Source organism: Cedecea selenatireducens (assembly GCF_042138895.1).
Lineage (GTDB): Bacteria > Pseudomonadota > Gammaproteobacteria > Enterobacterales > Enterobacteriaceae > Cedecea > Cedecea selenatireducens.
In genome coordinates this window covers 1-57,671 of sequence record NZ_JBHIKW010000003.1, presented here as the reverse complement: position 1 = coordinate 57,671, position 57,671 = coordinate 1, and the positions used below count along the sequence as shown (strand labels likewise).

Genomic DNA, 57,671 nt, shown 5'->3' with positions numbered 1-57,671 from the left:
TAATGGGTCATCATCAGCTTGGTTTCGGTGTTCAGACTTGCCCAGCCGTTGGACAGCGGCAGGTTGATGACCGGCTCGAGATGCAGGCGCGTAGCATCCGGCATGTTGCTGTTTACGTTGGTGAACTTGACGGCCTGAGCATAGACTCGGGTATCGAACGGACCTACGTCGTTTTGATAAAAGTTGAGATCCAACTGCGGCTCAGCGCGGTAGGAACTTGTCCCTGCACCCAGCTGGTTAGCAAAGACCTGGAACTGCTTAGCCGACAGCGTGGCGTCAAAGTTTTCGATGGCGTAGCCGACGCTGAATTTTTGCGTGGCGTAACCGTCGGTACTGTTGCCGTACTGGGAGCTAAAGTCGTTGAAGTAGCGTGAGTCGCTGACTTTGGTGTAGTCGACGTTGAAGCGCCACACCTGGTCCATCACCCCGCTGTGGTTCCAGTAGAACAGCCAGCGGCGATCTTTTTCACCCTGAGGCACGCCCGGCTCGTTCTTGTATTCGTCATCAGACGGCAGATAGTCAAACTCCATCAGGCCTGTACCCGCCTGGGTCAGATAGCGGAATTCGTTCTGCCACTGAATGCCGCCGCGCTTATCAATATAGTGAGGCGTAATGGTGGCATCAAAGTTTGGCGCAATGTTCCAGTAATACGGGAGAGCGAACTCAATCCCGTTGTTGGTGCTGTATTTAGCGCCAGGGATCAGGAAGCCCGAGCGGCGTTTATCGCCAATCGGGAGCTGCAGATAAGGGCTGTAGAAGACCGGCACAGGGCCCAGCTTAAAGCGGGCGTTCCAAATCTCCGCCACTTCTTCCTGCCTGTCCTGAATCACTTCGGTGCCGACCACGCTCCAGGTATTAGAACCCGGCAGACAGGAGGTAAACGTCCCGTTTTCGAGGATGGTATAGCGGTTGTCGCCACGCTGCTTCATGAGGTCCGCGGTACCGCGACCCTGGCGGCCAACCATCTGGTAATCCCCGCTCCAGACGTTAGTATCTTTGGTGTTTAAATTCGACCACGCTTTCGGACCTTTCAGGATGACCTGATTGTCATCGTAATGCACATTACCTAAGGCATCGACGGTGCGCACCGGATCCGGCTGGCCTTCAACCTGCTTCTGATGAAGTTGAACTTCGTCTGACTGCAGGCGGCTGTTGCCTTGCTGGACGTCAACATTCCCGGTAAAAACAGCGTTATCCGGATAGTCACCTTTGGCGTGATCGGCCTGGATGGTGACAGGCAGGTTATTGCCGTCGCCCTGCACCAAAGGACGATTGTAGCTTGGGACACCCAACATACACTGCGAGGCAAGGTCGGCAGCCATACCTTGTTGGCTATAAAGGGCTGAGCCAATCAATGTGGCCAGCAAGGTGGGAATACGTTTTTTCATACGTGTTATTTGTTGTTCCGTCATCAGGGTATAGCGAAGGCAAACGGTCAGAGACTAACGTACTCATCACCACAGCGCTAGTGTTAATCCAGCCCGTTAGCAGTATGCCGTTAGGCACCGCTATCAATGGCGGGTATGATAAAGCAAATTCTAGACGACAGCATGACGATTTGGGGAGTATATGCAGTATTGGGGAAAAGTACTCGGTGTTGCTTTGGGTTTAATCTCGGGCGGCGGCTTTTGGGGCGTGGTGATAGGTTTTCTTGTCGGCCACATGTTCGATAAAGCCCGCAGCCGTCGCGGGGCCTGGTTTGCTAACCAGCAGCAGCGCCAGGCGCTATTTTTTTCTACCACCTTTGAAGTGATGGGGCATCTCACCAAATCGAAAGGTCGGGTGACAGAGGCGGATATTCAAATTGCTTCTTTACTGATGGACAGAATGCAGCTTCACGGAGAGGGCCGCGCAGCGGCGCAGCGTGCATTCCGTGCCGGGAAAGAAAATAACTACCCGCTCAGAGAGAAAATGAGGCAGATGCGAAGCGTCTGTTTTGGCCGCTCGGACCTCATTCGGATGTTTCTGGAAATCCAGATCCAGGCCGCGTTTGCCGACGGTTCACTGCATCCAAATGAGCGTCAGGTGCTTTATGTGATAGCCGAAGAGCTGGGTATCTCTCGCGGCCAGTTCGACCAGTTCCTGCGCATGATGGAGGGCGGTCAGCAGTTTGGCGGCGGGCAGTATCAGCAATCCCAGGGGGGCTTCGCTCAGCAGCAAAGAGGGCCGACGCTGGAGGATGCCTGCAAGGTGCTTGGGGTAAAAAGCAGCGATGAACCAACGGTTATTAAGCGTGCTTACCGCAAGTTAATGAGTGAACATCACCCGGATAAGCTGGTGGCAAAAGGTCTGCCGCCTGAAATGATGCAGATGGCGAAGCAAAAAGCGCAGGAAATTCAGGGCGCATACGACCTGATTAAAACCTCAAAAGGGTTTAAATAGAAAAAGGCCTCTCAAATGAGAGGCCTTTCTTTAGAAGTCAGCCGGAGCTTTAAAGGTCATTGGCGTGCCGTAGCTTGGGTGCGTGATGGTCAGCATCTCGGCATGGAGTTGAAGCCTTGGTGCCATTGCCAGCGCCTCCGGCGTGGCGTAGAAGCGGTCACCGAGAATCGGATGCCCAAGCGCCAGCATGTGAACGCGGAGCTGGTGCGATCGCCCGGTAATCGGCTTCAGTTGGATACGGGCGGTATTATCCGCCGCGTAGTCCAGCACCTGATACCCGGTCTGCGCAGATTTTCCCGTTTCATAACACACCTTTTGCTTTGGCCGATTAGGCCAGTCGCAAATCAGCGGCAAATCAACCAAACCTTCTTCCGGCCGCGGATGGCCCCAAACGCGGGCTACGTACTGCTTTTTAGGTTCGCGTTCGCGGAACTGGCGCTTTAACTCCCGCTCTGCCGCCTTGGTCAACGCCACGACAATCACGCCGCTGGTTGCCATATCAAGCCGATGGACCGATTCCGCCAGCGGGAAGTCGCGCTGAATTCGCGTCATCACGCTGTCTTTGTGCTCCTCAAGACGCCCCGGAACGGACAGCAGGCCGCTTGGCTTGTTAACCACCATGATGTGCTCATCCTGATAAAGAATGACCAGCCAGGGATCAAGAGGCGGATTGTAAGGTTCCATCAGCATTTACTCTGCATCCTTCAAGCTGCAGCCGCGTTGGCTGCTCTCATGTATCCCAGTCACTTACTTAGTAAGCTCCTGGGAATTCTTTCTTTTGCCGCCTTGCTGCAACTCGAATGATTTGAGTAAAGCGACGCATATTTACTGGTGCGTCACGACAATCAGGCGCAGCGCGTCGAGACGCCAGTTAGCCTGGCTCAGGGCTTCCATCACCTGCTGGCGATTGGTTTCAATAGCCGCCAGCTCGTCGTCACGAATGTTAGGGTTAACGGCCTTCAACGCTTCCAGACGGGACAGTTCCGCGCTGAGCTTCTCATCCGCTTCTTCACGTGCCGCGTCGATCAGCGCCTGTGCCGCATCGGCAACCTTCTCTTCCGCCACCTGCAGAATAGCGTGAACGTCGGACTGCACGGCGTTCACCAGCTTGCTGCCGGTATGGCGGTTAACCGCGCTGAGCTGGCGGTTAAAGTTTTCAAACTCCACCTGCGCCGCGAGGTTGGTGCCGTTTTTGTCCACCAGCATGCGCACCGGCGTCGGCGGCAGGAAGCGATTGAGCTGCAGCTGTTTTGGCGCTTTGGCCTCAACAACGTAAACCAGCTCCAGCAACAGCGTCCCGACCGGTAGCGCCTTGTTTTTCAGCAGAGACAGGGCGCAGCTGCCGGTATCACCGGACAGGATCAAATCCAGGCCGTTGCGGATGATGGGGTGTTCCCACGTGACGAACTGCGCATCTTCGCGGGACAGCGCGACGTCGCGTTCGAAGGTGATGGTGCAGCCGTCTTCCGGCAGGCCCGGGAAGTCCGGCACCAGCATATGATCGGACGGGGTCAGAACCACCATGTTATCACCGCGATCGTCCTGGTTAATCCCGACGATGTCGAACAGGTTCATCGCAAAGCTAACGAGGTTGGTGTCGTTATCCTGTTCTGAAATGGCTTCAGCCAGCGCCTGCGCTTTTTCACCGCCGTTGGAGTGAATTTCCAGCAGGCGGTCACGCCCCTGCTCAAGCTGCTGCTTGAGGGCATCGTGCTGCTCGCGGCACTGTTTGATCAGGGCGTCAAAACCTTCGGTATTTTCCGGGGCAGCAAGATACTCGATCAGCTGCGGATAGACGCTGTCATAAATCGTGCGGCCGGTCGGGCAGGTATGTTCGAAGGCATCGAGGCCCGCGTGGAACCACTCCACCAGCACTGACTGAGCGGTTTTTTCCAGATAGGGAACGTGAACCTGGATGTCGTGTGCCTGGCCGATACGGTCCAGACGGCCGATACGCTGTTCCAGCAGGTCTGGGTTAAACGGCAGGTCAAACATCACCAGCTGGCTGGCGAACTGGAAGTTACGGCCTTCTGAGCCAATTTCGGAACACAGCAGGACCTGAGCGCCGGTATCTTCTTCCGCAAACCAGGCCGCGGCGCGGTCGCGTTCGATGATGGACATGCCTTCATGGAAGACGGCGGCACGGATACCTTCGCGCTCGCGCAGAACCTGCTCCAGCTGAAGCGCCGTCGCGGCCTTGGCGCAGATGACCAGCACTTTCTGAGAGCGGTGGCTGGTCAGGTAGCCCATCAGCCATTCGACGCGCGGATCGAAGTTCCACCAGGTGCCGGTATCGCCTTCGAACTCCTGATAAATCTGCTCCGGATACAGCATGTCGCGGGCGCGATCCTCCACGGATTTACGCGCGGCCATGATGCCGGAAACTTTAATCGCCGTCTGATACTGCGTGGGCAGCGGCAGGCGAATAGTATGCAGCTCGCGTTTCGGGAAGCCCTTCACGCCGTTACGGGTGTTACGGAACAGCACGCGGCTGGTGCCGTGCCTGTCCATCAGCATGGAGACCAGCTCCTGGCGCGCGGCTTCGCTGCCATCGCGGTCGCTGTTGGCGGTTTGCAGCAGGGGCTCGATATCCTGCTCGCCAATCAGTTCACCCATGGTATTCAGCTGCTCGTCTGTCAGGCGATTGCCCGCCAGCAGCAGGGCGACGGCATCGGCAACCGGGCGATAGTTTTGCTGCTCTTCAACAAACATCGCAAAATCATGGAAGCGGTTTGGATCCAGCAGGCGCAGGCGCGCAAAGTGGCTTTCCATACCCAGCTGTTCAGGCGTTGCGGTCAGCAGCAGGATGCCGGGTACATGCTCGGCAAGCTGTTCAATGGCCTGATATTCTCGGCTTGGCGCGTCTTCGCTCCACACCAGGTGGTGGGCTTCATCGACGACCAGGAGGTCCCATTCCGCTTCGCACAGATTTTCCAGGCGTTGCTTATTGCGGCGCACAAAGTCCAGCGAGCAAATCACCAGCTGTTCGGTATCAAACGGGTTGCTGCTGTCGTGCTGGGCTTCCGCGTAGCGTTCATCGTCAAACAGGGCGAAACGCAGGTTAAAGCGGCGCAGCATTTCTACCAGCCACTGATGCTGCAGGGTTTCTGGCACCACAATCAGCACGCGCTCGGCGCTACCGGCCAGCAATTGTTGGTGGATTATCATCCCGGCTTCAATGGTTTTACCCAGGCCGACTTCATCTGCGAGCAGAACGCGCGGAGCGTGGCGACGGCCGACGTCGTGGGCGATGTTCAGCTGATGTGGGATCAGGCTGGTGCGCATCCCGCGCAGGCCGCTCCAGATCTGGCGGGATTGTTCGCTTTGGTACTTACGCGCGCGAAAACGCAGGGCAAAGCGGTCCATGCGGTCGATTTGCCCGGCAAACAGACGGTCCTGCGGCTTGCTGAATACCAGCTTGCTGTCGAGGAATACTTCACGCAGCAGAACGTCTTGTTCTTCGGTATCGAGACGCGTGCCGAGGTAGGCGAGTAAACCCTTTTCTTCCTTAACTTCATCAACTTTCAGCTGCCAGCCTTCATGGCTGGTAATCACATCGCCCGGGTTAAACATGACGCGGGTGATCGGGGAGTCATTTCTGGCGTACAGACGATTTTCACCCGTTGCCGGGAAGATCAGGGTGACCATACGCGCATCCAGCGCCACCACGGTTCCCAGTCCCAGTTCGCTTTCGGTATCGCTGATCCAACGTTGACCAAGTGTAAAAGGCATAAGTTTTCGGCTCTATTTCAGTGACTTAAATTTGCAGGCAATAGCATTGCAACCGCGCACAGGTGGCGCAGTTGTTTAAAATTGGGTCTAAGGATTCGAAGAAAGGGCGCTATGGTACTGGATGGCAACGGATTCGTCACGCACTCGTCATGCTTCAAATTACGGCGGCGTGGGCTGCTCTCTCTTAGCGCCTTGCCGTAAGCTGAGTTATGTACAGTATTTTTAAAATAGACCCATTTGTCCCGTCATCAGTGTAGCAAAGTCATCCTCAAGGAAGGGTAAAATCCCTTCGGCAACGGGCTGTAGCTGACGCGTCAGATAGTGGTCATAGTCCAGCGGAGACTGCTGATAATCAACCGGTTCCGGGCCGCTCATGGTCATGACATATTTTATCGTGCCACGGTTTTGGTATTGCGCTGGTCTGCCCAGCCGCTGGTTATGCTCATCGGCAAGCCTTGCCGCGCGGACGTGCGGCGGAACGTTTTTCTGGTATTCGCTCAGCGGGCGACGCAGCCGTTTACGGTAAATTAGCTGTGAATCCAGCTCGCCCGCCATCAGGCTTGTAATCGTGTCCCGGATGAAGTCCTGATAGGGTTCTCCGCGGAAAATCCGCAGGTAGAGCGTTTGCTGGAATTGCTGGGCAAGCGGCGTCCAGTCGGTGCGCACCGTTTCGAGCCCTTTAAACACCATGCGCTGCGCATCACCTTCCTGAATCATCCCGGCATAGCGCTTTTTACTGCCCTGGTCAGTTCCCCTGATGGTGGGCATCAGGAAGCGGCAGAAGTGAGTTTCGTACTCAAGTTCAAGGGCGCAGTCCAGGTTCTGCGTGGTTTTCAGGTGCTCGCGCCACCAGCCGTTGACGTGCTCAACCAGCCTCTTGCCAATCTGTGCGGCCTCTTCTTCACCGTGGGCTTTTTTCAGCCAGACGAAGGTGGAGTCCGTATCGCCATAGATGACGTCGTAGCCCTGGGATTCAATCAACGCTTTGGTCTGGCGCATGATCTCGTGGCCACGCATGGTGATAGACGAAGCAAGACGCGGATCGAAAAAGCGGCAGGCGCTGGTGCCCAGCACGCCGTAGAAGGCATTCATGATTATTTTGAGTGCCTGAGATAGCGGCTTGTTGCCGTGGCGTTTTGCCTCGTCCCGGCCATGCCAAATCTGGCTCACGATCTCCGGCAGGCAGTGTTTGTCGCGGGAGAACCAGCCGCCAATAAAGCCTTCAACGGCATGCGTAGCGTCTGGCTGAGCGGTGCCCTCGATGAGGCCGACCGGGTCAATTAAGAAGGTGCGGATAATCGAGGGGTACAGGCTTTTATAATCGAGCACCAGCACCGAGTCATACAGGCCTGGGCGCGAGTCCATGACGTAGCCGCCTGGGCTTGCCTGGGGCGGAACTTCACCCATATTAGGCGCAACGTAGCCCGCACGATGCATACGCGGAAAATAGAGGTGGCTGAACGCGGCTACCGAGCCTCCGTGCTTATCCAGCGGGAGTCCGTTGACCGTCGCGCGCTCCAGCAGGAAGGGCATCAGCTCGGTCTTGTGGAAAATACGCGTGACCAGCTCGCAGTCTTTGAGGTTATAGGTGGCCAGCGCGGGCTTGTCCTCGGCAAAGCGGCGGTCGATCTCATCCATCCTGTCCCACGGATTATCAATCGACTTTCCTTCGCCCAGCAGCTCACGGGAAACCGTTTCCAGGGAGAACGAGGAAAAGCTCCAGAACGCAGATTTCAGCGCTTCAATGCCGTCGATAATCACCCGGCCCGCAATCTGGGCAAAGAAAACGCCCTGCTTGAAGCCGTGCTCGCGCCATTCTAAAAGGCTGTTGCCCCGCCCTAAACGTAGCGGTACCTGGTAACGTTCCGCCATTTTTTGCAGCACGCGAAGGTCAAACTGCACCACGTTCCAGCCTATCAGCACGTCCGGGTCATGTTCGGCAAACCAGGCATTCAGTTTTTCTAACAGCAGCGGGCGGCTGGCGACGTATTCCAGCGTGAAATCCAGGCCACTGGCGTCGCCGTTTTCCGGCCCCAGCATATAGACATGGCGCTGCCCACAGCCTTCAAGGCCGATGCAGTAGAGCTCGCCGTGGCGGTTGGTTTCGATATCGAGAGACACCCATTTTAGCGGTGGGCGATATTCTGGTGCGGGCTTCAGGCGGGTATCAAGCAGCACGTCTCCCTGAGCATTACCGCTAAACCAGACCGGGGCGGTAATAAAGCGCTCCATCAGGAAACGCTCTGGAGGGCGAATATCCGCCTCATAGACCGTCACGCCGCCGTCACGCAGCAGTTTCTCCAGCCTCATCAACTGGCGGTGCTGCTGACAATACAAGCCGGCTACTGGCTGACGATGGAAATCTTTAAGTTCCAGAGGCGTAAGGCGAAACTGGCTTTCACTGGCCAGCAGGCGCTGAGCCTGAGCTAACTGCAGCTGGGGAATAAAGGCGACGGACTCCTGCGGCGGCAGACGCACCTTAAGCGGGCCATCGTCCGTGGCCAGCCAGAAATCGACTTCGGTACCGCGCGGGGTGTCTCGCCAGTGTCTGGTCAGCAGAAACCCCTGACGAGCTTGAGACACGCTGCATTCTCTCTCAGGAAAAGTGTTTCGATTATAGCGCAAAAGCCCGTGAGTTACTGCATTTATATACAGTATTGTCGGTGGTGCGTTGACGCAGAGTGCGAAAAGTCCGGAACTTTACCGTCTATTCTTTATTCATATAAATGAGACCTTGACGCCCATCACGTTAATTCTGGAGAATCGCCCGCTCGCTTACCGACGGAAAGCTTATGGAATCCTTGCTGGAACACTTTATTACACAGTCAGTTGCATATTCGCTAATCGCGGTGATGCTGGTGGCCTTTCTTGAGTCGCTGGCGCTGGTGGGACTTATCCTGCCGGGCACGGTGATGATGGCCGGGCTTGGTGCGCTGATCGGCAGCGGTCAGGTTAATTTTTATTATGCCTGGGGGGCCGGAATCGTCGGCTGCCTGCTGGGGGACTGGATCTCGTTCTGGCTTGGACAGCGCTTCAAAGGCCCGCTGCACCGCTGGTCCTTTATGAAAAAGAACAAGGCGCTGCTGGATAAAACCGAGCATGCCCTGCATCAGCACAGCATGTTTACCATCCTGGTGGGACGCTTTGTTGGCCCCACGCGCCCGCTGGTGCCGATGGTTGCCGGGATGCTGGATCTGCCGCTGGCGAAGTTTTTGCCGCCCAATATCATTGGCTGCCTGTTCTGGCCGCCGCTCTATTTTCTGCCGGGGATCCTCGCCGGGGCGGCGATCGATATTCCTGCTGACATGAAAAGCGCCAGCTTCAAATGGCTGCTGCTGGCGGTGGCGTTGCTGCTGTGGCTGGCCGCGTGGCTGTGTTGGCGCTGGTACCGCAGCGGCAAACGTGGCACGGACCGCCTGACGCGCTTTTTGCCGCGTTCTCGTCTGAACTGGCTGGCACCGCTAATGCTGGTGGCGGGCGTGGGCAGTTTTGTGGCGATGTTGCAGCACCCTTTGATGCCGGTTTACTGGGATATTCTGTGGAAGGTGCTGTCGCACTAATTGCCGATGCCCAGCAGCGTCGAGGCGTTTGCCTCGCCGCTTAGCAGAGTGTCTGTCTCGCCGTCCCACGCGATACGCCCGTCTTTTACCACGATGCTGCGCCCGGCGATTCTGGCGGCATCTTCAATACTGTGGGATACCATCAGCAGCGTCATGTTTTGTTCCTGACAAAGCTCGTCGAGCAGCTGCAGCATCTCCTTACGTAGCGCGGGATCGAGCGCGGAGAAGGGTTCATCCAGCAGTAAAACAGGCTGCTGACGAACCAGGCACCGAGCCAGCGCAACACGCTGCCGCTGGCCGCCGGAAAGCTGAGACGGCAGGCGATCCAGCATCTCCGTCATCCCTACGCGTGCCGTTATCTCCAGCAGCCGCTGCTTCTGAGCCTCATTGAGCTTCATCCCCGGGTGCATTCCCAGGGCGATATTCTGCCGAACCGTCAGGTGGCTAAACAGATTATTTTCCTGAAAGAGCATGGAAACCGGGCGAGCCGAAGGTGGCGTCCGGGTATGCTCCACCCCGTTAATGATAATGCTGCCGCTCGCGGGCTGCAGAAACCCGGCAACCAGGCTCAACAACGTACTTTTCCCCGCGCCGCTCGGCCCAAGGATCGCTACGCGCTCACCCGCCGTAATCTTCAGAGAAAAACGCATCGGTAAGTGCTGGTACAGCCAGGTTACATCAGTCAGAGTTAGCATCTCGCCCCGGAAGTTTTTCAATCAAAGTAAACAGCATAAAACAAAGCAGCAGCAGGAGCAGCGCCGTGACCGCGCCGTCCTGGCTACGGTAGGATCCGATCTGCTGGTACAGCCAGAAAGGTAGCGTCCTGAAATCTTCGTTACCGAACAGCGCCACCACGCCGAAATCGCCAATCGACAACACGCAGGCAAAGGCCAGCGCCTGAGCTATCGGGCGTTTCAAAGCTTTTAACTCAATGAGCCTCAGACGATTAAAGCCCCGAATATCCAGCGACTGGCAAAGCTGCGAGTAGCGCTCGGCGACGTCGCGCATGGGATTTTCGAGCACTTTTTGGGCGTAGGGAATCGCCATCAGGGCGTTGGTAAAAATCACAATGCCATCGGCAGATTGCGGCAGGCCCACGGTATTATTGAGCAGCAGGAAGAAGCCGGTGGCGAGCACAATGCCCGGCATCGCCAGAATCAACATGCCGCTAAGCTCAATGGCCTGGCCGGCGAAAATACGATTGCGAAGCCGCAGCTCACGAGCGCTCCACAGCAGCATCAGGGTTAGCGTCACGCTAATCAGCCCGGCGGCAACGGCAATGCGCAGCGAAGTCCAAAGCGCGTTCCACAGTGCGGCCTGCTGCAGTACGTTGCCCATGCTGCCATTAATGCCGTCCACCATTACCGCCAACAGCGGCGGTAGAAGAAGAAGCAAGGCCACAAGGATAAGCAGGGCGTCACAGATCTTTCTGCGCAGAGAATCCTGCGGATCGCGCCAGCCCTGAAGCTGGCTTACGCCGACAGGAATTGCCTTGCTTAGCTTCTGGCTGAGCAGCACCAGGCCAAGGCAACATGCCATTTGCAGCAGGGCCAACAGCGCCGCTTTGGCCGGATCGTAGTCGTAGCTTAGCGCCTGAAAAATAGCGAGTTCGATGGTGGTCGCCTGCGGGCCGCCGCCCAACGAAAGCACGGTGGCGAAGCTTGCGAAGCAAAGCATGAAAATCAGCGCCCCTACCGGAAGTATTTGCCTGCGCAGCCAGGGCCATTCGACAAAACGGAAAAAGTGCCAGCCCTGCATATTCAGCTGAGCGGCAAGCTGGCGCTGCTCGGTGGGGATGTTATCCAGCGCCTGAAGCAGCAGGCGGGTCGCCATCGGCATATTAAAGAAAACGTGCGCCAGCAAAATTCCCTGCAGCCCATAAGGGGAGAAACGCCATTCCAGACCAAGCCAGCCGCTTAGCGTTGCCAGCCAGCCTTCACGCCCGTAAACGGAGAGAATGCCGAATACCGCAACCAGCACCGGCAGAACCAGCGTCATGGCACAAAGCCGCAGCAGCGCCATTCGGCCAGGAAAACGGCGTCGGTACAGCGCCCGGGCTAAAAATATCGCCGGGAAAACGGAGAGTGCCGCAGAAAGAAACGCCTGCCAGAACGAGAAGCGCAGGACGTGCCAAAGGTAGCTGTCCTGCAAAAGAGCAAAGACATCCGTCTGCGGGGCGTTAAGCCACAGCGCCAGAAAAGCCGCCAGGGCTACCGCCACGATAAGCATCGCGGCAAATAGCCCTGGATACAGCCAGCCGGGTATTAGCGGCTGACGGCGCGTTGCCATTCATTAATCCATTCTGCGCGCTGGGTGGCGACCTGCTGAGGCGTAAATTCCAGCGTGGTTTTTGGTTTTACCAGCCCGTCGAAGCCAGCAGGCAGCGCCACGCTAGTGACCGGGTACATCCAGTTGCCGGTTGCAATGGTGTTCTGGAAACCAGGCGTGGTGATGAACTTAATAAACTTCTCGGCAAGTTCTGGCTGCTTGCTGTTCGCCAGTCGGCCTGCGACTTCAACCTGCAGATAATGCCCTTCGCTGAAGTCGGCCGCGGCGTAGTTGTCCTTCTTCTCTTCGATGATGTGGTAGGCCGGCGACGTGGTGTAGCTCAGCACCAGATCGGCTTCGCCTTTCAGGAACAGGCCGTAAGCTTCACTCCAGCCTTTGGTTACGGTGACGGTTTTCTTCGCCAGCTTTTGCCAGGCTTCCGGAGTTTTATCGCCATAGACTTTTTGCATCCACAGCAGCAGGCCAAGCCCCGGCGTACTGGTGCGCGGATCTTCGTATATCACCTTCCATTTCTGGTCGCCTTCAACCAGCTCTTTCAGGCTCTTCGGCGGATTTTTTAGCTTGTTCTTGTCGTAAACGAAAGCGAAGTAGCCGTAGTCGTAAGGAACGAAGGTGCTGTTCTTCCAGCCGCCGGGCACCTGTAGGGCGCTGGTTTCGACGTTAGAAGGGGCAAACAGTTTGGTTTGCGAGGCCGCGTCCAGCAGGTTGTTATCCAATCCCAGCACGACGTCTGCTTTGCTGTTCTTGCCTTCCATGCGCACGCGGTTCAACAGCGAAACGCCATCTTCCAGCGCCACGAATTTCAGTTCGCAGTGACAGTCGGCTTCAAACGCTTTTTTCACCGCCGGGCCAGGGCCCCAGTCGGCGGCAAACGAGTCGTAGGTGTAGACGGTTAATACGGGCCTGGCGAAAACGGGCGCGGCAACCAGCGCCAGCAGCGGCAGAAATTTTTTGAACACTTTGCACCTCAATAAAAGGGGGCAAAGGAATTGAGCGGAGTGTCTCAAATCCCTTCGCCGGCGTTATCCGGATCAGGTTCGACGGGTATTATCTCAGCTCGGACAAACTGTCCTGGCACCCCGTTGAGCAGGAGGGATTCTACTGACTTCCCCCGGATTGCGAAAGCTGTGTTACGAAAACGTTATGGACCAGGCGGAGCAAACCAGGCTGATTTAAAATCAAACCAGCCCAGCGTGTTCATGCGCACGCCGCGCATGCTGCGCTGCCCTTCAATGCGTAACCAGTGGTGAATCAACGGGATAACGTCATTGCGCTCGAGCATTTGCCTGCTCCATTCCGGCAGCGCCAGCGTTTTACTGTGCCAGCGGCGGGCATCGCCCTGCCAGTCGATCGGGATGCACTTTTGAATCAGAGGGACTTCATAAAGCTGGGCAAACAGGGAATATTCCAGCGGCATGGTGAAGTTCACGCTGTTCAGCCAGATATCGCTTTCGGCGTCGCCCTGATGCCACTCAGCATAATCGATCTCCTGAATAATCAGTTTCACGCCCTGCTCGGCCAGCAGTTCGGTCATGATGTTACTGATCACCCGATGCTCTACGTGATCGCGATAGTAGGTGAGGGTGATGCTTTCAAGCCCGGCAGGTTTGGCGGTAAGAGGTCCCGGGCGCGAGTGGTGCCAGCGCGGCAGTAGGCCATAGGCAGGGAACCAGTATTGCTGGTACTGCTCGGCAGCGCGGTAAATAAGGTTAACCGGCGAGAGAATATGGCCAATCCACTGGCGGACGCTTTCATGCAGGCCAAGTCTGGAGCGGCTATCAAACAGCAAATAGTAGCACCCCTCTTCCGGGCGGCTTTCTACGGCTTTCTCGCTGTCCGGCATGCCCTGAAGCTGCACGCCACAGCTCGACTCTTCACCCACTTCGGGCAAGACCCAGAAGTTAACCTCGTCTATCAGCGCCCTGAAGCCAAAATAATCATCAAAAGCGTGAATCTTCAGCTGGTTACGGTTATTCCGAGCGACGGAATAAGGCCCTGTACCGACCGGCTGGCTGGCGAAATCGGACATCGTTGTCCATTCGCGCGGTAGGATCATGGCGTTCACGCTGCCCAGCAGCCACGGCAGCCAGTCATCCGGCTGGCTGAGGTGAATATCCAGCGTCCAGGTCGTCGGCGAGGTTATCTGCGTGATGTGGGCAAACAGCGGCAGGGTGTTGATGCGCTGCAGGGAAGAGATGATATCCAGCATGTCCAGCTCACGGCCGTGATGGAAATGAATGCCGGGGCGGAGGAAGAAACGCCAGCGTAAAGGGGAAATTTGCTGCCAGTGATGGGCAATATCCGCTTCGAGTTCCCCATTTTCCTCATTTATTCGCGTCAGGCCGCTGAAAATCTGGCGGGCAATGTGGGTTTCGGAGCGCCTGAGCGCCGAACCGGGCAGCAGATTCAGCAGCGGGCGATAGTAAAGGACGCGAAGAATATGCCGGCCCTGGCGGAAGCTGCGCCCTAAATGAGAGATAAGCATCTGCCGCACCGCGGCCTTGTCGCCGACGATCTGCACCAGCTGATCGATTCGATCCTGTTCCAGAAGGTCTTCCGCCCGCTGCTGCTGGAGCGCCAGCCCTGTATAAAGGAAGGTGAGCTGTGACCGCTTGCCCCTCCCTGCTTCTGCCTGCCAGCTTAGCCAGCCTTTTTCCTGCATGGCGTTGAGTAAGGTCCGCATATGACGGCGGGAGCAGTTGAGCAATTCCGCTAAATCATTCAGCGTGGTTTCCTGAGGCTTGCCTTCGCAGCATTGCCACAGGCGGATGAACTGTTGTTGCAGACGAGATGAGGACATAAAAGAGGAACTCCCGGCGGAAACTCATCAATTTAACTTTCCCTATATTACGTCAATAATCATCAGCGATGAAGCGAGGAGGTGTTTATGAAGCGGTCATCACCTGCGAGGTTTTTCCAACAGTACTTTGCCGCAACGCAGTTTGTTTGTTCTGGATGGCTGGCTCGCCTGACGGTGGAGCAAAGACTAAGGATGCTCGAAGACTTGATGCAGTGGGAGGTTACAACCCCGATGCCCGAGAACGCCAACACGCCGACTCATGTGTGACTGAGTATTGGTGCTTTTACCACGCCAGCAGCTGTTTACTGCTGGCTTTTTTCGTTTAATCTTTACGCATTTAGCGAATACCTCTGACTACACCCTCCTTTTAAGGACAGCTCATGCTCTGGTTTTTGACCCGCGCACGTCGTTTTAACCCCGTTTATGCTGCCTTTATGGCCGTGTCTTTTATGATTGGCGTGGCCGGTGCGCTGCAGGCCCCGACGCTCAGCCTCTTTTTAACCCGCGAAGTTGAAGTTCGGCCCTTCTGGGTTGGTCTGTTCTATACCGTTAATGCGATTGCCGGGATCGCCGTAAGCCTGCTGCTGGCAAAAAGATCGGATAGCCGGGGAGATCGTCGCAAACTGATTATGGTTTGCTGCGCGATGGCGGTGGCAAACAGCGTTCTTTTTGCCTTCAACCGGCATTATCTGACGCTGATTACGCTCGGCGTGATGTTTGCCTCCATCGCCAATACCGCTATGCCGCAGATTTTTGCCCTGGCGCGTGAATATGCCGATCGTTCCGCTCGTGAAGTGGTGATGTTCAGCTCGATCATGCGTGCGCAGCTTTCCCTTGCCTGGGTTATCGGGCCGCCGCTTTCCTTTATGCTGGCGCTAAAGTATGGCTTCACCACCATGTTTCTTATTGCTGCCGGGATATTTGTTATCTCGCTGCTGCTGATTGTGTTTGCTCTGCCTTCGGTTGCCCGAGCCGAGCCCTCCGCCGAAGTGGCGATAACGGAGGTCAGCGGCTGGAAGGACAGCAACGTGCGGATGCTGTTTGTCGCTTCGATGCTGATGTGGACCTGCAACACCATGTACATCATCGATATGCCGCTGTGGATAAGCCAGGATCTCGGGCTGCCGGATGAGCTGGCGGGCTTATTGATGGGCACGGCCGCCGGGCTGGAGATCCCCGCCATGATCCTCGCCGGCTACTACGTGAAGCGCTTTGGGAAACGTAACATGATGGTGGCGGCGGTGGCTGCGGGCGTGCTGTTTTACCTTGGGCTGATCCTGTTTCACTCTAAAACGGCGCTGGTGGTGTTGCAGCTGTTTAACGCGGTGTTTATCGGGATTATTGCCGGGATTGGGATGCTGTGGTTCCAGGATTTGATGCCGGGAAGGCCGGGCTCTGCGACAACGCTGTTCACCAACAGCATTTCAACGGGCGTGATTTTAGCCGGCGTACTGCAGGGGACGCTGGCGGAAGGTTTTGGTCACTACTCTGTGTACTGGCTGATGGCAGGACTTGCGGTTGTTGCCCTGTTTCTCACCAGCCGGGTGAAGAACATTTGAGGGCTTCCCCTCTCCCATGTGGAAGAGGGGAAAACAGCTTACTGCATAAATGCAGGCAGCTTTTTCTCGTAGCCGGAAATGGCGGCTTCGTGCTGTAGCGTCAGGCCGATGCTGTCCAGGCCGTTCAGCATGCAGTGGCGGCGGAAACTGTCGAGTTCGAACGAATAGCTTTTCTCACCCGCCTGAACCGTTTGGGCCTCCAGGTCGACGACAAACTTAATGCCCGGCTGGGCTTCGACCAGCTTAAACAGCTCGTCCACCTGTTCGTCGCTCAGAATGACCGGCAGCAGCTGGTTGTTAAACGAGTTGCCGTAGAAGATATCGGCGAAGCTTGGCGCAATCACCACTTTGAAGCCGTAATCGGTCAGTGCCCACGGGGCGTGCTCACGGGAAGAGCCGCAGCCGAAGTTTTCACGCGCCAGCAGGATAGAAGCGCCTTTAAATTCCGGGTAGTTCAGAACGAACTCCGGGTTAGGCTGCTGCCCGGCATCGTCCAGAAAACGCCAGTCGTTAAACAGGTGAGCGCCAAAACCGGTGCGGGTGACCTTCTGCAAAAACTGCTTCGGGATAATGGCATCGGTATCGACGTTCGCCGCGTCCAGCGGAACGACCAGGCCTGTATGTTGGATAAATTTCTCTGCCATGGTGGTTCCTCTTATTTCAGTGTACGAATATCGGCAAAATGACCGGCCACAGCGGCAGCGGCGGCCATTGCAGGGCTGACCAGATGGGTGCGCCCCCCGCGGCCCTGACGGCCTTCGAAGTTACGGTTGCTGGTGGAGGCACAGCGTTCGCCCGGATTCAGGCGGTCGTTGTTCATTGCCAGGCACATTGAGCAACCCGGCAGGCGCCATTCAAAACCGGCTTCAATAAAGATCTTATCCAGCCCTTCTGACTCGGCCTGAGCTTTTACCGGACCGGAGCCCGGTACAACCATCGCCAGCACGCCTGGCGCGACTTTACGGCCTTTGGCGATTTCTGCGGCAGCACGCAGGTCTTCGATGCGTGAGTTGGTACAGGAGCCGATAAAGACTTTGTCGATGGCCACTTCGGTCAGCGGAATACCCGGCTTCAGGCCCATATAAGCCAGCGCTTTTTCGGCCGATGCGCGTTCAACCGGATCGCTAAAGGATTCTGGGTTAGGGATGTTGTCGGTAACAGAAATAACCTGGCCGGGGTTGGTTCCCCAGGTGACCTGCGGGGCAATGTCGGCGGCGTCCAACGTTACGATGGTGTCGAACTTCGCGCCTTCGTCGGTGCTGAAGGTTTTCCAGTATTCGACGGCTTCATCCCAGTCAGTACCTTTTGGTGCATGCAGGCGGCCTTTAACATATTCGAAGGTGGTTTCATCCGGTGCGACAATCCCGGCTTTGGCTCCCATTTCGATAGCCATGTTGCACAGCGTCATGCGGCCTTCCATGCTCAGGGCACGGATAGCGTCGCCGCAAAATTCAACCACGTGGCCGGTGCCGCCGGCGCTGCCGGTTTTGCCGATGATTGCCAGCACGATATCTTTGGCGGTGATCCCCGGAGCCGCTTTGCCTTTCACTTCAATTTTCATGGTTTTCGCACGACCCTGTTTCAGGGTCTGCGTCGCCAGCACGTGTTCGACTTCGGAGGTACCGATGCCGAAAGCCAGCGCGCCGAATGCGCCGTGAGTCGCGGTGTGGGAGTCGCCACACACGATGGTCATGCCTGGCAGCGTAATCCCTTGTTCAGGCCCCATGACGTGAACGATGCCCTGAAAAGGGTGATTCAAATCGTACAGCTCAACGCCAAACTCTGCGCAGTTCTTCATCAGCTCCTGCATCTGGATACGTGCCATCTCGCCGGAGGCGTTGATATCCTTAGTTTGGGTCGACACGTTGTGATCCATGGTGGCGAAGGTTTTCCCCGGCTGGCGAACCGGGCGGCCGTGGGCACGCAGCCCGTCAAAGGCCTGTGGGGAAGTCACTTCATGCACCAGATGGCGGTCGATGTACAGCAGCGGCGTCTCTTCCGGGGCTTCATACACGACGTGGGCGTCGTACAACTTCTGATATAAGGTTTTGGCCATGATTACTTCCCCTGAGCTACGTAGCGGGCAATGATGTCGCCCATTTCGTCGGTGCTGATTGCGTTGCCTTCGCGGGCTAAATCACCGGTGCGATGGCCTTCTTCTAACGCGCGATTGATGGCGCTTTCGATAGCCTGGGCGGCTTCTTCGGCATTCAGGCTGTAGCGCAGCAGCAGCGCCAGGGACAGGATCTGCGCGATAGGATTTGCAATGTTTTTGCCCGCGATATCAGGTGCGGAGCCGCCCGCGGGTTCGTACAGGCCAAAGCCCTGTTCGTTGAGGCTGGCGGAAGGCAACATGCCCATAGAACCGGTGATCATGGCGCATTCGTCGGACAGAATGTCGCCGAACAGGTTGGAGCACAGCAGCACGTCGAACTGGGACGGATCTTTAATTAACTGCATGGTGGCGTTGTCGATATACATGTGGGACAGCGACACATCAGGATATTCTTTGGCGATTTCGTTGACGATTTCACGCCATAACAGCGACGTTTGCAGCACGTTTGCTTTATCTATAGAGGTCACTTTGCTGCGGCGCTTACGGGCAGATTCAAAGGCGATACGCGCAATACGTTCAATCTCAAAACGATGATAAACCTCGGTATCGTAGGCCTTCTCATGCATACCGCTGCCTTCGCGGCCTTTCGGCTGCCCGAAGTAGATCCCACCGGTCAGTTCGCGAACGCACAGGATATCGAAGCCGTTTGCCGCGATGTCGGCGCGCAGCGGGCAAAACTCTTCCAGCCCCTGGTACAGGCGAGCCGGGCGCAGGTTGCTGAACAGTTTGAAATGCTTACGCAGCGGCAGCAGGGCGCCACGCTCGGGCTGCCCGGCCGGTGGCAGATGCTCCCACTTAGGGCCGCCTACCGAGCCAAACAAAATAGCATCAGCCTGCTCGCAGCCTTCGACCGTGGCCGGCGGCAGCGGGCTGCCGTGGCGATCGATGGCGGCACCACCGACGTCATAGGTGCTGGTGCTGATGCGAATATCAAAACGGTGACGAATTGCATCCAGTACTTTCAAGGCCTGAGCCATCACTTCCGGGCCAATACCGTCACCCGGCAAAACTGCAATATGATAATTTTTCGACATTACACGGTTTCCTGATTTTGTTCTTTATTCTGATGTTGAGCTTTGCGTTGCAATTCTTTTTCGACTTCACCGGCGCGCCAGATGTTGTTCAGCACGTGCACCATCGCTTTAGCAGAGGATTCGACAATGTCGGTTGTCAGACCCACGCCGTGGAAGCGGCGGCCGTTGTAATCCACCACGATATCGACCTGGCCCAGCGCATCTTTGCCCTGGCCTTTGGCGCTCAGGCTGTATTTCACCAGTTCAATGTTGTAATCGGTGATGCGGTTAATCGCCTGATAAACAGCATCGACCGGGCCGTTGCCGTTTGCCGCTTCGGCTTTAATCTCTTCGCCACAAACCAGCTTCACGGAGGCGGTAGCAATGCCGTTAGAGGCAGACTGCACGCTGAAATAATCCAGGCTGAAGTGTTCTGGTTCTTCCTGCTGCTTGTTGATGAAGGCCAGTGCTTCCAGGTCGTAGTCGAAGACCTGACCTTTTTTGTCCGCCAGCTTCAGGAAGGCGTCGTACAGATTATCCAGGTTGTAATCGGCCTCTTTATAGCCCATCTCGTCCATGCGGTGTTTCACGGCCGCACGGCCGGAGCGTGAAGTCAGGTTCAGCTGTACCTGGTTCAGGCCGATGGATTCCGGCGTCATGATTTCGTAGTTTTCGCGATTTTTCAGCACGCCATCCTGGTGGATACCGGAGGAGTGAGCGAAGGCGCCGGTGCCGACGATGGCTTTGTTTGCCGGAACAGGCATGTTGCAGATCTGGCTGACCATCTGGCTGGTGCGCCAGATTTCCTGGTGATTGATGTTAGTGTGCAGGTTCATGATGTCTTTGCGCACTTTGATAGCCATGATCACTTCTTCCAGCGAGCAGTTACCCGCCCGCTCGCCGATGCCGTTCATCGCCCCCTCAACCTGGCGAGCACCCGCATGGACTGCGGCCATGGCATTACCTACGGCCAGACCCAGGTCGTCGTGGGTGTGCACGGAAATAATCGCTTTATCGATATTTGGCACTCGCTCGTACAGGCCGGTGATGATGTTGGAAAACTCAAACGGCATGGTGTAGCCGACGGTATCAGGAATGTTAATGGTGGTGGCGCCAGCGCTGATAGCGGCTTCCACTACGCGGGCCAAATCGGCAATCGGCGTGCGGCCAGCATCTTCACAGGAAAACTCTACGTCATCGGTATAGTTACGGGCGCGTTTCACCATATATATAGCGCGCTCAATCACTTCGTCCAGCGTACTGCGCAGCTTAGTCGCAATGTGCATAGGGGAGGTGGCGATGAAAGTGTGGATTCGGAAGGCTTCAGCAACTTTTAAAGATTCAGCGGCAACATCAATGTCTTTTTCTACGCAGCGAGCCAAACCACAAACTCGGCTGTTTTTAATGTTGCGGGCGATGGTCTGTACGGATTCGAAATCGCCAGGAGAAGAAACGGGGAAACCGACTTCCATTACGTCTACGCCCATACGCTCCAGCGCCATAGCAATCTGCAGCTTCTCTTTCACGCTCAGGCTTGCCTGTAAAGCCTGTTCACCGTCGCGCAATGTAGTATCAAAAATAATGACTTGCTGGCTCATGGTTCGGTCCTTTATCTCTTTGGGCGCCTTCGCGAGAGCATAAAAAAACCCGCGCATTGGCGCGGGTTTTTTCTGTCTGGAGGCTTGAATCAACGCTGATTGTCGCCCACCAGTCTACCGCGCAAATAAGATGCGTTTAGTAGTAGACCAAGTAGGCGGAAGGTGCGATTCATGTTTCAAGCCCTGTGCAATTTCGTGATGTATTTATTGGTACTTGATCTCACTGCAGGTGTCAACCCTTAGGCCGATAGAGGGGGCGCTGGGACGTTGAGTTTGCGAGGCGTATTCAGTGAAAAACACCGGGAAAAAGAGTTTTCTTAATATATTAATTAAGATGAAAAGTTATAGCTCTGTCTGATAATACGTTTAATTTCATAAATTCACCTTATGAATGTGGTAGAACTTATGTATTACTCATCAATTGGGAAAACTTGCTCATCATAAAGTTTTAGCTTCTTTATAATGATGGCGTCTTACGCTATATCTGTATGCTGCATTGTTATTAAGCGTGTTTGTAAGATGATTTACTAAAAATAATATTTACCAGATGACCATAAACAACGGAACTTCCAATTTATGCATTGTGGAATGGAACCCAATTCATTACTGGAGTAGAAAATGGATTATCAGTTGAATAAGAGTCTGGGGACTCTGGATACAATAAAGCCAAGGTTGCGTCATGTAGACTTAAATCTGTTGACGGTGTTTGACACGGTGATGAGAGCGCAAAGCATTACAGGAGCTGCCAGGTTGTTGGGGATGTCTCAGCCAGCAGTCAGTAACGCGGTGTCTCGCCTGAAGGTTACGTTTAACGATGAGTTATTTGTACGCGATGGGCGAACGATACAACCCACGGCAAGAGCATTTGAGCTTTATGATGTTGTTCGTGATGCTTTACAGATGGTCCAGAATGAACTGCCCGAAGGCGATTTTGAACCCCTGAGAAGCAAACGGCAGTTTACGCTTTGCGTGGCGAGCCCCCTGGACAGCAAAATAATGTCGCTCGTTCTGGATGCAATTAAACACACTGCACCTCATGTTCAGTTAATTTTTAAATCTTCTTTTAACGAGGATATTGAAAGACAGTTACGCTATCAGGAAGTTGATTTCTTGATTTGCTATGACGAAACTATACGTCCAGGTTTTAAAAAGATTCCTCTTTTCGAAGATGAAGTCGTTTTAGTGACGGGAAAAGAACATCCTGGTTTTCGTTCGCCATTGACCGTACGAGACTTTTATCATCAACAGCATGCGGTGGTTTCGCCTGAATGCTACGGTTCATTCAGTTTGCCCTGGTATGACACATTGAATAAGCAAAGCGCTATTGCCTATCAGGGGATGGCGATCACCTGCGTATTGAACGTGGTTTCGCAGACCAAAATGGTGGCAGTCGCGCCCCGCTGGCTGGTTGATAGTGTATCTACTGATTTGAATCTTAAGGTATTCCCTGTGCCTTTCATGAAGAAACAGCTTACCTGTTATTTATCGTGGTATGGCTCTGCGGGGCAGGATAAGGGGCATTTGTGGATGCAGAATCAGATAGCGAAAAGCTGCTGCCAATAAACGAGGTAACGTCTTTTGATTTGCGGGTCTAAACAGCCCGTTTTTTCTTTGTTTTTATAAAAAAACAATATTTTCTACTTTAGCACTTCCTGACGCTCCCTTTCCGGCAACACTAAAATGCTAAATTAATACATAACGAGCTGTATTTGCCCGCATCTTTGACATATTCGTCAACAGCCACCCTCCGGATTCAGTCGATCGCTCCGTTATGCGTGGTTTTTGTAGCGGTGAGAGTAAATTCTTATCTCTCACTAGCCGGGGCAGGTAATTGCCTGTCGGATCCCGAGCGGTTATGTTAATGGGCTAAACCTATAAAAAAGATACAGGCAGACACACAACCTGTCGCAACGACGGCGCGAAAATGATTTCTGCGTGCGGTCACAAACGTGAGCCTGGAGGCAAAACCATGGAGATGTTGTCAGGAGCCGAGATGGTCGTCCGGTCGTTAATCGATCAGGGCGTTAAGCAGGTATTCGGCTATCCGGGAGGCGCGGTACTCGATATTTACGACGCGCTTCATACTATGGGCGGAATTGATCATGTACTGGTGCGTCATGAGCAGGCCGCAGTGCATATGGCTGACGGCCTTGCACGTGCAACGGGTGAGACGGGGGTCGTACTCGTCACCTCCGGTCCCGGTGCTACCAACGCGATTACCGGCATCGCCACAGCCTATATGGACTCTATTCCTATGGTGGTGTTGTCCGGGCAGGTTGCAACGTCTTTGATTGGCTACGACGCCTTTCAAGAGTGCGATATGGTCGGTATCTCCCGCCCGGTGGTGAAACACAGCTTCTTAGTTAAGCAGGTTGAAGATATTCCGGGCATCATCAAAAAAGCGTTCTGGCTGGCCTCAAGCGGCCGACCAGGGCCAGTTGTTGTGGATTTACCGAAAGACATCATGAGCCCGCTGAATAAGCTGCCGTATGCCTGGCCTGAAGCTGTCAGTATGCGTTCTTATAACCCTACGACACAGGGCCACAAAGGGCAGATTAAACGTGCCCTGCAGACCCTTATTGCGGCTAAAAAGCCGGTGATGTATGTGGGCGGTGGCGCTATCAATTCAGCATGTGATGCAGAGCTGCTGGCGCTTGCTGAGAAACTCAATATTCCGGTTGTTTCTTCGTTAATGGGGCTGGGGGCGTTCCCGGCTACGCATCGACAGGCTCTGGGCATGCTTGGCATGCATGGCACCTATGAAGCGAACATGACGATGCATAATTCGGACGTGATCTTCGCCGTAGGCGTTCGCTTTGATGACCGTACTACCAATAACCTCGCTAAGTACTGCCCGAATGCGACGGTACTGCATATTGATATCGACCCAACGTCTATTTCCAAAACTGTCGCAGCGGATATTCCGATTGTGGGCGATGCCCATCAGGCTCTTACCCAGATGCTGGAGTTGCTTGCTCAGGAAGAAACGCAGCAGTCCGGGGATGACATTCGGGACTGGTGGCAGCAGATAGAGCATTGGCGGGCTCGTCAGTGTCTTGAATTTGACCGCACCAGTGAGGCGATTAAGCCGCAGGCAGTCATTGAAACGGCTTATCGCCTGACAAACGGCGAGGCTTATGTGACCTCTGATGTGGGTCAGCATCAGATGTTTGCCGCGCTCTACTATCCGTTTGATAAGCCGCGCCGTTGGATAAATTCCGGTGGCCTGGGCACGATGGGCTTTGGTCTTCCTGCCGCTCTTGGCGTCAAGATGGCACTCCCGGATGAGACGGTTATTTGTGTCACCGGTGATGGCAGTATTCAGATGAACATTCAGGAGCTTTCCACCGCGCTTCAGTACGGCTTGTCGGTTCTGGTCCTTAACCTCAATAACCGCTATCTCGGTATGGTCAAGCAGTGGCAGGACATGATCTATTCAGGTCGTCACTCCCAGTCGTATATGGAGTCTCTCCCGGACTTTGTCCGTCTGGCAGAGGCTTATGGGCATGTTGGGATTAGCATCACCAGGCCGGAAGAGCTTGAAAGCAAGCTTGCGCAGGCGCTGGAAACCGTTCGCGGTGGCCGCCTGGTGTTTGTTGATGTGACGGTTGATGGTACTGAACACGTTTATCCTATGCAGATTCGCGGCGGCGGAATGGATGAAATGTGGTTAAGCAAAACGGAGAGAACCTGATTATGCGCCGAATTTTATCTGTATTACTGGAAAATGAATCAGGCGCGCTGTCCCGGGTCATTGGTCTGTTCTCTCAGCGCGGCTACAACATCGAGAGCCTCACCGTTGCGCCCACGGATGACCCAACGCTTTCCCGCATGACGATTCAAACCGTCGGCGATGCGAAAGTGCTGGAACAGATTGAGAAACAGCTGCATAAGCTGGTGGATGTCCTGCGTGTGAGTGAATTGGGGCAGGGCGCTTACGTCGAGCGTGAAATCATGCTGGTGAAGGTGCAGGCCAGCGGATACGGGCGCGAAGAGGTGAAGCGCAGCGCGGAAATCTTCCGTGGGCAAATTATCGATGTGACGCCAACGCTGTACACCGTTCAGCTTGCTGGCACCAGCGATAAACTCAACGCATTCCTGGATACGATCCGCGATGTGGCCAAAATTGTCGAGGTCGCCCGCTCGGGCATTGTCGGCGTTTCGCGCGGCGATAAGATCATGCGCTAGCGACGAATGTGATCTGATTCACATGCCCGGTAATCACTGCCGGGCTTTTTTTTGCAAATAAGAAAACAACACCCCGCAAAAGCGGTTGCCGGAGTTATTATTCTGCGCTTAGATGTAAATGTTGTTAACCATGACCAGGGTATGGTTATGGATCACCTGGAGAGTAAGGGGCTACAGTGAAATTGGATGAAATCGCGCGTCTGGCTGGCGTGTCGCGCACCACGGCAAGCTACGTCATCAACGGGAAAGCTAAACAGTATCGCGTTAGTGATAAAACCGTTGAGAAAGTCATGGCTGTGGTACGAGAACATAACTACCACCCTAATGCAGTGGCCGCAGGGCTACGCGCAGGACGCACGCGTTCTATCGGTCTGGTGATCCCTGACCTGGAAAACACCAGCTACACCCGTATTGCAAATTACCTTGAGCGCCAGGCTCGTCAGCGTGGCTATCAGCTGCTGATCGCCTGTTCTGAAGATCAGCCTGACAACGAAATGCGCTGCATTGAACACCTTCTGCAGCGGCAGGTTGATGCGATTATCGTATCGACCTCTTTGCCTCCTGAGCATCCTTTTTATCAGCGCTGGGCGAATGATTCGTTCCCGATAATCGCGCTCGATCGCGCCCTGGATCGCGAGCATTTCACCAGCGTCGTCGGCGCCGATCAGGACGATGCGGAAATGCTGGCGGAGGAACTGCGTAAGTTCCCTGGCGACAATATCCTTTACCTCGGTGCCTTGCCTGAACTGTCGGTCAGTTTCCTGCGTGAGCAGGGATTCCGCACCGCATGGAAAGACGATCCGCGCACGGTTAACTACCTCTATGCCAACAGCTATGAACGTGAAGCTGCCGCCCAGCTTTTCGAAAAATGGCTGGAAACGAATACGATGCCTGACGCGCTGTACACAACCTCTTTTGCGTTGCTGCAGGGCGTTATGGATGTGACGCTTCGCCGGCAGGGGCGACTGCCGTCAGAGTTGGCCATCGCCACCTTTGGCGATCATGAACTCCTGGATTTCCTGCAGTGCCCGGTGCTGGCGGTTGCGCAGCGTCATCGGGATGTGGCGGAGCGGGTGCTTGAGCTGGTGCTGGCAAGCCTTGATGAGCCGCGTAAGCCAAAGCCTGGGTTAACCCGGATTCGCCGAAATCTTTATCGCCGTGGTAGCTTAAGTCGTTACTGACAAAGAGGCGTTACGTCACGCTTAAACTTAATTAAGATTTTTCCCGTATATTTACCCTTATTTTTTAAGGTAATTAATTAGGCGGGAAAAATCTGGTAAAAAAAATCCTCACCGCGAAATAAATTCCTCGTTTGTATTATTTTGTTACACACCCGTTGATAAGAAATGTTGGATTATTAATCATTAGCAACCTCTCTTTTCTTCAAAACCGCGTCAAACCCAAGCCAGACGGGCATCTGCCGCTGTTCACCCGCCTTGAAATACCTTAAAATGCCGCCCGCGTCGCAAACTGAGTACTTAATATTTCTCAAAGTAAGTCTTCGGTCGTTTTAACGCTGTTGATGTTTATTGGTCTTTTTCTTTCAAATATTCATAACGTTAATTTTGCCTCGCCAATGCGAGTTTTTTCACGCCAGCCATTAATCAATCGCTTAGGCGCGGGAATTTATTCCCGCAGGCGACCTGGCTGGCTTGACAAGGTTTTCCTCCCCTCCGTAAACTCCTTTATGTGGGAATTTGTGGGGTAAAGTGGTGAAATGGGTCATTAAAGGGTGAGGCTGGCATGTTCCGTGGGGCAACGTTAGTCAATCTCGACAGCAAGGGGCGGCTTGCCGTGCCTACCCGTTACAGGGAAAAGCTGATCGAAACCTCAGAAGGTCAGATGGTTTGTACCATCGACATCCATCACCCCTGCCTGCTGCTTTATACCGTTCCCGAGTGGGAAATCATTGAACAAAAGCTTGCCCGTCTGTCGAGCATGAACCCCGCAGAGCGCCGCGTGCAGCGCCTGCTGTTGGGGCATGCCAGTGAATGTCAGATGGATAGCGCCGGGCGACTGCTGCTGGCGCCAGTTTTACGTCAGCACGCCGGGCTCACCAAAGAAGTAATGCTGGTCGGCCAGTTCAATAAGTTTGAGCTGTGGGATGAAGCGACCTGGCATCAACAGGTCAAGGAAGATATCGACGCTGAGCAGGGTTCGACAAACACCTTGTCGGATCGTCTGCAGGACTTGTCACTTTAGAAATGATGGAAAATTTTAAACACACTACGGTGCTGCTGGATGAGGCCGTTAACGGCCTGAATATTCGTCCTGACGGCATCTACATTGATGGCACTTTTGGTCGCGGTGGCCACTCACGCCTGATCCTGTCCCAGCTCGGTGAGCAAGGACGGTTGCTGGCGATCGACCGCGATCCGCAGGCTATTGCCGCAGCTGCTGCTATTGATGATCCACGCTTCTCCATCATTCATGGCCCATTCTCTGCGCTTGCAGATTACGCTCGTGAGCGCGAACTGGGCGGTAAGATCGATGGCATTTTGCTGGATCTCGGCGTCTCTTCTCCTCAACTGGATGATGCGGAGCGCGGTTTTTCGTTTATGCGCGATGGGCCGCTGGATATGCGTATGGACCCAACGCGCGGTCAATCCGCAGCCCAATGGCTGATGACGGCGGAAGAAGCGGATATTGCGTGGGTGATCAAAACCTTTGGTGAAGAACGCTTTGGCAAACGTATTGCGCGTGCCATCGTCGAGCGTAACCGCGAAGAGCCGATGACACGCACTAAAGAACTGGCGGCGGTCGTCTCTGCTGCAATGCCGGTCAAAGATAAGTTCAAGCATCCGGCGACCCGCACCTTCCAGGCTATTCGTATCTGGATCAACAGCGAGCTGGATGAAATTGAAAAAGCGTTGAATGGCTCGTTGGAAGCGTTGGCGGTTGGCGGTCGTTTGTCGATCATTAGCTTCCACTCGCTGGAAGATCGCATCGTTAAACGCTTTATGCGTGAAAAGAGCCGCGGTCCGCAGGTTCCGGCGGGTATACCCATGACGGAAGCACAGCTGAATAAGCTGGGCGGTCGCCAGCTCAAAGCGATCGGCAAAATGATGCCGGGTGAAGATGAAGTGGCGGAGAACCCGCGTGCACGCAGTTCCGTTTTGCGTATCGCAGAGAGGACTAACGCATGATCAACCGAGTGACAGAGACCCTAAGCAGAGTTACGCAGCTCGGCAGCAATGAGCGTCATGCTTTGCCTACCGTGATTGGTGGCGATCTTTTTCGTCATGGGAAACTGGCACTTTGTTTGTTCGCCGCGATTATCGTTACCGCGGTTTCCGTGGTAACGACGGCGCACCATACCCGTCTGCTGACCGCGCAGCGTGAGCAGATGGTGCTTGAGCGTGACGCGCTGGATATTGAATGGCGCAACCTGATTCTTGAAGAAAATGCGCTCGGCGATCATAGCCGGGTTGAACGGATCGCGACGGAAAAGCTGCAGCTGCAGCATGTCGATCCTTCGCAGGAAAACATCGTAGTTCAGCAATAAGGAATAGTGCGACAGATGAGAGCAGCGGCAAAAACGCTTAAACCAAAACGTCAGGAAGAACAGGCCAACTTTATCAGTTGGCGTTTTGCGTTGCTCTGCGGTTGCATTCTGTTGGCGCTGGCTTTCCTGCTGGGCCGTGTTGCCTGGCTACAGATAATCAGTCCGGACATGCTGGTGCGTCAGGGTGACATGCGCTCACTTCGTGTGCAGGAGGTATCTACCTCTCGCGGTATGATTAGCGATCGCGCTGGCCGCCCTCTGGCCGTTAGCGTGCCGGTAAATGCGATTTGGGCCGATCCGAAAGAATTACACGACGCCGGTGGCGTGACGCTGGACAACCGTTGGAAGGCCCTGGCGGATGCGCTAAAAATTCCTCTCGACCAGCTTGCTTCCCGCGTGAACAGCAACCCAAATGGGCGGTTTATTTATCTCGCTCGCCAGGTTAACCCGGATATTGGCGACTACATCAAGAAGCTCAAGCTTCCTGGGATCCATTTGCGGCAGGAATCTCGCCGCTACTATCCGTCAGGCGAAGTGACTGCTCACCTCATCGGCTTTACCAACGTCGATAGTGAAGGGATAGAGGGGGTAGAAAAAAGCTTTGATAAATGGCTCACCGGCCAGCCCGGCGAGCGCATTGTGCGTAAAGACCGCTTCGGGCGCGTTATCGAAGACATTTCCTCCACTGACAGCCAGGCCGCCCATAACCTGGCTTTGAGCATTGATGAACGCCTGCAGGCGCTGGTGTACCGTGAACTGAATAACGCCGTTGCTTTTAACAAGGCCGAATCGGGCAGCGCCGTTTTAGTTGACGTGAGCACTGGTGAGGTTCTGGCGATGGCAAACAGCCCGTCCTATAACCCGAACAATCTGACCGGCACGGCAAAAGATGTGATGCGTAACCGTTCCATTACCGACATTTTTGAACCGGGTTCCACCGTTAAGCCGATGGTGGTGATGACCGCGCTACAGCGTGGTGTGGTTCAGGAAAATACCGTGCTTAACACCGTGCCGTTCCGAATCAATGGTCATGAGATCAAAGACGTCGGGCGCTACAACGAATTGACCCTTACCGGGGTACTACAGAAGTCGAGTAACGTCGGGGTTTCAAAACTGGCGTTAGCGATGCCCTCCTCAGCGTTAGTAGACACTTACTCACGTTTTGGACTGGGAAAAGCGACCAATTTGGGGTTGGTCGGGGAACGCAGTGGCTTATATCCTCAAAAACAACGGTGGTCTGACATAGAGAGGGCCACCTTCTCTTTCGGCTACGGGCTAATGGTAACCCCGTTACAGTTAGCGCGAGTCTACGCAACCATCGGCAGCTATGGTGTCTACCGGCCGCTGTCGATAACCAAAGTTGACCCGCCGGTTCCCGGCGAGCGTATCTTTGCTGAATCAACCGTTCGCACCGTGCTTCACATGATGGAAAGCGTGGCGCTGCCCGGCGGTGGCGGCGTGAAAGCGGCCATCAAGGGCTACCGTATCGCTATCAAAACCGGTACCGCGAAAAAAGTCGGGCCGGACGGCAAATACATCAACAAATACATTGCTTACACCGCAGGCGTTGCGCCAGCCAGCAATCCTCGTTTTGCTCTGGTCGTAGTGATTAACGATCCACAGGCCGGTAAATATTACGGCGGTGCCATCTCTGCACCTGTGTTCGGTGCAATCATGGGCGGCGTACTGCGCACCATGAACATAGAGCCGGATGCGCTGGCAACCGGTGAAAAAAGCGAATTTGTAATTAATCAGAAAGAGGCTTCAGGTGGCAGATCGTAATTTGAGCGACCTTCTTGCTCCGTGGGTAGCTGGACTCCCTGCGAGAGCGCTGCGAGAGATGACACTCGACAGCCGCGTGGCGGCTGCGGGCGATCTTTTTGTGGCCGTGGTTGGTCATCAGGCGGACGGGCGTCGTTATATCCCGCAGGCGATAGCACAGGGTGTGGCTGCCGTGATCGCAGAAGCGGACGGTGAAGCTGCGGATGGTGAAGTTCGCGAGATGCACGGCGTGCCGGTTATTTACCTGAGCCAGCTGCATCAGCGGCTGTCTGCGCTGGCGGGGCGTTTCTATCATCAGCCTTCTGAAGCTTTACGCCTGGTTGGCGTAACAGGGACTAACGGAAAAACGACAACCACTCAGCTGTTGGCGCAGTGGGCGCAATTACTGGGTGAAACCAGCGCCGTGATGGGGACCGTGGGCAACGGCCTGTTGGGGCAGGTTGTACCGACAGAAAACACCACCGGCTCTGCGGTAGACGTGCAGCACGTGCTGGCGAGCCTGAAAGAACAAAATGCGACCTTTGGCGCCATGGAAGTTTCATCCCACGGCCTGGTTCAGCATCGCGTGGCAGCGCTGAAATTTGCTGCTTCCGTATTTACCAATTTAAGCCGCGATCACCTTGATTATCATGGTGATATGGCGAATTACGAGGCCGCTAAGTGGCTGCTGTTCTCCGAGCATGACTGCGGCCAGGCGATCGTTAACGCCGATGACGAAGTGGGTCACCGCTGGCTTGCTCGCCTGCCGGATGCCGTTGCGGTCACCATGGAAAATAACCTTGAGCCGGGCGCTCATGGCCGCTGGCTGAAAGCTGACGAAGTTATTTATCACGATGGTGGGGCGACTATCCGCTTCAGCTCATCGTGGGGCAAAGGCGAAATTGAAAGCCGCCTGATGGGCGCGTTTAACGTTAGCAACCTGCTGCTGGCTCTGGCAACGCTGCTGGCGTTGGGCTACCCGCTCGACGAATTAATTCAAACCGCTTCACGCCTCCAGCCGGTTTGTGGCCGCATGGAAGTGTTCAGCGTCGCTGGCAAACCTACCGTGGTAGTGGATTATGCCCACACGCCTGATGCGCTGGAAAAAGCCCTGCAGGCTGCTCGTCTGCACTGCTCCGGCAAACTTTGGTGCGTATTTGGCTGCGGCGGCGATCGTGACAAAGGTAAGCGGCCAATCATGGGCGGTATTGCTGAGCAATACGCCGATGTGGTGGTGGTGACCGATGACAACCCACGTACCGAAGAACCGAAGTCCATCGTCGACGATATCCTGACCGGCATGCTGGACGCCGGGCGTGCACACGTAGTACTGGGGCGCGCAGAAGCGGTGACCAACGCCATCATGCAGGCGAAAGAAAATGACGTCGTGCTGCTGGCGGGTAAAGGCCACGAGGATTATCAGATTGTCGGTAACCGCCGTCTGGATTACTCCGACCGCGTAACGGCTGCACGTCTGCTGGGGGTTGTCGCATGATTCGCGTCTCTCTGAAGCAACTGGAGTCTATTCTCGACGGGCAGCTGCACGGCGCAGATGCGGACATTATCGACGTCACAACCGACACCCGCAAGCTGACGGCTGGCTGCCTGTTTGTCGCGCTGAAAGGCGAACGTTTTGACGCCCATGACTTTGCCGCCGATGCGGTGAAAGGTGGGGCCGGCGCATTACTGGTTAGCCGTAAGCTGGATATTGATGTGCCACAACTGGTAGTGGCCGATACCCGTCTTGCATTTGGCGAGCTGGGTGCATGGGTTCGCCAGCAGGTGCCTACTCGCGTTGTGGCGTTAACCGGCTCTTCCGGCAAAACCTCCGTGAAGGAAATGGCGGCATCTATTCTGCGCCAGTGCGGCAATACGCTCTATACCGCAGGTAACCTGAATAACGATATTGGCGTGCCGATGACGCTGCTGCGCCTGACGCCAGAATACGATTATGCCGTTATCGAGCTGGGTGCTAACCACCAGGGGGAAATCGCCTGGACCGTGGGGTTAACCCGTCCGGAAGCGGCTCTGGTCAACAACCTGGCTGCTGCGCACCTTGAAGGTTTTGGTTCTCTGGCTGGCGTGGCGAAAGCGAAGGGCGAGATCTTTACCGGCCTTGCGGCGAACGGCACGGCGATCCTTAACGCCGATAACAACGACTGGCTGAACTGGAAGACGATCGTGGGCGATCGCAAAACCTGGCGCTTCTCTCCGAATGCGGCCGGAAGCGACTTTACCGCGACCAACGTTCATATCACTTCTCATGGCACCGGGTTTACTCTGCAAACCCCGCAGGGCGATGTCGACGTTGTGCTGCCATTACCTGGCCGCCACAACATTGCTAACGCTCTGGCGGCGACCGCACTGGCGATGGCCGTTGGCGCAACGCTGGAAGCGGTTAAAGCCGGGCTTACCGAGCTGAAAGCCGTGCCCGGTCGCCTGTTCCCTATTCAGCTTGCTGAGAACCAGCTGCTGCTGGACGACAGCTACAACGCTAACGTGGGCTCAATGACCGCGGCGGCGCAGGTGCTGTCAGAAATGCCGGGCTACCGCGTGATGGTAGTTGGCGACATGGGTGAGCTGGGTGATGAAGCCGAGGCCTGTCATCGTCAGGTTGGCGAAGCGGCAAAGGCCGCAGGTATTGACCGTGTTCTGAGCGTGGGTGTGTTGAGCAAGACGCTCAGCGACGCATCAGATGTTGGCGAGCATTTTACCGATAAACAGGCCGTGGTCGCGCGTTTACAGGCGCTGATTGCGGAACATTCAATTTTAACCATTTTGGTGAAAGGTTCACGTAGTGCGGCCATGGAAGAGGTGGTTCGCGCATTACAGGAGAAACAAGCATGCTAGTTTGGCTGGCCGAACATTTGGTCAAATATTATTCCGGTTTTAACGTCTTTTCTTACCTGACGTTTCGCGCCATTGTCAGCCTGCTGACCGCTCTGTTTATCTCCCTCTGGATGGGGCCGCGTATGATCGCGCGTTTACAACAGCTCTCCTTCGGGCAGGTTGTTCGTAACGACGGTCCTGAGTCGCATTTCAGCAAGAAAGGGACGCCAACGATGGGCGGGATCATGATCCTGACCGCCATTGTGGTTTCCGTGCTGATGTGGGCCTATCCCTCTAACCCTTACGTCTGGTGCGTACTGTTCGTGCTGATAGGCTTCGGGATCGTTGGCTTCGTTGATGATTACCGGAAAGTAGTTCGGAAGGACACTAAAGGGCTGATCGCTCGCTGGAAGTACTTCTGGATGTCGGTGATTGCGCTGGTGGTTGCCTTCACAATGTATGCCGTCGGGAAAGGGACGCCTGCGACCGAGCTGGTTGTGCCGTTCTTCAAGGACGTGATGCCGCAGCTTGGCCTGTTCTATGTGCTGCTTGCCTACTTTGTCATTGTCGGTACCGGTAACGCGGTAAACCTGACCGATGGCCTTGATGGCCTGGCGATTATGCCGACCGTGTTCGTGGCCGCTGGTTTTGCGCTGGTCGCGTGGGCGACGGGGAACATGAACTTCGCGGGCTATCTGCACATTCCTTACCTGCGTCACGCGGGTGAGCTGGTTATCGTCTGTACGGCGATTGTCGGTGCTGGCTTAGGTTTCCTGTGGTTTAACACTTATCCGGCTCAGGTCTTCATGGGCGACGTAGGTTCTCTGGCTCTCGGCGGTGCGCTGGGGACTATCGCGGTACTGCTGCGTCAGGAATTCCTGCTGGTGATTATGGGCGGCGTATTCGTGGTTGAAACCCTGTCGGTTATCCTGCAGGTTGGCTCGTTCAAGCTCCGGGGACAGCGCATCTTCCGTATGGCGCCGATTCACCACCACTATGAATTGAAAGGCTGGCCGGAGCCGCGCGTCATTGTGCGCTTCTGGATTATTTCGCTGATGCTGGTGCTGATTGGCCTGGCTACGCTGAAGGTTCGCTAAATATGGCAGATTACCAGGGTAAAAACGTCGTTATCATCGGGTTAGGCCTTACCGGCCTGTCTTGCGTGGATTTCTTCCTTGCTCGCGGCGTTACGCCGCGCGTGATGGACTCCCGTATCTCCCCTCCTGGTCTTGATAAGCTGCCTGAGAACGTTGAGCGCCATACCGGCTCGTTAAATGAAGACTGGCTCCTGGCGGCGGATTTGATTATCGCAAGTCCGGGCATTGCGCTTGCCACGCCGGCATTGAGCGCGGCGGCAGACGCTGGTATCGAAATAGTCGGTGATATCGAACTGTTTTGCCGTGAAGCCCAGGCGCCGATTGTCGCGATCACCGGTTCCAACGGTAAAAGCACAGTGACCACGCTGGTGGGAGAGATGGCGAAAGCGGCGGGCGTGAACGTGGGCGTGGGCGGAAACATTGGCCTGCCAGCGCTGATGCTGCTGGATAAAGGCTGTGAGCTCTATGTGCTCGAACTCTCCAGTTTCCAGCTGGAAACCACCCATAGCCTGAAGGCCGCGGCGGCGACCGTTCTGAACGTAACGGAAGATCATATGGATCGCTATCCGTTTGGGATGCAGCAATACCGTGCGGCGAAGCTGAGCATCTATGAAAATGCCAAAGTTTGTGTGGTCAACGCGGACGACGCGCTGACCATGCCGGTGCGTGGTGCAGACGAGCGCTGCATCAGCTTCGGTGTCGACGTCGGTGATTATCATCTTAACCGCCAGCAGGGTGATACCTGGCTGCGGGTGAAAGGGGAGAAGATCCTCAACACCAAAGAGATGAAGCTGGTCGGGCAGCACAACTATACCAACGCGCTGGCAGCTCTGGCGCTGGCGGATGCGGTGAAGCTGCCTCGTTCTACCAGCCTGAAAGCGCTGACCACCTATACCGGTCTGGCACACCGTTTCCAGCTGGCCTGGGAGCGTAACGGTGTACGCTGGATTAACGATTCCAAGGCGACCAACGTCGGCAGTACCGAAGCCGCGTTGAACGGCCTGCATGTTGAGGGCACGCTGCATCTGCTGCTGGGGGGAGACGGTAAGTCCGCTGATTTCTCGCCTTTGGCTCGCTACCTGCAGGGCGACCGCGTGCGCCTGTACTGCTTTGGTCGTGACGGTGCCGAACTGGCCGAGTTACGCCCGGATATTGCCGAGCAGACAGAAACCATGGAGCAGGCAATGAAACTTGCCGCGGCCCGTGTGGAATCTGGCGATATGGTGCTGCTTTCTCCGGCCTGCGCCAGCCTCGATCAGTTCAAAAACTTCGAACAACGCGGCGATATGTTTACTCAACTTGCGAAGGAGCTCGGCTGATGCGTTTATCTCTCCCTCGCCTGCGCGTTCCCCGTGTACCAGGATTTGGCATCCTGGCCTGGGTCGCTTCGGCGTTAAAAGGGTGGGTAATGGGCTCCCGTGAGGCCGACGCCAACAGCATGGTGCTGTATGACCGCACGCTGCTTTGGCTGACCCTCGGTCTGGCGGCGATCGGCTTTATTATGGTGACCTCTGCGTCGATGCCGGTGGGCCAGCGTCTGGCCAACGATCCTTTCCTGTTCGCAAAACGCGACGGGTTATACATCATCGTCGCGTTCGTGCTGGCGATGGTGACGCTACGCCTGCCGATGGATTTCTGGCAGCGCCACAGTACGGCTATGCTGCTGGCCTCTATCGTGATGCTGCTGATTGTACTGGTCGTCGGCAGCTCGGTTAACGGTGCATCGCGCTGGATTGCCTTTGGCCCGCTGCGTATCCAGCCCGCTGAGTTTTCCAAGCTGTCGCTGTTCTGTTATCTCGCAAACTATCTTGTGCGCAAGGTTGATGAAGTTCGAAATAACCTGCGCGGCTTCCTGAAGCCAATGGGCGTGATTCTGGTGATGGCCGTTCTGCTGCTGGCCCAGCCTGACCTCGGTACCGTGGTTGTGCTGTTTGTCACCACGCTGGCGATGCTGTTCCTGGCGGGGGCAAAGCTGTGGCAGTTCATCGCCATTATCGGCATGGGGATTTCGGCGGTTATCCTGCTGATCCTCGCTGAGCCTTACCGTATTCGCCGCGTAACCTCGTTCTGGAACCCATGGGAAGATCCTTTCGGCAGCGGCTACCAGTTAACGCAATCACTGATGGCTTTTGGGCGCGGTGAATTGTGGGGACAAGGGCTGGGGAATTCGGTCCAGAAGCTGGAATATCTGCCCGAAGCGCACACCGACTTTATCTTCTCAATCATCGGTGAGGAGCTGGGATATATCGGTGTGGTGCTTGCACTTTTGATGGTATTCTTCGTCGCTTTTCGTGCGATGTCGATCGGCAAACGTGCTCTGGAATTGGATCAGCGTTTCTCCGGCTTCCTGGCGTGTTCTATCGGCATTTGGTTTAGCTTCCAGGCGTTAGTTAACGTCGGGGCTGCGGCGGGTATGCTGCCAACCAAAGGCCTGACGTTGCCGCTTATCAGTTACGGCGGTTCCAGCCTGCTGATTATGTCCACGGCAATCATGCTGCTGTTGAGAATAGATTATGAAACGCGTCTGGCTAAAGCTCAGGCGTTTACACGGAGTGCCAAATGACGGGCAAAGCGAAGCGGTTGATGGTGATGGCGGGCGGTACCGGCGGGCACGTATTCCCCGGGCTGGCCGTGGCTCATCATCTTCAGGCTGAAGGATGGGATATTCGGTGGCTTGGTACCGCGGACCGTATGGAAGCCGATCTGGTGCCTAAACACGGTATTGAGATTGACTTTATTCGCATCTCTGGGCTGCGTGGCAAGGGCGTGAAGGCCTTATTGCTGGCTCCTGGGCGTATATTTAACGCCTGGCGTCAGGCTCGCGCCATCATGAAGGCGTGGAAGCCGGATGTGGTATTAGGAATGGGCGGCTATGTTTCCGGGCCGGGTGGCCTTGCTGCCTGGTCTTTGGGCATTCCCGTTGTGCTGCATGAACAGAACGGCATTGCCGGGCTGACGAACAAATGGTTGGCGAAGATCGCGACCAAAGTGATGCAAGCCTTCCCAGGCGCATTCCCTAAGGCCGATGTTGTTGGCAACCCGGTGCGTAACGATGTACTGGCGTTACCGCTGCCGCAGGTGCGCTTTGCCGGGCGAGAAGGCCCGGTGCGGGTGCTTGTTGTGGGCGGCTCTCAGGGCGCGCGCGTTTTGAACCAAACTATGCCGCAGGTTGCCGGACGCCTGGGTGAAACGGTGACTATCTGGCATCAAACCGGAAAAGGCGGCCAGGCGGTTGTGCAGCAGGCATATGCCGAAGCCGGCCAGCCGCAGCATAAGGTTACCGAGTTTATTGATGACATGGCGGCTGCCTATGAATGGGCTGACGTCGTGGTTTGCCGCTCAGGGGCGTTAACCGTGAGTGAAATCGCGGCAGCGGGCCTGCCCGCGCTGTTTGTTCCGTTCCAGCACAAAGATCGGCAGCAGTACTGGAATGCGCTGCCTCTGGAAAAGGCCGGAGCCGCGAAAATACTGGAGCAGCCGCAGTTTACCGTGGATGCCGTTACCCGTACCCTGGCCGAATGGGACAGAGCAACGCTGCTGGCAATGGCCGAGCGGGCGCGTGCTGCTTCCATCCCTGATGCAACCGAACGTGTAGCAAATGAAGTCAGCGCCGCAGCGCGCGCGTAATACTTGTGGGAGGCAAATTGCCCCCTGTAAATTTGATGTAATGGCGGCATGCCGCTTGCAGGTTTAGAGAATGAATACACAACAACTGGCGAAACTGCGTTCAATCGTGCCCGAGATGCGTCGCGTCCGGCACATTCACTTTGTTGGCATCGGCGGCGCCGGTATGGGCGGCATTGCTGAGGTATTGGCTAACGAAGGTTATCAGATCAGCGGTTCCGACCTGGCGCCGAACCCGGTCACGCAGCAGTTGTCGGCACTGGGTGCCACGATTTATTTCAACCATCGCCCGGAAAACGTGCGTGATGCAAGCGTTGTTGTTGTTTCCACAGCAATTTCTGCGGATAACCCGGAAATTGTTGCCGCCCATGAAGCTCGTATTCCGGTTATCCGTCGTGCTGAAATGCTGGCCGAGCTGATGCGCTTTCGCCACGGCATTGCCGTCGCGGGTACGCACGGCAAAACGACAACGACGGCGATGGTGTCGAGCATTTATGCCGAAGCAGGTCTGGATCCGACGTTTGTGAACGGTGGCCTGGTGAAAGCGGCTGGCGTGCATGCTCGCCTGGGGCACAGTCGTTATCTCATTGCAGAGGCCGACGAAAGCGATGCTTCGTTCCTGCATTTGCAGCCGATGGTCTCAATTGTGACCAATATCGAAGCCGATCATATGGATACCTACCAGGGCGACTTCGAAAATTTAAAGCAGACGTTTATTAATTTCCTGCACAATTTGCCGTTTTATGGTCGAGCAGTGATGTGTGTGGACGATCCGGTGATTCGCGAGCTGCTGCCGCGTGTTGGCCGCCAGACTACCACTTACGGTTTCAGCGACGATGCGGACGTGCGCGTTGAGAATTACCAGCAGAAAGGCGCGCAGGGATTTTTCACCATCGTGCGTCAGGACAAGCCTGACATGCATGTGGTGCTGAACGCCCCGGGCCGCCATAACGCGCTGAATGCGGCGGCGGCGGTTGCTGTCGCAACGGAGGAGGGCATCGAAGACGAAGCCATTCTTCGTGCGCTGGAAAGTTTCCAGGGGACGGGTCGCCGTTTCGACTTCCTGGGCGAATATCCGCTGGAGTCGGTCAACGGTAAAACAGGCACCGCCATGCTGGTGGACGACTATGGTCACCACCCAACGGAAGTGGATGCCACGATTAAAGCAGCACGTGCCGGCTGGCCAGACAAAAATCTGGTAATGGTTTTCCAGCCGCACCGCTATACGCGTACGCGTGATTTGTACGATGACTTTGCTGGCGTGCTGTCCCAGGTTGACTCCCTGGTGATGCTGGAAGTTTATCCCGCTGGTGAAGCGCCGATTCCTGGCGCCGACAGCCGCTCTTTATGCCGCACAATTCGCGGCCGCGGCAAGGTTGATCCTATTTTGGTATCCGATCATGCAGAAGTGGCTGAAATTTTAGCGCCTGTTTTGACGGGAAATGATTTGATTCTCGTTCAAGGTGCCGGGAATATCGGCAAAATCGCCCGAAACCTGGCTGAAATCAAGTTGCAGCCTCAAACTAAAGAGGAAGGGCATCATGGCTGATAAGATCGCCGTTCTTCTGGGGGGCAATTCCGCAGAACGCGAGGTTTCCCTGCAGTCCGGCAGCGCGGTGCTGGCCGGGTTAAAAGAAGCAGGCATTGATGCTCACGCGTTCGACCCGCAAAGCCAGTCGGTGCTGGAGCTGAAGGCTCAGGGCTTTGACAAAGTTTTTATCGCGCTGCACGGTCGCGGTGGTGAAGACGGTACTTTGCAGGGGCTGCTGGAGTTTCTGGCGCTGCCGTATACCGGCAGCGGCGTGATGGCTTCGGCGATAACGATGGATAAGCTGCGCAGCAAACTGCTGTGGCAGGGTGCTGGCTTACCTGTTGCGCCGTGGGGTGCCGTTAATCGCCAGGATATTGCTGCGGGCCTGAGCGGCGCGTTGGTTGAGCGTGTTGCCGCGTTGGGATTGCCGGTTATCGTCAAGCCGAGCCGTGAAGGTTCCAGCGTCGGCATGTCGAAGGTCGACCACGCAGAGGCACTGCCAGCGGCGCTTGAGCTTGCCTTTGAACACGATGAAGAAGTGCTGATTGAAAAGTGGTTGAGCGGCCCGGAGTATACGGTTGCGATTTTAGGCGATGAAATTTTACCGTCTATTCGCATCCAACCCGCTGGAACCTTCTATGATTATGAAGCGAAGTATCTCTCTGATGAAACTCAATATTTCTGTCCGGGTGGATTAATTGAGCAAAGAGAGCAGGAATTACAGGCATTAGTTCTGCAGGCTTGGCAGGTTATTGGCTGCAGCGGCTGGGGCCGTGTCGATGTGATGCTGGACAGCGACGGGCAATTTTACCTGTTAGAAGTGAATACCTCTCCAGGGATGACCAGCCATAGCCTGGTGCCGATGGCGGCTCGCGAGGCGGGGATGAGCTTCTCACAATTAGTTGTACGTATTTTGGAACTGGCGGACTGATATGTCGCAGGCTGCACTGAATGCGCGTAATCGTGCCGAGGAAAATACCAGCTCGAGACGCAGCAATGGGTCCCGTCTGGCAGGAATGATCTTCCTGTGCGCGGTACTGTTGAGCGTGTTTATCGGCGGTTGGATTGTGGTGGGCTGGATGGAAGACGCCCAGCGTTTGCCGCTCTCCAGGCTGGTGGTGACGGGAGAACGTCACTACACGCGCAATGATGATATTCGCCAGTCTATTCTGGCCCTGGGGCCGCCGGGTACTTTTATGACCCAGGACGTGAATATTATCCAACAGCAGATAGAACGCCTGCCGTGGATCAAACAAGCAAGCGTTAGAAAGCAGTGGCCGGACGAATTGAAGATTCATCTGGTTGAATATGTGCCGATAGCACGTTGGAATGACCAGCATATGGTTGACGCTGAGGGAAATTCCTTCAGCGTGCCAGCAGAACGCACCAGCAAGCAGACTTTACCGATGCTCTCCGGCCCGGAAGGCAGCGAAAATGAAGTTCTGCAAGGTTACCGTGACATGGGCGTAGTGCTGGCAAAGGATAAGTTTACGTTGAAACAGGCGGCTATGACCGCCCGCCGCTCCTGGCAGTTGACGCTGAATAACGGAATTAAGCTCAACCTTGGTCGGGGCGATACGATGAAACGTCTGGATCGTTTTGTAGAACTTTATCCGGTTCTGCAGCAGCAGGCGCAGGCTGATAACAAACGGATCAGTTATGTCGACCTGCGATACGATTCAGGCGCCGCGGTAGGTTGGGAGGCTCTTCCTCCTCCGGTACCTAATCCGAATCAGCAACAGAATCAGGCACAGGCAGAACAACAATGATCAAGGCGACGGACAGAAAACTGGTAGTTGGACTGGAGATTGGCACCGCCAAGGTTGCCGCTTTAGTAGGGGAAGTTCTGCCCGACGGTATGGTCAATATTATTGGCGTGGGTAGCTGCCCATCGCGTGGTATGGACAAAGGCGGGGTAAATGACCTCGAGTCGGTAGTTAAGTGCGTACAGCGGGCTATTGACCAGGCTGAATTGATGGCAGACTGCCAGATCTCTTCTGTTTATCTGGCGCTGTCGGGCAAGCACATCAGCTGCCAAAACGAGATAGGCATGGTGCCGATTTCGGAAGAGGAAGTGACGCAGGAAGATGTGGAAAATGTGGTGCATACGGCAAAATCAGTGCGTGTTCGTGATGAACACCGCGTTCTGCATGTGATTCCACAGGAATACGCTATTGATTACCAGGAAGGGATCAAGAATCCGGTTGGGCTGTCCGGCGTTCGTATGCAGGCGAAAGTGCATTTGATTACCTGCCATAACGATATGGCGAAAAACATCGTTAAAGCGGTTGAACGTTGTGGTCTGAAAGTTGACCAATTAATTTTTGCCGGTCTGGCCGCGAGCTATGCGGTACTGACCGAAGATGAGCGTGAGCTGGGCGTCTGTGTTGTCGATATCGGCGGTGGTACCATGGACATGGCGGTCTATACCGGCGGTGCTTTGCGTCACACCAAAGTTATCCCTTATGCGGGGAACGTGGTGACCAGCGATATCGCCTACGCCTTCGGCACGCCACCGAGCGATGCGGAAGCGATTAAAGTGCGTCATGGTTGTGCGCTGGGCTCTATTGTCGGGAAAGACGAGAACGTCGAAGTCCCGAGCGTTGGTGGTCGTCCACCTCGTAGCCTGCAGCGCCAGACGCTGGCCGAAGTGATTGAGCCTCGTTATACCGAGCTGCTCAACCTGGTCAACGAAGAGATTTTGCAGCTACAGGAACAGCTTCGCCAGCAGGGTGTTAAACATCACCTGGCGGCGGGGATTGTGTTAACCGGCGGCGCGGCACAAATTGAAGGCCTGGCAGCCTGTGCTCAGCGTGTGTTCCATACGCAGGTGCGTATCGGTCAGCCGTTGAATATTACTGGCCTTACTGACTATGCCCAGGAGTCGTATTACTCGACCGCAGTAGGGTTGTTGCACTACGGGAAGGAATCGCATCTCAGTGGTGAGGCTGAAGTGGAAAAAAGGACCTCTGTTGGCTCATGGTTTAAGCGACTGAATAGCTGGCTGAGAAAAGAATTTTAATTTTTATAAGAGACCGGAGACAATTAGCGGTCTCAGGCGACAGGCACAAAACGGAGAGAAACTATGTTTGAACCTATGGAACTGACCAACGACGCGGTGATTAAAGTCATCGGCGTCGGTGGCGGCGGCGGTAATGCCGTTGAACACATGGTGCGCGAGCGCATCGAAGGCGTTGAATTCTTTGCGGTTAATACTGACGCTCAGGCGCTGCGTAAAACGGCAGTCGGCCAGACGATCCAGATTGGTAATGGGATCACTAAAGGTCTGGGTGCGGGCGCAAATCCAGAAGTGGGTCGTAATGCTGCGGAAGAAGACCGCGAAGCTTTACGCGCTGCGCTGGACGGGGCAGACATGGTGTTTATCGCCGCAGGTATGGGCGGTGGCACCGGCACCGGCGCTGCACCTGTTGTGGCTGAAGTGGCTAAAGATTTGGGGATCCTGACCGTTGCGGTCGTGACCAAGCCTTTCAACTTCGAAGGCAAAAAGCGTATGGCTTTTGCCGAGCAGGGCATCGCTGAGCTGTCCAAGCACGTTGACTCCCTCATCACTATCCCGAACGACAAGCTGCTGAAAGTGCTGGGTCGTGGTATTTCTCTGCTTGATGCTTTCGGCGCGGCAAACGACGTGCTGAAAGGCGCGGTGCAGGGTATCGCCGAACTGATCACTCGTCCGGGCCTGATGAACGTTGACTTCGCGGACGTGCGTACCGTGATGTCCGAAATGGGCTACGCCATGATGGGCTCCGGCGTGGCTAGTGGCGAAGACCGTGCTGAAGAAGCGGCAGAAATGGCTATCTCCAGCCCGCTGCTGGAAGATATCGACCTGTCTGGCGCTCGCGGCGTGCTGGTTAACATCACCGCTGGCTTCGACCTGCGTCTGGATGAGTTCGAAACCGTGGGTAACACCATTCGTGCGTTCGCGTCCGACAATGCAACCGTGGTTATCGGTACTTCTCTGGATCCAGAGATGAACGACGAGCTGCGCGTAACCGTTGTTGCTACCGGTATCGGCATGGATAAACGTCCTGAGATTACCCTGGTGACTAACAAGCAGGTACAGCAGCCGGTGATGGATCGCTACCAGCAGCACGGTATGGCTCCGCTGACTCAAGAGCAGAAACCGGCCGCTAAAGTGGTTAACGACAATACGCCACAAACAGCGAAAGAGCCTGACTATCTGGATATTCCAGCGTTCCTGCGTAAGCAAGCTGATTAAGAATAAACCGGAAGTTGGGCATATCCGCTCTTTGTGCTAAACTGGCCTGCCGTTAGTGATATACACTCTCGGCTAGCTTAGTAATATGGCGAGATTATACGATGATCAAACAAAGGACACTTAAACGTATCGTTCAGGCGACTGGCGTCGGTTTACATACCGGCAAGAAGGTCACACTGACGTTGCGCCCTGCGCCGGCAAATACCGGGGTCATCTATCGTCGCACTGACTTGAATCCTCCGGTAGATTTCCCGGCTGATGCCAAATCCGTGCGTGATACCATGCTCTGTACTTGTCTGGTCAATGAGCATGATGTGCGGATTTCTACCGTAGAGCACCTCAACGCTGCCCTGGCAGGGCTGGGCATCGACAACATCGTGATTGAAGTTGATGCGCCAGAAATTCCTATCATGGACGGCAGTGCGGCGCCGTTTGTCTATCTGCTGCTTGATGCAGGGATTGACGAGCTGAACTCGGCCAAGAAATTTATACGTCTTAAAGAGACGGTTCGCGTGGAAGATGGCGATAAATGGGCTGAAATGTCACCGTTTAATGGTTTCTCGTTGGATTTTACCATCGACTTTAACCATCCGGCGATTGATGCAAGCACCCAGCGCTACGCCATGAACTTCTCTGCTGAAGCATTTATGCGTCAGATTAGCCGTGCGCGTACCTTCGGTTTTATGCGTGATATCGAATATCTGCAGTCCCGCGGCCTGTGCCTGGGCGGCAGCTTCGATTGTGCCATCGTTGTTGACGATTATCGCGTATTGAACGAAGACGGCCTGCGTTTTGAAGATGAATTTGTTCGTCACAAAATGCTGGATGCCATTGGCGATCTGTTCATGTGCGGCCACAATATTATCGGCGCATTTACCGCCTTTAAATCGGGTCACGCGCTGAACAACAAACTGCTGCAGGCTGTTTTGGCTAAGCAGGAAGCCTGGGAATGGGCGACCTTCGAAGATGAAGCCGAACTTCCGCTGGCGTTTAAAGCACCTAACCTGGTGCTGGCGTAACGCTTAAGCTATCTATTACGACTGGTTTTGCTGGTACCCTCTCCGGCCAGTGAAGCCAGTCGTTCTATTGTTGCTCTCAATTTCTCCGGGCTACGTTTAGCCACTTCTCTCAACGCTTCCGCGCTCTGCTCACTCAGTTGACGGTTCACTTCGTATTTCTCACTCCCTGTCTGAGTGGTGTTTTCTTGTACTGATTCCTGCCCTTTTACCGCCAGCGATGGATTAATCCTGATGTCGATTGAAGTCAATGATGGTAAGATTTGGGCGCGTAATGCACTGAGCAGCGTGGCTTGCTCATAACGTAAACGCATCAGCCAGCTGGCATTTGCAGTTTCAAGTACCAGAATGCCCTGGCGAAAGTTGGCAACCCGACACCAGGGGTGCAGTGGAGCAGGCAAAATGCCTTTCACTGCCCGGTTTAGCCGCAGAAGAACAACGGCGCGTTGCTGAACGTTCTGCAGCATGCTTTCCTGGCCGGCATCGTCGAACAGATTTTCTAAAGATTGCGGGCGACTGTCGCGCATACATTAAGCTCCGGCGGAAAAAGTGATTGGTATTCTAAATCGTTGGCGACAATTTGGCAGACGTTATTTCTGGCCGCATCTCCTGTTGGGGATGGTCGCGGCGAGTTTTGGCATGCCTGCGCTCAACGGTAACACAGAAACCGGTATCCCCGCTGAAGCTTCAGCCAGTCGCCACGATCCTGCGCGTCAGCTACGTTTTGATAGCCTTGTTTTATTGCAGGAGAGCACGCGGCGTCCTTCCTTCAGTGTGGACTATTGGCAGCAGCATGCAATCCGCACCGTTATCCGTCATCTTTCCTTTGCTATGGTCCCCCAGGCTTTGCCGGTGGCCCAGGAAAGCGTGCCGCTTCAGGCACAACACCTTGCTCTGCTGGACTCGCTCAGCGCACTGCTGACGCAGGAAAGCAAACCTCCCGTAATTGTTCGCCAGACTGCGTTCCAGGCATCGCCAGCGGCTGAAGTTTTCAGCACCGTTGCGTGGATCCGTCAGATGCAGGGCATCCGCGCAGGTCCGCTTCGCCTCAGTTAACTCATCTTCTTAACTAACAACAATTTATTGACCGCACTGACGGCAGGCGTTTGAGAATTTATTATGCTAATCAAATTATTAACCAAAGTTTTCGGTAGTCGTAACGATCGTACCCTGCGCCGTATGCGCAAAGTGGTGACCATGATTAACGGCATGGAACCACAGATGGAAAAGCTCACTGATGATGAGCTGAAGGCTAAAACCAATGAGTTCCGTGCTCGTCTGGAAAAGGGCGAAGTGCTGGAAAACCTGATCCCAGAGGCCTTCGCCGTGGTTCGCGAAGCGAGTAAGCGCGTCTTCGGCATGCGCCACTTCGACGTACAGCTGCTTGGTGGTATGGTCCTGAACGACCGTTGTATCGCAGAAATGCGTACTGGTGAAGGTAAAACCCTGACCGCAACGCTGCCGGCTTACCTGAACGCTCTGAGCGGAAAAGGCGTTCACGTAGTTACCGTGAACGACTATCTGGCACAGCGTGACGCCGAAAACAACCGTCCCCTGTTCGAGTACCTGGGCCTGAGCGTAGGTATCAACCTGCCAGGCATGCCTGCTCCGGCCAAGCGTGAAGCTTACGCCGCGGACATTACCTATGGTACCAACAACGAATACGGCTTTGACTACCTTCGCGACAACATGGCTTTCAGCCCGGAAGAGCGCGTGCAGCGTAAACTTCACTATGCGCTGGTGGATGAGGTTGACTCCATTCTGATCGATGAAGCACGTACTCCGCTGATTATCTCCGGCCCGGCTGAAGACAGTTCTGAGCTGTACAAACGCGTAAACAAAATCATCCCGCACCTGATACGCCAGGAAAAAGAAGACTCCGACACCTTCCAGGGTGAAGGCCACTTCTCCGTGGATGAGAAGTCTCGCCAGGTTAACCTGACCGAACGTGGTCTGGTGCTGATTGAAGAACTGCTGGTGCAAGAAGGTATGATGGAAGAGGGTGAGTCTCTGTACTCTCCTGCCAACATCATGTTAATGCACCACGTAACCGCTGCACTGCGCGCCCATGCGCTGTTCACCCGTGACGTTGACTACATCGTAAAAGATGGCGAAGTCATTATCGTTGATGAACACACCGGCCGTACCATGCAGGGTCGCCGCTGGTCCGACGGTCTTCACCAGGCCGTTGAAGCGAAAGAAGGCGTCGATATTCAGAACGAAAACCAGACGCTGGCTTCTATTACCTTCCAGAACTACTTCCGTCTGTACGAGAAGCTGGCAGGGATGACCGGTACCGCAGACACCGAAGCGTTCGAATTCAGCTCCATTTATAAGCTCGACACCATTGTCGTGCCGACCAACCGCCCAATGATCCGTAAGGACATGCCGGATCTGGTCTACATGACCGAGCTGGATAAAATTGGCGCCATCATTGAAGACATTAAAGAGCGTACCGCGAATGGTCAGCCGGTGCTTGTGGGGACCATCTCCATTGAGAAATCTGAAGTGGTTTCCAATGAGCTGACTAAAGCCGGTATCAAACACAATGTTCTGAACGCCAAGTTCCACGCCAACGAAGCGGGTATTGTTGCTCAGGCGGGCTACCCTGCTGCGGTAACTATCGCCACTAACATGGCGGGTCGTGGTACGGATATCGTGCTGGGCGGCAGCTGGCAAGAAGAGATTGCCGAACTGGAAAATCCAACGCCAGAGCAAATTGCCCAAATTAAAGCGGACTGGAAGGTTCGTCACGATGCGGTGCTGGCTTCAGGTGGTCTGCATATTATCGGTACCGAGCGTCATGAATCTCGCCGTATCGATAACCAGCTGCGTGGCCGTTCTGGTCGTCAGGGTGATGCCGGTTCTTCCCGTTTCTACCTGTCGATGGAAGATGCTCTGATGCGCATCTTCGCCTCAGATCGCGTTTCCAACATGATGCGTAAGCTGGGCATGAAGCCGGGTGAAGCTATCGAACACCCATGGGTGACCAAGGCGATAGCTAACGCACAGCGTAAGGTCGAAAGCCGTAACTTTGATATTCGTAAACAGCTGCTGGAATACGACGACGTTGCGAACGATCAGCGCCGGGCAATCTACACCCAGCGTAATGAGCTGCTCGACGTTAGCGACGTGAGTGAAACCATCGCCAGCATTCGTGAAGACGTCTTTAAGGTCACCATTGATGCGCATATCCCGCCTCAGTCTCTGGAAGAGATGTGGGACGTAGAAGGTCTGGAAGAGCGCCTGAAAAACGACTTCGACCTCGAGATGCCAATCAAAGAATGGCTGGATAAAGAGCCTGAACTGCACGAAGAAACGCTGCGTGAGCGTATTCTGCAGACGGCAATTGAGCTTTATCAGCGCAAAGAAGAAGTTGTCGGGGCTGAAATGATGCGCCACTTCGAAAAAGGCGTCATGCTGCAAACGCTGGATTCTCTGTGGAAAGAGCACCTGGCGGCGATGGACTACCTGCGTCAGGGTATTCACCTGCGTGGCTACGCGCAGAAAGATCCGAAGCAAGAATATAAGCGTGAGTCCTTCTCTATGTTTGCCGCGATGCTGGAGTCACTGAAATATGAAGTGATCAGCACCCTGAGCAAAGTCCAGGTGCGCATGCCGGAAGAAGTGGAAGCGATGGAGCAGCAGCGTCGCGAAGAAGCTGAGCGTCTGGCACGTATGCAGCAGCTGAGCCATGTGGATGATGAAACTCAGGCTGCGCAGGCGCTGGCAGCAGAAACCGGCGATCGTAAAGTTGGGCGTAACGATCCTTGCCCATGCGGTTCCGGTAAAAAATACAAACAGTGCCATGGCCGTCTGAGCTAAGGTCTGAGAACCCTGGAAAGGCGCAGCTTGCTGCGCCTTTTTTACGCGTGGAGTTTGAGAATATGAAGCAACTGCAAATCGCCGTCGGCATTATCCGTAATCAACAGGGTGAAATCTTCATTACGCAACGTGCTGCCGATGCACACATGGCTAATAAATGGGAATTTCCCGGCGGGAAAATTGAGGCTGGAGAGTCGCCAGAGCAGGCGGTGATCCGTGAACTACAGGAAGAAACCGGCATTGTGGCGCAAAGTGCCAGCCTGTTTGAAACCCTGGAATATCAGTTTCCCGATCGCCATATTTCGCTGTGGTTTTATCTGGTTGAACAGTGGGAAGGGGAACCCTGGGGAAGAGAAGGACAACCTGGGCGCTGGATTGCTCAAAGTGAGCTCATCGCCGACGAGTTTCCGCCAGCCAATGAGCCCGTTATTTTAAAGCTGCTGAACGCTTAGCGTTCCTGCTCTTCGCTCCAGCCTTCGCTTTCAGAAAGGTCGCCGCTGCTTGGAATACGTTTTTCCTCTGCGGCCCATTCTCCAAGATCTATAAGCTGGCAGCGTTTGCTGCAGAATGGCCGATAAGGGCTGCTCTCGTTCCAGATAACGGCTTTACCGCAGCCGGGGCAGTTGACGATGGTCTCTTCGCTCATGTTTTTTCCTTAGCAGCAGGCCAGTTCGAAATCGAGACGTTCAGGCACCAGACCTTGTTCCGAGTCCAGCGGCATAAAACGAATCGCAAAGCGGCTTTTATGGCCGGAAATCTGCGGATAAAGCTGGTCACCAAGGCTAAGATGCAGGCGCAGCAGGTCGGCATCATCGCCGTTATCCTGGTAGAAGCCATTAAGGCTGGTTTGTTTACGGAACGGCGCCGAGTTACGAATGATATCCAGCAGCAGATCGAGCGATTGTTTTACCGGTTCGAGGGTCTTCAGCCAGAAATCGACCTGAGCATCTCGCTGCTCCTGCGGCAGATAAAGCCAGATATGCAGCGTGGGCAGATCAAAGCTACAGCAGCCTCCAGGGATGCTAAGACGCTGTCTTACCAGCGCAATCAGCCTATCTTCTCGCAGTACTTGCCCGATACGCGGCGCGGCCATTAACACGCTGCCGCAACTTTCCAACTGGCTGCGCAGCGTGTCGATACGCTGCATATCAACGCCAGGGACTTCCGACCAGCTCAACAGTTTGCGCTGCTGCCGGCCCAGTTCTTTAAGGATCTCGGTGCGGATTTCGCCCCTTTCAAACACATCCAGTAAGTCGCCGATGTTACGAAAAAAATGCAGTGCCTTAGCGCTGTCGCTGACGGGGAGCGCTGACTGTAGCTGTTGGATCAAAAATTCAATACGCAGCCATGTGCGCATTTTCTCATTCAGTGGATGTTCGAAAAGAACCTGAGTGTTCATTATTTTGTTTCCTGTTGTGCGGCCTGTGCAGCCAGTTTCAGGTACTGGCGATGCAGGCGGTCAACATGCACGACAACGTCTTGTGGGCTGCCGTCATTATTAATTACGTCATCTGCAACGGCGAGACGAGCTTCCCGGGACGCCTGAGCGGCCAGGATCTGCTGCGCGTGCTCGCGAGAGACATTGTCCCGCAGCATGGTACGCGCAATCTGAGTTTCAGGGGAGACGTCCACCACTAAAACCCGGTTAGCTCTTTGTTGCAGATTGTTTTCTACCAGCAGCGGAACGACCCACAGCACGTAAGGTGAGGTGGCGCGAGCAATTTCATCGCGGGTTTGCTGCTGGATTAAGGGATGCAGTAGATTATTGAGCCACTGCTTTTGCTGCGGGGAACTAAAGATCTCTTCTCGTAGCGCCCGGCGATTTAAAGAGCCATCTTCCAGAAGGATCTTTGGACCAAAATGTTGAGAAATGAGAGCTAACGCACGTTGGCCGGGTTCAACAACCTGGCGGGCAATCACATCTGCATCGATGACGGTAATGCCTGAGCGGGAAAAGGCTTCGGCGACGGTGCTTTTACCACTGCCAATACCTCCCGTAAGTGCAACCGTATAAACCATAAATAATCGATCCTGATGCTTTATTTATCAATAAGATAAAATTAGTTCTGACGAATGTTTTTAGGCGAGTTGGCATCACGTAAAAACAAAGAATTTCCCGCCCACGGTCTTTTTACCGTTTACCAGGTAAATTTAAACGATTGTAGCGTAAAAAAGTCGGTTTTCGCAGTCTTGCGGAGCCATTATTACTGCGTATGATAGCGTCACTGGGGTTGGCCGTTGTTTCGCCGATCGTATTTATGTGTTCATCGCCATTCGACCCAGGGATTTGCAATATGCGTATTGAAGAAGATTTGAAGTTAGGTTTTAAAGACGTTTTAATCCGCCCAAAACGCTCCACCCTCAAAAGCCGTTCTGACGTTGAGCTGGAACGCCAATTCACATTCAAGCATTCTGGTATTGCGTGGTCTGGTGTGCCAATTATTGCGGCAAACATGGACACCGTCGGCACCTTCGCGATGGCGCAAGCGCTGGCCTCTTTCGACATTCTAACCGCAGTACATAAGCACTATTCGGTTGAAGAGTGGAGCAACTTTGTTAAGACGACCCCGGAAAACCTGCTGCGTCATATCATGGTTTCAACCGGCACTTCCGATGCAGATTTTGCCAAAACTAAGCAGATTCTTGCCCTTAATCCGGCGCTGAAATTTATCTGCATCGACGTGGCAAACGGCTACTCAGAACACTTTACGCAATTTGTCAGCAAAGCTCGCGAAGCCTGGCCTGAGAAGGTTATCTGTGCCGGTAACGTAGTGACCGGTGAGATGTGCGAAGAGCTGATCCTGTCCGGCGCTGATATTGTTAAAGTCGGCATTGGGCCGGGCTCCGTATGCACCACCCGCGTTAAAACCGGCGTGGGTTATCCTCAGCTTTCTGCGGTAATTGAATGTGCTGATGCAGCACACGGACTTGGCGGCCAGATCGTTAGCGACGGTGGTTGTACGGTCCCTGGCGACGTAGCTAAAGCTTTTGGCGGCGGCGCAGACTTCGTCATGCTGGGCGGCATGCTGGCAGGGCACGAAGAAAGCGGCGGTACCGTTGTCGAGCAGGACGGTGAGAAATTTATGCTGTTTTACGGCATGAGCTCTGAGTCTGCAATGACCCGCCACGTTGGTGGCGTTGCGCAGTACCGCGCCGCAGAAGGAAAAACCGTTAAGCTGCCTCTGCGTGGCCCGGTTGAAAATACCGCTCGTGATATTCTCGGCGGCCTGCGTTCAGCCTGCACCTATGTGGGAGCATCTCGCCTGAAAGAGCTGACTAAACGCACCACCTTCATCCGCGTGGCGGAGCAGGAAAACCGCGTTTTCAATAGCCTCTGATGAGCCTTGATGACGCAGCTGCGGCTGCGTCATCCTCCTCCGCTCATGGCCTCTCCCATCTGGAAAATAGGCAGATACATCGCAATCACCAGCGTGCCAATGATCAAGCCAATGACCAGCATCATGACTGGCTCCAGCGTTGCGGCAAGGTTTTCGGCCAGTTCCTGCGTTTTCTCATAATGCCAGCGCGCTAAGCGTTCGAGCATCAAATCCAGCGACCCTGATTCCTCACCGATGCGAACCAACTGCTGGCAAAGCGGCGTGAAATGGCCCGACTGCTCCAGCGCTCGCCATAATGGTTGGCCCTCGGAAACCTGCTTGCGTATGTCCGCTATCTGTCGTTGCCAGAAAAGCTGTGTTAGCGTTTTCTCAACCGCCTCAAGCCCCTGTAACAGGGGCACGCCGGAATGTTGTGAGAGCGTAAGCACGGTGAATATCTGGCTCAGTAATTGACCGCGCCTCAATGGCGCAATCACCGGTATTTTTAGCAGCAATAATTGCTCTTTATCCCGAAGACTGGGGCGAGTACGACGAAGCCACCAGCCTGTAACGGCAAGAATGATAGCGGCCAAAATCCACCAGCCACTCTGCGTCGTTGCCCACGCTGAAATGCTCATGACGGCCTGGGTAATGGCGGGTAGGGGAGCATTAAAAGAGCGGTAGATATTAGCGAATTCTGGCAGAACAAACCCCACCATGCCTGCGGTAACCAGCAGTGCGACCAGAAAAATAAAAAGCGGATAGCGAAGGGCTTTCATCACCTTTTTGGTGAGTTTATATTGCTGTTCTTGCTGCTCGGCCAGCCGCTCGCAGCATTCTGCAAGCCTGCCGGTCAGTTCACCGGTATGCAATAAGGCGATAAAGAGTGGCGGGAAGATACGGGGCCACTGTTTAAGCGTTTCTGAAAGCGGAATGCCCTGTGATACCTGCTGTTCAATATGCTGCAATAAAGCTGACCATTCAGGTTTTGGGTGCTGACGCGCAATGAGCAGCAGCGCGTCCGTTAAGGCAATGCCGGCGTGAAGCAGAGCCGCAAGCTGCCGGATAACGTCTATCTTCTGCTGAATGTGCCAGCAGGCACTTCCTGCTATAAAGGATTTTTTAACACTGAGTAGCTGAAGCTGCTGCTTGTGAAGCTCTTCCTCCAACAAGGTACGTTCACCGGCTAGCATTACGCCGGTCTTCAACTGCCCCTCGGCGTCAATGGCTTCCCAGGACCAGAGCTGGGGCTTAGGCATTTGGCACTCCTAACACCCGATAAACCTCTGCCAAAGAGGTGTGCCCTTGTTCGACCACAAGGCAGCCGCTCTCGAACAGCGTACGCATGCCTTGCTCTTTGGCTAACGCTTCAATCTTAGCCGCAGGTTCACCCTGAGCAATTGCTACCCGCAGGGCTGCAGAAAAAGGGAGCAGTTCAAATAACGCCGTACGCCCATAATATCCCCCGTAGCATCTTTCGCATCCAGGAGCGTGCCATTGTGGCAACTCAGAAGGCCAAAGATGGCGGGGTAATCTGATGGGCGTTTCGCTACGTTTTTTGCAGTGGGGGCAAAGTTTTCTCACCAGCCTTTGGGCCACGATGATATTCACGGCTGAAGCAATCATCCAGCGAGGAACCGCCATTTGCTCCAGCCGGACAAGCGTTTCAACGGTAGAATTAGTATGAAGCGTCGACAAAACCAGGTGTCCGGTCTGGGCTGCCTTAATAGCTATTTCTGCCGTTTCTCCGTCCCGGATTTCACCGACCATAATGACGTCCGGATCCTGTCTCAATAAGGCGCGAAGGACGCTTTGAAAGGTGAGCCCGGCCTTGGGGTTTATTTGCGTTTGGTTGAGCCCCTCCTGAGGGATTTCTACCGGATCTTCCACGCTACAGACGTTAATGCCCGGCCGGTTAAGCGCCGCCAGGGCGCTATAAAGCGTTATGGTCTTTCCGCTGCCGGTAGGCCCGGTAACCAAAATCATGCCCTGAGGGGCATCGAGTGAATGCGTGAATTGCTCTGTTTCGCCTTCCGACATGCCCAACGAGTGCATATCCATACTCTGTTTGCCTTGCTGGAGGATCCTTAAAACAACTTTTTCACCATGGCGGCAAGGTAGCGTCGAGACGCGGAACGAGGCTTTCACGCCTTCGGCGAGATAATCCATTTGTCCGTCCTGCGGCAATCGCTTTTCAGCAATATCCAGGTTCGCCAAAATTTTGAGCCTGGCGGTGACGGGCGCAATCATTGCCTGCGGCAGCAGCGGTTGGCACTGAAGGACGCCATCAATGCGGAGTCGAATGCGAAAGGCATTCTCGAAGGGTTCAAAATGGATATCGGAGGCCCGCTGCTGCACTGCGGCGGCGAGGGTTGTATTTAATAGCGTGACCACCGAGCTGCCGTGATCTTTCTCTGAGGGTTGTGTGAATTCGTGGGTTTGCCATTTCTCCAGCTTTTCAGCGGGCCATATCTCTACATCAATATGCTTGTTACAGAAAAAGCGTAATGCCTCATACAGCTGCTCACTTGGGGCTTCAAGCGTCGCAATCCGTAATACGTTTTGCGTCTCTTCTACCAGTACGGCATTGTAGTGTTGGCAAAGGGAATGAAGCTGCTCTTTTGCGTTCATTCGCCAGCTCCTGCTTTGCTTTCGTTAAAGCGGAAAACGTCCTCGCAGGCTTGTTTTAGAGGGGAGCCGTTTTCGGCATTGCAGCTCCTGACCCAACCGGTTACGCCGCTGGTGTCGCTCCACTGTGGGGTGAATGTTGCCGTCAGCCCGTTCAGCGATTCCTGTCCGCTTAACGTCACGATACCGCTGGCTACGCTCATTGCCCCGACGTAGCGCGTCGTTCTGGTTTCCGCAATGCCGTTACTGCCTGCGTTACAGCTGCTGATTCCGCCCCGTTCAATCGCGCAGAGTTCAATGGCGGTACGATAGGGTAAGAAGGTTTGCAGCATATCGGTTAATGCCGCTTTACGAAGGTAGTTTTGATACCCCGGAATGCCGATGGCGCTAAGAATAGCGATGATACCTATCACCACCATGAGTTCGATTAGCGTAAACCCTTTTTGCTTGTTCATTTGCCGCTCCTTTGGTTAGAGAGCAGCACTGTGCTAAACGGGTTAGGCAATAGCGAATGGGGAAATCAGGATTCGGGAAATAGCTTCCGCAGTAGTTATAGCGATTGTGTTGATCAACATTCGAAATGGAAGCGGGCGCGCAAAACTGCGGACGTAACCGGAGGCACGCCCGCAGCAATGGAGGGTCAGCGGAAGCGCATAGACAGGTCGAGGGCTCGCACGTGTTTGGTCAGGGCGCCAACAGAGATGTAATCCACGCCGGTATCAGCGAAGGTTCTCAACGTCTCTTTGGTTACGTTGCCTGAGACTTCCAGGCGCGCTTTCCCCTGCGTCAGCGCGACGGCCTCACGCATTTGGTCGACGGTAAAGTTGTCCAGCATGATGATATCAGCCCCGGCTTTCAGCGCCTGCTCCAGTTCATCAAGCGACTCGACTTCCACTTCTACCGGCACGTCAGGGTGCATCCAGAACGCTTTTTCTACCGCCTGGCGAATAGAGCCGGAGGCGATAATGTGGTTTTCCTTTATCAGGAAAGCATCGGACAGCCCCAGACGATGGTTGCTGCCTCCGCCGCAAAGCACCGCATATTTCAGCGCGGTACGCAGGCCAGGAAGCGTCTTACGGGTATCAAGCAGCTGCGTTTTAGTGCCTTCAAGCAGCGCAACGTAGCTGTGAACTTCGCTGGCTACGCCGGACAGCGTTTGCACAAAGTTTAGCGCGGTTCGTTCGCCGGTTAACAGAACACGTGCCGGGCCGTTAAGCTCAAACAGAGGCTGATTGCTGGTGACTTCCGTGCCGTCTTCAACATGCCAGGTCACCGTCACATCCCCACCGAGCTGAATAAAGACTTCTTCTACCCAGCGTTTACCGCAAAAAATGCCATTTTCGCGGGTGATGACGACCGCGTGCGACGTGCTTTCTGGGGGTAATAACTGCGCCGTGATGTCGTTGTTCGGGTCGACCTCACCCCCCAGATCTTCCCGCAGCGCCTGCGCTACGGCGAGAGGTATATCGAGGGTAATTCGTTCGAGCAGCTCGTCACGTCGGCGGTCAGGATTATAACGGCGGGGCGGCATGATAAAACTCCAGAATGAATAAGTTAGTATCGTTTCATGCTACTCTGAAGCGACTTCAAGTACCACTCTAAGGAGAACCTCTCATGCAGCTTAAAGACGGCTGGCTGGTGGGGGTAAAACATCTGCCATCCCCGCATTTTGACGGCCGACCGGAAGAGGAAAATCCCTCGTTGCTGGTGGTGCACAATATCAGTTTGCCGCCGGGGGAATTTGGTGGCCCCTGGATTGACGCACTCTTTGCCGGGACGCTCGGCCCTGAGGCTCATCCTTACTTTGCCGGTATTTCACATTTACGCGTCTCTGCCCATTGCCTGATTCGCCGCGACGGCGAAATTGTTCAGTATGTCCCTTTCGATAAACGTGCGTGGCATGCGGGCGTTTCAAGCTATCAGGGAAGAGAAAAGTGCAACGACTTTTCTATCGGTATTGAGCTTGAGGGAACCGATACGCTGGCCTACACCGAGGCGCAGTATCAGCAACTGACAGCTTTAGCTAAGTTACTGATTCAGCACTATCCTGATATAGCGAAAAACATGACGGGCCACAGCGATATTGCTCCCGGTCGTAAGACCGACCCAGGCCCTTCGTTTGACTGGCCGCGCTTTCTGGGTGCGGTTGAAAAGGCTACCGACAAGGAGAGCACATGACCCTGTTTACCCTGCTGTTGGTCCTGATGGGCGAGCGATTGTTCAAGATGGGCGAGCACTGGCAGCTAGATCACCGCCTTGAAGTGCTTTTTGGGCGGGTGAAGCATTTTTCTCTGTTAAAAACGCTGTTGATGACCGCCGCGTTTATGGCCGTGGTTTTCCTGATTACCCGCGCTTTGCATGGGCTGCTGTTTAACGTCCCGCTGCTGGTGTTCTGGATTGCGCTCGGCGTGCTGTGCATCGGTGCAGGACAGGTCAGGCTGCATTACCATTCTTACCTTAAAGCCGCGAGCCATGATGACGGGCATGCGCGTGATGCAATGGCGAGCGAACTTACGCTGATTCATGGTGTTCCGCCGGAATGTAGCGAGCGCGAATACCTTCGCGAGCTGCAAAACGCGTTGCTATGGATTAACTTCCGTTTCTATCTTGCCCCGCTATTTTGGTTCGTGGTTGGCGGAGTCTGGGGGCCGGTCACGCTTGCGGGTTATGCTTTCTTACGTGCATGGCAGACCTGGCTTGCCCGGCATCATACGCCGCATGAGCGCCTGCTCTCGGGGATTGATGGCATTCTTCACGTTCTGGACTGGGTGCCTGTGCGCCTGGTTGGGGTCGCTTATGCCCTGCTGGGCCACGGCGAGCGAGCGCTTCCCGCGTGGTTTGCTTCTCTTGCCGACAGGCATACTTCTCAGTATCAGGTCCTGACGCAGCTGGCGCAGTACTCGCTGGCACGAGAACCTCATCAGGATAAGATGAAAACGCCGAAGGCTGCGGTTTCTCTGGCGAAAAAGGTTTCGCTGGTGATTGTCGTTGTCGTCGCATTGCTGACGATTTACGGCACGTTGGTCTAGGTTCAGAACGCTTGTAACAAAACGCCCCGCATTTG

50 protein-coding genes and 1 riboswitch (1 of these 51 running past the window's edge) are annotated in these 57,671 nt (G+C 54.8%); of the genes, 30 read left to right on the top strand and 20 right to left on the bottom strand.

The features are described 5' to 3' along the window. Positions 1-1,388: the 5' portion of an LPS assembly protein LptD gene (gene lptD, locus ACE38U_RS05650; RefSeq protein WP_038475643.1), read on the bottom strand. 976 nt of this gene lie to the left of the window's left edge; only the first 1,388 of its 2,364 coding nucleotides appear in the window; its start codon is at positions 1,386-1,388; its stop codon lies off the left edge, out of view. A 181-nt stretch (positions 1,389-1,569) separates the two neighbouring features. Between lptD and djlA the strand changes: the two genes are divergently transcribed. Continuing rightward, the gene (djlA, locus tag ACE38U_RS05645; protein WP_038475641.1) at positions 1,570-2,382 is read left to right on the top strand and encodes a co-chaperone DjlA; all 813 of its coding nucleotides are present in this window, start codon (positions 1,570-1,572) and stop codon (positions 2,380-2,382) included. 30 nt (positions 2,383-2,412) lie between these two features. Here djlA and rluA read toward each other — a convergent pair whose 3' ends face one another. From rluA to polB, 3 genes are all read right to left on the bottom strand, one after another. Then, positions 2,413-3,072, bottom strand: coding sequence for a bifunctional tRNA pseudouridine(32) synthase/23S rRNA pseudouridine(746) synthase RluA (rluA, locus tag ACE38U_RS05640; protein ID WP_375529322.1), 660 nt, complete (start codon positions 3,070-3,072; stop codon positions 2,413-2,415). A 135-nt stretch (positions 3,073-3,207) separates the two neighbouring features. After that, on the bottom strand, positions 3,208-6,114 hold the full coding sequence (gene rapA / locus ACE38U_RS05635) for an RNA polymerase-associated protein RapA (RefSeq protein ID WP_375529321.1): 2,907 nt from the start codon (positions 6,112-6,114) through the stop codon (positions 3,208-3,210). A gap of 222 nt (positions 6,115-6,336) precedes the next feature. After that, entirely contained in the window at positions 6,337-8,697 is a 2,361-nt protein-coding gene (polB, locus tag ACE38U_RS05630) for a DNA polymerase II (RefSeq protein WP_176982185.1), read from the bottom strand. 209 nt (positions 8,698-8,906) lie between these two features. Here polB and ACE38U_RS05625 point away from each other — a divergent pair, with 209 nt between their 5' ends. Beyond that, positions 8,907-9,674: a DedA family protein gene (locus ACE38U_RS05625; protein WP_038475633.1), complete on the top strand. Its 768-nt coding sequence runs from the start codon at positions 8,907-8,909 to the stop codon at positions 9,672-9,674. Here the strand turns inward: ACE38U_RS05625 and thiQ are convergent. The 4 genes from thiQ to sgrR form a co-directional block, all read right to left on the bottom strand. After that, positions 9,671-10,369, bottom strand: a complete 699-nt coding sequence (gene thiQ / locus ACE38U_RS05620) for a thiamine ABC transporter ATP-binding protein ThiQ (protein ID WP_375529320.1) — start codon at positions 10,367-10,369, stop codon at positions 9,671-9,673. The two genes, ACE38U_RS05625 and thiQ, sit on opposite strands and share 4 nt — an antisense overlap. Continuing rightward, positions 10,353-11,963, bottom strand: coding sequence for a thiamine/thiamine pyrophosphate ABC transporter permease ThiP (gene thiP, locus ACE38U_RS05615; protein WP_176982182.1), 1,611 nt, complete (start codon positions 11,961-11,963; stop codon positions 10,353-10,355). The genes thiQ and thiP overlap by 17 nt, the downstream gene beginning before the upstream one ends. Further along, positions 11,939-12,922: a thiamine ABC transporter substrate binding subunit gene (thiB, locus tag ACE38U_RS05610; protein WP_176982181.1), complete on the bottom strand. Its 984-nt coding sequence runs from the start codon at positions 12,920-12,922 to the stop codon at positions 11,939-11,941. Before thiB ends, thiP begins: the two co-directional genes overlap by 25 nt. A gap of 31 nt (positions 12,923-12,953) precedes the next feature. After that, positions 12,954-13,055: riboswitch (TPP riboswitch) on the bottom strand. A gap of 49 nt (positions 13,056-13,104) precedes the next feature. Further along, positions 13,105-14,763 (bottom strand): HTH-type transcriptional regulator SgrR, encoded by a 1,659-nt coding sequence (gene sgrR / locus ACE38U_RS05605; protein WP_038475625.1) that lies wholly within the window; start codon positions 14,761-14,763, stop codon positions 13,105-13,107. Between the two features lie 87 nt (positions 14,764-14,850). Between sgrR and sgrT the strand changes: the two genes are divergently transcribed. Continuing rightward, positions 14,851-15,030, top strand: coding sequence for a glucose uptake inhibitor SgrT (sgrT, locus tag ACE38U_RS05600; protein ID WP_038475623.1), 180 nt, complete (start codon positions 14,851-14,853; stop codon positions 15,028-15,030). Between the two features lie 113 nt (positions 15,031-15,143). Continuing rightward, positions 15,144-16,322, top strand: coding sequence for a sugar efflux transporter (locus ACE38U_RS05595; RefSeq protein ID WP_375529319.1), 1,179 nt, complete (start codon positions 15,144-15,146; stop codon positions 16,320-16,322). Positions 16,323-16,360: 38 nt separating this feature from the next. Here the strand turns inward: ACE38U_RS05595 and leuD are convergent, their stop codons facing one another. Genes leuD through leuA form a run of 4 tightly spaced genes read right to left on the bottom strand, consistent with a single transcriptional unit; the run spans position 16,361 to position 21,049 of the window. Then, positions 16,361-16,966, bottom strand: coding sequence for a 3-isopropylmalate dehydratase small subunit (leuD, locus tag ACE38U_RS05590; RefSeq protein ID WP_038475619.1), 606 nt, complete (start codon positions 16,964-16,966; stop codon positions 16,361-16,363). A gap of 11 nt (positions 16,967-16,977) precedes the next feature. Further along, complete coding sequence (gene leuC, locus ACE38U_RS05585; protein ID WP_038475617.1) at positions 16,978-18,378, bottom strand: 3-isopropylmalate dehydratase large subunit; 1,401 nt, start codon at positions 18,376-18,378, stop codon at positions 16,978-16,980. A gap of 2 nt (positions 18,379-18,380) precedes the next feature. Next, positions 18,381-19,472 (bottom strand): 3-isopropylmalate dehydrogenase, encoded by a 1,092-nt coding sequence (leuB, locus tag ACE38U_RS05580; RefSeq protein WP_375529318.1) that lies wholly within the window; start codon positions 19,470-19,472, stop codon positions 18,381-18,383. Further along, positions 19,472-21,049: a 2-isopropylmalate synthase gene (gene leuA / locus ACE38U_RS05575; RefSeq protein WP_038475613.1), complete on the bottom strand. Its 1,578-nt coding sequence runs from the start codon at positions 21,047-21,049 to the stop codon at positions 19,472-19,474. Before leuA ends, leuB begins: the two co-directional genes overlap by 1 nt. A 618-nt stretch (positions 21,050-21,667) precedes the next feature. On the opposite strand from leuA, the gene leuO reads away from it, so the two are divergent. The 20 genes from leuO (at position 21,668) to lpxC (ending at position 44,840) form a co-directional block, all read left to right on the top strand. After that, positions 21,668-22,612: a transcriptional regulator LeuO gene (gene leuO, locus ACE38U_RS05570; protein ID WP_052048989.1), complete on the top strand. Its 945-nt coding sequence runs from the start codon at positions 21,668-21,670 to the stop codon at positions 22,610-22,612. 406 nt (positions 22,613-23,018) lie between these two features. Beyond that, on the top strand, positions 23,019-24,743 hold the full coding sequence (gene ilvI, locus ACE38U_RS05565; RefSeq protein ID WP_038475611.1) for an acetolactate synthase 3 large subunit: 1,725 nt from the start codon (positions 23,019-23,021) through the stop codon (positions 24,741-24,743). Positions 24,744-24,745: 2 nt separating this feature from the next. Further along, a complete protein-coding gene (gene ilvN, locus ACE38U_RS05560; RefSeq protein ID WP_038475609.1) occupies positions 24,746-25,237 on the top strand; it encodes an acetolactate synthase small subunit in 492 nt (163 codons plus the stop codon). Positions 25,238-25,413: 176 nt separating this feature from the next. After that, positions 25,414-26,418: a catabolite repressor/activator gene (gene cra, locus ACE38U_RS05555; protein ID WP_038475607.1), complete on the top strand. Its 1,005-nt coding sequence runs from the start codon at positions 25,414-25,416 to the stop codon at positions 26,416-26,418. Positions 26,419-26,980: 562 nt separating this feature from the next. Next, on the top strand, positions 26,981-27,439 hold the full coding sequence (mraZ, locus tag ACE38U_RS05550; RefSeq protein WP_038475605.1) for a division/cell wall cluster transcriptional repressor MraZ: 459 nt from the start codon (positions 26,981-26,983) through the stop codon (positions 27,437-27,439). Between the two features lie 2 nt (positions 27,440-27,441). Beyond that, entirely contained in the window at positions 27,442-28,383 is a 942-nt protein-coding gene (rsmH, locus tag ACE38U_RS05545) for a 16S rRNA (cytosine(1402)-N(4))-methyltransferase RsmH (RefSeq protein WP_375529317.1), read from the top strand. Then, positions 28,380-28,742: a cell division protein FtsL gene (ftsL, locus tag ACE38U_RS05540; RefSeq protein ID WP_038475601.1), complete on the top strand. Its 363-nt coding sequence runs from the start codon at positions 28,380-28,382 to the stop codon at positions 28,740-28,742. The genes rsmH and ftsL overlap by 4 nt, the downstream gene beginning before the upstream one ends. Positions 28,743-28,757: 15 nt before the next feature. Beyond that, positions 28,758-30,524, top strand: a complete 1,767-nt coding sequence (gene ftsI, locus ACE38U_RS05535) for a peptidoglycan DD-transpeptidase PBP3 (protein ID WP_038475599.1) — start codon at positions 28,758-28,760, stop codon at positions 30,522-30,524. Then, on the top strand, positions 30,511-31,998 hold the full coding sequence (gene murE, locus ACE38U_RS05530) for a UDP-N-acetylmuramoyl-L-alanyl-D-glutamate--2,6-diaminopimelate ligase (RefSeq protein WP_176982176.1): 1,488 nt from the start codon (positions 30,511-30,513) through the stop codon (positions 31,996-31,998). Before ftsI ends, murE begins: the two co-directional genes overlap by 14 nt. Next, positions 31,995-33,353, top strand: a complete 1,359-nt coding sequence (murF, locus tag ACE38U_RS05525; RefSeq protein WP_038475593.1) for a UDP-N-acetylmuramoyl-tripeptide--D-alanyl-D-alanine ligase — start codon at positions 31,995-31,997, stop codon at positions 33,351-33,353. Before murE ends, murF begins: the two co-directional genes overlap by 4 nt. Next, positions 33,347-34,429: a phospho-N-acetylmuramoyl-pentapeptide-transferase gene (gene mraY / locus ACE38U_RS05520; protein ID WP_038475590.1), complete on the top strand. Its 1,083-nt coding sequence runs from the start codon at positions 33,347-33,349 to the stop codon at positions 34,427-34,429. Before murF ends, mraY begins: the two co-directional genes overlap by 7 nt. 2 nt (positions 34,430-34,431) lie before the next feature. Beyond that, positions 34,432-35,748, top strand: coding sequence for a UDP-N-acetylmuramoyl-L-alanine--D-glutamate ligase (gene murD, locus ACE38U_RS05515; RefSeq protein ID WP_375529316.1), 1,317 nt, complete (start codon positions 34,432-34,434; stop codon positions 35,746-35,748). Continuing rightward, a complete protein-coding gene (gene ftsW, locus ACE38U_RS05510; protein ID WP_038475584.1) occupies positions 35,748-36,992 on the top strand; it encodes a cell division protein FtsW in 1,245 nt (414 codons plus the stop codon). Before murD ends, ftsW begins: the two co-directional genes overlap by 1 nt. Beyond that, on the top strand, positions 36,989-38,056 hold the full coding sequence (gene murG / locus ACE38U_RS05505) for an undecaprenyldiphospho-muramoylpentapeptide beta-N-acetylglucosaminyltransferase (protein ID WP_038475580.1): 1,068 nt from the start codon (positions 36,989-36,991) through the stop codon (positions 38,054-38,056). Before ftsW ends, murG begins: the two co-directional genes overlap by 4 nt. Positions 38,057-38,126: 70 nt before the next feature. After that, positions 38,127-39,602, top strand: a complete 1,476-nt coding sequence (gene murC / locus ACE38U_RS05500) for a UDP-N-acetylmuramate--L-alanine ligase (RefSeq protein WP_038475578.1) — start codon at positions 38,127-38,129, stop codon at positions 39,600-39,602. Then, entirely contained in the window at positions 39,595-40,515 is a 921-nt protein-coding gene (locus ACE38U_RS05495; protein WP_375529315.1) for a D-alanine--D-alanine ligase, read from the top strand. Before murC ends, ACE38U_RS05495 begins: the two co-directional genes overlap by 8 nt. Position 40,516: 1 nt before the next feature. Continuing rightward, positions 40,517-41,353, top strand: a complete 837-nt coding sequence (ftsQ, locus tag ACE38U_RS05490; RefSeq protein ID WP_038475571.1) for a cell division protein FtsQ — start codon at positions 40,517-40,519, stop codon at positions 41,351-41,353. Further along, the gene (gene ftsA, locus ACE38U_RS05485; RefSeq protein WP_008461798.1) at positions 41,350-42,606 is read left to right on the top strand and encodes a cell division protein FtsA; all 1,257 of its coding nucleotides are present in this window, start codon (positions 41,350-41,352) and stop codon (positions 42,604-42,606) included. Before ftsQ ends, ftsA begins: the two co-directional genes overlap by 4 nt. Before the next feature lie 63 nt (positions 42,607-42,669). Next, on the top strand, positions 42,670-43,821 hold the full coding sequence (gene ftsZ, locus ACE38U_RS05480) for a cell division protein FtsZ (protein ID WP_008461800.1): 1,152 nt from the start codon (positions 42,670-42,672) through the stop codon (positions 43,819-43,821). A gap of 101 nt (positions 43,822-43,922) precedes the next feature. Continuing rightward, the gene (lpxC, locus tag ACE38U_RS05475; RefSeq protein WP_038475568.1) at positions 43,923-44,840 is read left to right on the top strand and encodes a UDP-3-O-acyl-N-acetylglucosamine deacetylase; all 918 of its coding nucleotides are present in this window, start codon (positions 43,923-43,925) and stop codon (positions 44,838-44,840) included. Between the two features lie 8 nt (positions 44,841-44,848). On the opposite strand, the gene ACE38U_RS05470 is transcribed toward lpxC, so the two are convergent. Then, positions 44,849-45,364: a DUF721 domain-containing protein gene (locus ACE38U_RS05470; RefSeq protein ID WP_038475565.1), complete on the bottom strand. Its 516-nt coding sequence runs from the start codon at positions 45,362-45,364 to the stop codon at positions 44,849-44,851. A 22-nt stretch (positions 45,365-45,386) separates the two neighbouring features. Here ACE38U_RS05470 and secM point away from each other — a divergent pair, with 22 nt between their 5' ends. From secM to mutT, 3 genes are all read left to right on the top strand, one after another. After that, a complete protein-coding gene (gene secM, locus ACE38U_RS05465; protein ID WP_038475562.1) occupies positions 45,387-45,893 on the top strand; it encodes a secA translation cis-regulator SecM in 507 nt (168 codons plus the stop codon). A 63-nt stretch (positions 45,894-45,956) separates the two neighbouring features. Next, positions 45,957-48,662 (top strand): preprotein translocase subunit SecA, encoded by a 2,706-nt coding sequence (gene secA / locus ACE38U_RS05460; protein ID WP_038475558.1) that lies wholly within the window; start codon positions 45,957-45,959, stop codon positions 48,660-48,662. Positions 48,663-48,724: 62 nt separating this feature from the next. After that, complete coding sequence (gene mutT / locus ACE38U_RS05455) at positions 48,725-49,114, top strand: 8-oxo-dGTP diphosphatase MutT (protein WP_375529314.1); 390 nt, start codon at positions 48,725-48,727, stop codon at positions 49,112-49,114. On the opposite strand, the gene yacG is transcribed toward mutT, so the two are convergent. The 3 genes from yacG to coaE are packed head-to-tail and all read right to left on the bottom strand — an operon-like array spanning position 49,111 to position 50,681. After that, positions 49,111-49,308, bottom strand: coding sequence for a DNA gyrase inhibitor YacG (gene yacG, locus ACE38U_RS05450; protein WP_038475555.1), 198 nt, complete (start codon positions 49,306-49,308; stop codon positions 49,111-49,113). The genes mutT and yacG overlap by 4 nt on opposite strands. A gap of 9 nt (positions 49,309-49,317) precedes the next feature. After that, positions 49,318-50,061 carry a cell division protein ZapD gene (gene zapD, locus ACE38U_RS05445; protein ID WP_375529313.1) on the bottom strand — a complete coding sequence of 248 codons (744 nt, stop codon included), beginning with the start codon at positions 50,059-50,061 and terminating at the stop codon, positions 49,318-49,320. Beyond that, positions 50,061-50,681 carry a dephospho-CoA kinase gene (gene coaE / locus ACE38U_RS05440; protein WP_038475549.1) on the bottom strand — a complete coding sequence of 207 codons (621 nt, stop codon included), beginning with the start codon at positions 50,679-50,681 and terminating at the stop codon, positions 50,061-50,063. Before coaE ends, zapD begins: the two co-directional genes overlap by 1 nt. Before the next feature lie 275 nt (positions 50,682-50,956). Between coaE and ACE38U_RS05435 the strand changes: the two genes are divergently transcribed. After that, positions 50,957-52,000, top strand: coding sequence for a GMP reductase (locus ACE38U_RS05435; RefSeq protein WP_038475546.1), 1,044 nt, complete (start codon positions 50,957-50,959; stop codon positions 51,998-52,000). A gap of 29 nt (positions 52,001-52,029) precedes the next feature. On the opposite strand, the gene hofC is transcribed toward ACE38U_RS05435, so the two are convergent. The 4 genes from hofC to nadC all read right to left on the bottom strand — a co-directional run bounded on the left by hofC (position 52,030) and on the right by nadC (position 56,138). Then, a complete protein-coding gene (gene hofC, locus ACE38U_RS05430) occupies positions 52,030-53,238 on the bottom strand; it encodes a protein transport protein HofC (protein WP_375529312.1) in 1,209 nt (402 codons plus the stop codon). Next, positions 53,231-54,610 (bottom strand): type II secretion system protein GspE, encoded by a 1,380-nt coding sequence (gene gspE, locus ACE38U_RS05425; RefSeq protein WP_375529311.1) that lies wholly within the window; start codon positions 54,608-54,610, stop codon positions 53,231-53,233. Before gspE ends, hofC begins: the two co-directional genes overlap by 8 nt. Beyond that, positions 54,607-55,062 carry a prepilin peptidase-dependent pilin gene (gene ppdD / locus ACE38U_RS05420; protein WP_176982171.1) on the bottom strand — a complete coding sequence of 152 codons (456 nt, stop codon included), beginning with the start codon at positions 55,060-55,062 and terminating at the stop codon, positions 54,607-54,609. The genes gspE and ppdD overlap by 4 nt, the downstream gene beginning before the upstream one ends. Positions 55,063-55,247: 185 nt before the next feature. Beyond that, complete coding sequence (gene nadC / locus ACE38U_RS05415; RefSeq protein WP_038475535.1) at positions 55,248-56,138, bottom strand: carboxylating nicotinate-nucleotide diphosphorylase; 891 nt, start codon at positions 56,136-56,138, stop codon at positions 55,248-55,250. A gap of 83 nt (positions 56,139-56,221) precedes the next feature. Between nadC and ampD the strand changes: the two genes are divergently transcribed. Together ampD and ampE are read left to right on the top strand one after the other, a co-directional pair. After that, positions 56,222-56,785: a 1,6-anhydro-N-acetylmuramyl-L-alanine amidase AmpD gene (gene ampD / locus ACE38U_RS05410; RefSeq protein ID WP_375529310.1), complete on the top strand. Its 564-nt coding sequence runs from the start codon at positions 56,222-56,224 to the stop codon at positions 56,783-56,785. Beyond that, positions 56,782-57,636, top strand: a complete 855-nt coding sequence (gene ampE / locus ACE38U_RS05405) for a beta-lactamase regulator AmpE (RefSeq protein ID WP_375529309.1) — start codon at positions 56,782-56,784, stop codon at positions 57,634-57,636. The genes ampD and ampE overlap by 4 nt, the downstream gene beginning before the upstream one ends. Positions 57,637-57,671: the final 35 nt, after the last annotated feature.

Excerpts from the sequence above, each read along its gene's own strand:
- djlA (WP_038475641.1), top strand. The coding sequence starts at position 1,570 with ATGCAGTATTGGGGAAAAGTACTCGGTGTTGCTTTGGGTTTAATCTCG.
- rluA (WP_375529322.1), bottom strand. The coding sequence starts at position 3,072 with ATGCTGATGGAACCTTACAATCCGCCTCTTGATCCCTGGCTGGTCATT.
- rapA (WP_375529321.1), bottom strand. The coding sequence starts at position 6,114 with ATGCCTTTTACACTTGGTCAACGTTGGATCAGCGATACCGAAAGCGAA.
- ACE38U_RS05625 (WP_038475633.1), top strand. The coding sequence starts at position 8,907 with ATGGAATCCTTGCTGGAACACTTTATTACACAGTCAGTTGCATATTCG.
- thiQ (WP_375529320.1), bottom strand. The coding sequence starts at position 10,369 with ATGCTAACTCTGACTGATGTAACCTGGCTGTACCAGCACTTACCGATG.
- thiP (WP_176982182.1), bottom strand. The coding sequence starts at position 11,963 with ATGGCAACGCGCCGTCAGCCGCTAATACCCGGCTGGCTGTATCCAGGG.
- sgrR (WP_038475625.1), bottom strand. The coding sequence starts at position 14,763 with ATGTCCTCATCTCGTCTGCAACAACAGTTCATCCGCCTGTGGCAATGC.
- sgrT (WP_038475623.1), top strand. The coding sequence starts at position 14,851 with ATGAAGCGGTCATCACCTGCGAGGTTTTTCCAACAGTACTTTGCCGCA.
- ACE38U_RS05595 (WP_375529319.1), top strand. The coding sequence starts at position 15,144 with ATGCTCTGGTTTTTGACCCGCGCACGTCGTTTTAACCCCGTTTATGCT.
- leuD (WP_038475619.1), bottom strand. The coding sequence starts at position 16,966 with ATGGCAGAGAAATTTATCCAACATACAGGCCTGGTCGTTCCGCTGGAC.
- leuC (WP_038475617.1), bottom strand. The coding sequence starts at position 18,378 with ATGGCCAAAACCTTATATCAGAAGTTGTACGACGCCCACGTCGTGTAT.
- leuB (WP_375529318.1), bottom strand. The coding sequence starts at position 19,472 with ATGTCGAAAAATTATCATATTGCAGTTTTGCCGGGTGACGGTATTGGC.
- leuA (WP_038475613.1), bottom strand. The coding sequence starts at position 21,049 with ATGAGCCAGCAAGTCATTATTTTTGATACTACATTGCGCGACGGTGAA.
- leuO (WP_052048989.1), top strand. The coding sequence starts at position 21,668 with ATGGATTATCAGTTGAATAAGAGTCTGGGGACTCTGGATACAATAAAG.
- ilvI (WP_038475611.1), top strand. The coding sequence starts at position 23,019 with ATGGAGATGTTGTCAGGAGCCGAGATGGTCGTCCGGTCGTTAATCGAT.
- ilvN (WP_038475609.1), top strand. The coding sequence starts at position 24,746 with ATGCGCCGAATTTTATCTGTATTACTGGAAAATGAATCAGGCGCGCTG.
- mraZ (WP_038475605.1), top strand. The coding sequence starts at position 26,981 with ATGTTCCGTGGGGCAACGTTAGTCAATCTCGACAGCAAGGGGCGGCTT.
- rsmH (WP_375529317.1), top strand. The coding sequence starts at position 27,442 with ATGATGGAAAATTTTAAACACACTACGGTGCTGCTGGATGAGGCCGTT.
- ftsL (WP_038475601.1), top strand. The coding sequence starts at position 28,380 with ATGATCAACCGAGTGACAGAGACCCTAAGCAGAGTTACGCAGCTCGGC.
- ftsI (WP_038475599.1), top strand. The coding sequence starts at position 28,758 with ATGAGAGCAGCGGCAAAAACGCTTAAACCAAAACGTCAGGAAGAACAG.
- murF (WP_038475593.1), top strand. The coding sequence starts at position 31,995 with ATGATTCGCGTCTCTCTGAAGCAACTGGAGTCTATTCTCGACGGGCAG.
- mraY (WP_038475590.1), top strand. The coding sequence starts at position 33,347 with ATGCTAGTTTGGCTGGCCGAACATTTGGTCAAATATTATTCCGGTTTT.
- murD (WP_375529316.1), top strand. The coding sequence starts at position 34,432 with ATGGCAGATTACCAGGGTAAAAACGTCGTTATCATCGGGTTAGGCCTT.
- ftsW (WP_038475584.1), top strand. The coding sequence starts at position 35,748 with ATGCGTTTATCTCTCCCTCGCCTGCGCGTTCCCCGTGTACCAGGATTT.
- murG (WP_038475580.1), top strand. The coding sequence starts at position 36,989 with ATGACGGGCAAAGCGAAGCGGTTGATGGTGATGGCGGGCGGTACCGGC.
- murC (WP_038475578.1), top strand. The coding sequence starts at position 38,127 with ATGAATACACAACAACTGGCGAAACTGCGTTCAATCGTGCCCGAGATG.
- ACE38U_RS05495 (WP_375529315.1), top strand. The coding sequence starts at position 39,595 with ATGGCTGATAAGATCGCCGTTCTTCTGGGGGGCAATTCCGCAGAACGC.
- ftsQ (WP_038475571.1), top strand. The coding sequence starts at position 40,517 with ATGTCGCAGGCTGCACTGAATGCGCGTAATCGTGCCGAGGAAAATACC.
- ftsA (WP_008461798.1), top strand. The coding sequence starts at position 41,350 with ATGATCAAGGCGACGGACAGAAAACTGGTAGTTGGACTGGAGATTGGC.
- ftsZ (WP_008461800.1), top strand. The coding sequence starts at position 42,670 with ATGTTTGAACCTATGGAACTGACCAACGACGCGGTGATTAAAGTCATC.
- lpxC (WP_038475568.1), top strand. The coding sequence starts at position 43,923 with ATGATCAAACAAAGGACACTTAAACGTATCGTTCAGGCGACTGGCGTC.
- ACE38U_RS05470 (WP_038475565.1), bottom strand. The coding sequence starts at position 45,364 with ATGCGCGACAGTCGCCCGCAATCTTTAGAAAATCTGTTCGACGATGCC.
- secA (WP_038475558.1), top strand. The coding sequence starts at position 45,957 with ATGCTAATCAAATTATTAACCAAAGTTTTCGGTAGTCGTAACGATCGT.
- mutT (WP_375529314.1), top strand. The coding sequence starts at position 48,725 with ATGAAGCAACTGCAAATCGCCGTCGGCATTATCCGTAATCAACAGGGT.
- yacG (WP_038475555.1), bottom strand. The coding sequence starts at position 49,308 with ATGAGCGAAGAGACCATCGTCAACTGCCCCGGCTGCGGTAAAGCCGTT.
- zapD (WP_375529313.1), bottom strand. The coding sequence starts at position 50,061 with ATGAACACTCAGGTTCTTTTCGAACATCCACTGAATGAGAAAATGCGC.
- coaE (WP_038475549.1), bottom strand. The coding sequence starts at position 50,681 with ATGGTTTATACGGTTGCACTTACGGGAGGTATTGGCAGTGGTAAAAGC.
- ACE38U_RS05435 (WP_038475546.1), top strand. The coding sequence starts at position 50,957 with ATGCGTATTGAAGAAGATTTGAAGTTAGGTTTTAAAGACGTTTTAATC.
- hofC (WP_375529312.1), bottom strand. The coding sequence starts at position 53,238 with ATGCCTAAGCCCCAGCTCTGGTCCTGGGAAGCCATTGACGCCGAGGGG.
- gspE (WP_375529311.1), bottom strand. The coding sequence starts at position 54,610 with ATGAACGCAAAAGAGCAGCTTCATTCCCTTTGCCAACACTACAATGCC.
- ppdD (WP_176982171.1), bottom strand. The coding sequence starts at position 55,062 with ATGAACAAGCAAAAAGGGTTTACGCTAATCGAACTCATGGTGGTGATA.
- nadC (WP_038475535.1), bottom strand. The coding sequence starts at position 56,138 with ATGCCGCCCCGCCGTTATAATCCTGACCGCCGACGTGACGAGCTGCTC.
- ampD (WP_375529310.1), top strand. The coding sequence starts at position 56,222 with ATGCAGCTTAAAGACGGCTGGCTGGTGGGGGTAAAACATCTGCCATCC.
- ampE (WP_375529309.1), top strand. The coding sequence starts at position 56,782 with ATGACCCTGTTTACCCTGCTGTTGGTCCTGATGGGCGAGCGATTGTTC.